The following is a 57,671-nucleotide window of genomic DNA, read 5'->3' as shown; positions in this document are numbered from 1 at the left end:
CCGGCGAGATTGAATCGATACTTGTCAGGGAAAGAAAAGGAGAGATCATCGCTTCGCGTCTTAGGGAAAAGATATCTGAAGATACTCACCTTGAAGAGCTGGCAGCAGGACTAAATACTCAGGTTGAAGAGGCACGGAATATCCTTTTTTCATCTTTTTCAGTACCGGGAGCAGGGATTGAGCCACGGTTGATTGCAACAGCACTGAATTCCGAGCCCAACACCATCTCAGGTCCGGTCCAGGGAGAAAACGGGGTATACGTTCTCAGGGTGACCGCTGTAAATATTCCCGAAGACAAGGATATTGAGGCGGTAAGACGGAACCTTGCAAACAGTAAAAGAGCCAGGGTCAATTTTGATGCTTTTGAGGCACTAAGGGAGCAGGCCAACGTAAAGGATAACAGGCATCAGTTCTTTTAATATTACTGATTGACCATTAATACCTGCGGTTAAAACAAGTTTTAACCGCTTTTTTTTTACTTTAGCAGCACCTAACCATTATCACCACAGGACCATGTCAGAATTTGCCAATACCGGAATTCTTATCGATATCGCTTTGCAGGAGGACCTTGGCGACAACGGCGATATCACCTCAGGTGCTATATTCGTCGACGAAACAGATGAGTTTGTACTGGTGTCAAAAGATAAAGGGATACTGTGCGGACTGGACCTTTTTGCACAGGTGATTAACAGGGTGGATAAGAATATTACGATTGCCCGCTATTTCAGCGACGGTGACCCCATTGGCCCCGGAAACGTCGTTGCAGGATTGCAGGGCAGCGTACGCTCAATTCTCAAGGCCGAGCGTACAGCCATAAACTTTGTATCCCTGCTATCGGCAACAGCAACCAGCACATCTGAATTTGTGAGAGAGACAGGAGGCAGGGCGGTTATACTTGATACACGGAAGACGATACCCGGGTTCAGGGAGCTGCAGAAATACGCAGTTCGCTGCGGCGGGGGCAGCAACCACCGTATGGGCCTTTACGATATGGTAATGATAAAGGACAACCACATTGACGCCGCCGGAGGAATAAGAGATGCGGTCAGCAAGGCCAGGGAAAAATGGGGAAGCAGGTTCATGATTGAGGTCGAGACCAGGAATCTTGAAGAGGTGAGAGAGGCAATTGAATGCGGTGTTGACAGGATAATGTTTGATAACATGACCAATGCAATGATGAAGGAAGCGGTGAAGCTAACCGGCGGCAGATGTGAAACAGAAGCTTCGGGGAATATGACTCCCGGCAAGGTTCCTGCGGCAGCTTCAACGGGTGTTACCTTCATCTCGGCCGGAACCATCACTTCATCGGTAAAAGCCTTCGATTTCAGCTTAAAGAAGAAACCATGAGACACCATTATGATGCCGTTGTGGTAGGATCGGGTATGGCAGGACTTACCTGTGCTATATATCTCAGGAAAGCAGGTTTGAATGTGCTTGTCATGACAAAGGAGGAGAGGCTCAGCGAAACCAACACGTACTATGCACAAGGGGGAATAATTGCATCATGCGATGATGATTCAGCCGCACTGTTAAGGAGCGACCTCCTGAGGGCAGGAGCCGGCTACAACAACCTTGAGGCTGTCGACTTCTTCGTCAGGAACGGCCCGCCCCTGGTTTTTGAGTTCCTGATCGGTGAGGTGGGAATTCAGTTCAGCAGATCGGAAGAGGGAAAGATCGATTATACCGAAGAAGCAGCCCACAGTAAAAGACGAATTGTCCATTATGAAGATCATACCGGCGATAAGATAGAGGACTCACTTATAACTCATGCAGGCAAAACCGGCGTAAAATTCCTTAAAGGCTATACAGCCATAGACCTGATATCCAACAACCATCACTCACGGGATCCGCAGGAGCTTTACCGCGAAGGAGAAGTCATGGGGGTCTATGCGTTGAATAACAAAACCGGTCAGACCGAAACATTTTTTGCCGAAAATGTTATCCTCGCTACCGGTGGTACCGGCAACCTTTATTACCATACGACAAATCCGGTCGCTGCAACCGGCGACGGCACAAGCATGGCATACCGGGCAGGAGCCGATATCATAAATGCAGAGTTTGTGCAGTTTCACCCAACATGCCTGTTTCACAAGGATATAAAAAGGTTTCTGATATCGGAGTCCCTCAGGGGTGAAGGCGGCAGGCTAAAGGATCATTCAGGCAAAGAGTTCATGAAGTCTTATTCGGATATGGGAGACCTCGCACCACGTGATGTGGTTTCGAGAGCCGTTTATGACATGATATGCAAAACCGGGAAGGAGTATATGCTCCTTGATATCGCCGGCTATTACAACGGAAGCATCCCTCTCGAAAAACGGTTCTCAAAGATCTATTCGACATGCCTGAAAGGAGGCATAGACATAACAAAGGAGCCCATCCCGATAACACCCGCGGCACACTACTTCTGCGGCGGGATTAAGACCAATAATGCCGGAAAGACATCACTCAGGAACCTCTGGGCAGTGGGTGAAGTTACCTGTACGGGACTGCATGGAGCCAACAGGCTTGCCTCTGCATCGCTGCTTGAGGGACTTCTGTGGGGAAAATCCACTGCAGAGGCTATTTCGGCAGGACGCGGTAAAATAGACAAAAAAAGATTTGACAATATACCCGACTGGGAGAATCCACCCAATGCAGAGGAGTTCGATCCCCTTCTCATAGACCAGGATATGAGAGCCATCCAGCTTACCATGTGGAATTATGCCGGGATCATAAGGACTGTACGGGGACTCTCACGGGCCGAGGCCGACCTTGAATATTATGCCCATCGCATAATGAAGTTCTATAAAAGTGCGAAGATAAACAGGCAGATAATTGAGTTGCGCAATGCCGTTGTCAGCTCCCAGCTGATAGTGTCGGCAGCATTGCGCAATACCCGTTCGGTGGGCTGTCATTATATAAAGAGGTAGATCTGCAACATCTTGCCCCACAGCCGGCATTATCCCGAGGATATTGCTTTCAGCAATCGCCGGGTAATGATCTTAGCAATTACAGGGTAATAACCTCATCAACTGCATGTTTACGCCCTCAGTTATTACCCGGCCTGCCGTTAATCAACGTTGTCATGCAGGTAGCCGTTGTCGGCACGGAATTTCGGTCCGTTTTCCCCATCCTCGGAAAGTGTATACCGGCTTACAGGATTGCCGGAAGAACGCTTCGAAAAGTTCAGACTGATCTTTTTCCTTTCAAATGCCGGCTGCCGCTCAAGCTCTTCTATCTCCTCCTTTTCATTTACATTCAAATAGTTTTTCTCCTTAAGCCGGCTGCCAGCCTCTTTTAGCCTTGAAGCCCTGTCTCCGGTCCTCATCCCTGAAAGACCTGACAGATCATCTGCCGCATGACCTTCATCATCGGCCGCCCCCGGATCCTTAACGGAGCCTTTTATATCGAACTCAATGGTCCTCTGCAATTTATCAAACTCAAATGAATTGGGAGATTTCCTGCTCTTTTCCTTAACAGTGAAACCGCCTACTACAGCACCTTTGTCGGGCGATGGAAAGTCGGCCAGTTTGAGCTTTTCCACCCCCCTGTCCCTCGAATAAAGCTCGGGTATCGAATTGGTTTCAAAACCGGTGGCTATTATGGTGACCGATATCTTTTGCCCAAGTGATGCCTCAGAGCAGGTGCCCCAGATAATATTGGTGCTTGCCTCGGTCTCGGCAGTAACGAAATCGGTGATCTCGCCTACTTCATCCATACTTACTTCATCAGTTCCCGATGTAATATTAAGCAATATGTTGCTTGCACCACGTATATCATTGTTATTGAGAAGAGGCGAGGATATGGCTGCCTGGATCGCCTTGATGGCGCGCCCTTCTCCCTCGGCTGTTCCAGAGCCGAGTATAGCGACACCGCTGTTTAACATTACCGTCTGAACATCCGCAAAATCGACGTTCACATGCCCATGAACGGTTATTATTTCGGCAATTCCCTTGGCAGCACCTGTCAGCACATCGTCGGCACGTGAAAAAGCTTCACTGATCTTCAGATCCCCGTATATCTCACGAAGTTTCTCATTGTTTATGACAAGAAGAGAATCTACATGTGACCTGAGTTCGTTTATACCGTCTATTGCCTGGTTTATCCTTACTTTGCCCTCGAACCTGAACGGGATGGTAACAATCGCAACTGTAAGAAGACCCATCTCTTTGGCTGCCCTTGCAATCACAGGCGCTGCTCCGGTACCTGTTCCACCTCCCATACCTGCAGTGATGAAGACCATTTTTGTGTTTCCTGAAAGGGCTTCAATCACATCATCCAGGTTCTCGATGGCTGCCTGTTTACCTATCTCAGGTTTGTTGCCTGCTCCACGGCCCTCTGTAAGTGATTCGCCAAGCTGTATCCTGATTGGAACCTCACTGTTCTGCAAAGCCTGGGAATCGGTGTTACATACAACAAAATTAACATCCTTGATCCCCATCCTGAACATATGGTTAACAGCGTTACTGCCACCACCACCTACCCCGACCACCTTTATAATGGAAGAGTGCTCGACCGGCAGGTCAAAATTGATTATTTCCGACATATCTATAATATTTAGTAGTTATCACATCTTTATATCGTCTTCCTCAAATATCTTTGTAATAGTCGATTTGAGCTGATCAATAAGGTTATGCTTGATCCTGGCCTGCTTCTTTTCCGAAACCCGGCCCGCCTCAGGTATTTCGGCCGCTTCTTCGGTGCCGTAAACCACCTCTTCGCCTTCAATTCCAATATGCTCATAAGCCTTAAGGATCAGGCCAACTGCCGTAGAGTACATCGGGTGATTTATCTCGTCATCAGGATCGCCTGCAAGATGTTCATTAGGAGATCCGATCCTGACATCAAGTCCGGTCCGGAACTTGACAAGCTGTGATAAATGAGTAAGCAGCGCCCCTCCGCCTGTCAGCACAATACCGGCACTGAGCTGGTCGAAAAATCCGGAATTCTCGATTTCAAACGAGGCAGCGTCAATTATCTCCTCCATCCTGCTCTGAATTATATAGGCAAGATTCTTGAAGGATATCTCTTTCGGTTCGCGGCCGCTGATACCTGGTATGGTTACCAGCTTGTCATCGGGGGCTATATCACCAAGTGCCGATCCGAACTGGATCTTCAGCAGTTCTGCCTGCCGCATCAGTATGGAGCAACCCTGCTTAATATCTTCGGTAACCACGTTGCCTCCGAAAGGGATCACTGCCGTGTGCCTGATTATCCCGTCATAGTAAACTGCCAGGTCAGTTGTCCCCCCGCCTATATCAATGAGGGCAACACCCGCCTCCTTTTCATCTTCCGTAAGCACAGCCTCGGCCGAAGCGAGCGGTTCGAGGATCAGCTCCCTGACCTTAAGGCCCACCCGGCTGACACATTTTTCAATGTTCCGGGCAGATGAAAGCTGGCCTATAACAATATTGAAATTCGCCTCAAGGCGTTTACCGGTCATGCCCACAGGGTTCTTTATGTCATGCTCATTATCGACAATAAAGCTCTGCGGCAGCACATGGATTATCTCCTCACCCACATCGATGGGAATCTTAAACATGTCATCAACAAGGGCATGGATGTCCTCCCGGGTTATCTCCTGATCATATGAATCTCTGTTGATATAACCGCGGTTCCTGATACTTTTGACATGCTGTCCAGCTATACCTACAAATACCTCCGAAACAGCGATGCCTGTCTGCTGCTTCACCTCGTCGACGGTTTTTTTGATGGCATTAACCGTGTCTTCAATATTCAGAACCGTTCCCCGCTTGACACCACGGGACTCAGCCTTGCTGAAGCCCAGTATGTCAAGTTTGTTCTTATCGTTTATCCTGCCAATAATCGAAACAATTTTCGTTGTCCCGATATCAATGGCCGCTATTACATTTTTCTCTTTGCCCATAATTATTATCTTTTAGTGCAAACTACCTGGTTTTCATATTTTAGGTTTATTATTTCATATTTGTTCCAGCCCTCATTGTTCAGCCCGTAAAAGTACAGAGCCTCGAGTTTTCTGAACTTCTTTTCATACCCGGAGGCATCTCCAAGAATGATAACATGGGCCCCAACCCTGGGTATCAGCTCGTACTCGTAATTGTTGTTAACATATATCTGCGATATCTGTGCACTCCATAGCCCTGAACCGGCTATGAACATTGCCAGCTCGTAGAGGTCATTTATTACCCGGTCCCTTTTTGAATCATTTTCCCCGCTATCGAAAACCGTTCTGGTGCTCCCTGCTATGAACGGCTCAGATATATTACCGTTGGCAACAAGTGTCCGGCTGGTGAATTTCTCTGACAGCGGCAGGATAAAACCCTCTTCATCTATATAATAGCTTTCTCCGTGACGGTTTATCACCCTTAGTACCGGTCGTCGCTGGGCAATATCGGCATTAAGGGCTCCGTTAACTGTTTTATAAATTTTCGCTTTTTTGATAAAAGGCTCTGTTCTGAGCATCTCCTCAAGTTTACGGGTATTGATCCTGTTAATTGGATATCCCAGCAGGTCTGCATCACTGCTCAGCAGCATATCCATTACATCTGCCTGTGATACAAACCTGTTATTCAGACTGTCAATTATGGTAATATTGATCATCTCGCAAATTTTATCCTCCAGTCTTCCGGACACAAATCCCGAAACAACTGCCATATAGGCAGCTATAACAATCCAGTAGGTTATTATCCATATCTTCCTCATCTCAGCCTGGTTTTTGACAGTAACACCTTTTCAACAGGCTCCACCATTGCATCTATGTTACCTGCACCCATTGTTATGACAACATCAGTTGCCATACCGCCCAAAACCTTCGGCAGCTCCTCTCTTTGGCACATCATCCGGCTTTTAAGTTTTACCTTTTCAAATATCAGTTCAGATGTTACTCCTTTCAAAGGTTTTTCGCGGGCAGGGTAAATATCAAGCAATATCAGGTCGTCCAGTTCATTCAGGCTTCCGGCAAACCCGTCTGCAAAATCCCGGGTTCGCGAATAAAGGTGAGGCTGGAAAATTCCTGTTATTCTTCTCCCGCCAAATATCTCCCTTACCGCCGAAATACATGCCGACAGTTCAGCCGGATGATGGGCATAGTCATCGATCAGAACACATCCGGGTTTGTTTATTCTTATATCAAACCTTCTGTAAATGCCGCTGAAGCTAATGAGTCCTTTCCTGACAGCAGTTTCATCCAAGCCACAGAGCATGGCAACGGCGGCTGCTGCAACAGCATTCTCCACATTGAAGCGGCCGGGAATGCCAAGCTCCATATCGCGGTAAATGACATTGGGGGTTACCAGGTCAAATACAGCTAATCCGTTCTTGCTTATCTTCAAATTTTGGGCATAATAATCGGCAGGATTTCCGGCCGAATAGGATAAATGCCTGATATTCCCGCTATTTTCAACACCTGGATCAACACCTTCCTTGTACAACAAGATTCCACCCTGCCTGACCTGACCGGCAAAAGCGGAAAATGCACAGGCCATCTCATCATAACTGCCATAAATATCAAGGTGATCAGGATCCATAGAGGTGATCACCGCAACCGTTGGGAAAAGCTGCAGGAATGACCTGTCATATTCATCAGCCTCAACAACAAACAGGTCACTCTTCCCGGAAACCAGGAGGTTGCTGTTGAAATTCTTTGCTATACCACCAATAAAAGCATTGCATCCGTCCGGCAGCTCCCTTAGCAGATGAGCTGCCAGCGAAGAAACAGAGGTCTTGCCATGTGTCCCGGCAACTGCTATTCCCCTGCCCCTGTTTACAAGTTCACCCAACAGCCTTGACCTTTTGACCATGCTGTAGCCATTGTCCCTGAACCACCGGAGTATATTATTTGTTTCGGGAACGGCAGGCGTATAAACTACAACCATATCTTCCGCCGGACCCCTATCTGTAAAATCCCGGGGAATTTCGCCCGGATCGTCACTGTATGTAATCTCAATCCCCTCTTGTTCAAGTTTACGGGTCAAAGCTGTTTCAGTCAGATCATATCCGGCCACCCTTCCACCAAGGTAATTGAAATACCTCGCCAGGGCAGACATACCGATGCCGCCTGCACCAACAAAATATACCATATTTAATTTACCTGTATCCAGCATCCTGTTCCTTAACAAGTTTGAGTACCTCTTCAGCTATGTTCCGGGCAGCATCAGGCCGGGCCAGCGCCGATATGTTTATACTGAGCCTTTTAAGCCTTTTATTGTCGTTTAAAAGACCTACGGCCTCAGGTACAAGTTGTTTGACAGCATCTCTGTCGGGTATCACAATCGCTGCATCCTTTTCAGCAAGGGTCATGGCATTTTTGGTCTGATGATCCTCGGCAACATTTGGAGAAGGCACAAGTACAGCCGGTTTCCCTGCCACACACAGTTCGCTTAGTGTAACGGCACCGGCCCTGGCAATAACAGCGTCAGCCAATGCATAGGCGAGATCCATCTCCCTTATGAACTCAAAAACAAAGAATTTCCCGAGACCGTTTTTTTCTACAAGATTAACTGCATCGGCATAACCCGTCTTGCCGGTCTGCCAGATCAGCTCAATATCATTATCCCTTATCAAACCGAAGTTTTCAATTATACTGCGGTTTATGCTGCCTGCCCCGAGACTTCCGCCGGTAACCAGCAAAACTTTTCCTTTGCCGCAGACACCCAAACGGGCGGCAGCCTCAATGCGCCTGGCTGACGAACCCTGTAATCCCCGGCGGACAGGATTGCCTGTCAGCACTATCTTGTCAGCCTGAAAATACCTTTCCATGCCCTCCCACGCAACACAGATACTATTTGCATGTTTGCCAAGCATCCTGTTGGTAACCCCTGCAAAGGAGTTCTGTTCCTGTATCAGCAAGGGGATCCCTTTCGATGCCGCTGCACGGGCAACCGGACCACTGGCATAACCGCCTACACCGACAACAACATCAGGCCTGAACCGGTTGAGTATTTTGTGGGACCTGACCATACTTGCAAGAAGATTAAAGAAGAATAAGATGTTCTTCACTGTCACCCTTCTCTGGAAGCCTGTAACGGGCAGTCCGACAATAGAATATCCTGCGGCAGGGACCCTTTCCATCTCCATTTTATGCCTTGCCCCGACAAACAGTATATCTGCACTCCCGTCGATCTCCTTAAGCGCATCAGCTATGGCAATTGCAGGGAAAACGTGCCCCCCCGTACCTCCGCCACTTAGCAATATTTTAAGCCTCCTTCCCGTCATCTTCATCTGTTTCTGCTTCGTTATTTTCGTTTTTGGTAACCCCGTGGCTGACACTAATTATTATACCAAGCGCTATACTGGTAAACACGAGGGATGACCCCCCCATACTTACAAGCGGCAACGGCTGTCCGGTAACCGGAAGCAGGTTGACCACCACCGCCATATTTATCATTGCCTGGATCACTATGCTCAAAGCCAGGCCAATCGCAAGAAATGCCGGAAACGTTCGCTGACTCCTTTTTACGATCAGTCCGGCCCGGTAAAGCAGCCACAGGTAAAAGAACATAACTATAATACCACCAATCAGTCCGTATTCCTCTATTATTATTGCATAAATGAAGTCCGAATAAGGATGCGGCAGGAAGTTACGCTGTGAGCTGTTGCCCGGGCCCTTTCCCAGCATCCCGCCAGTGGCAATTGCTATCTTTGATTGCTCAACCTGGTAGTTGTTGTCGCCCGACTTTGTAACGAAACTGTCGATCCGGTTACGCCATGTACCCAGCCTTCCCTCCGACTGGCTGTACATTGCAATTGCGACAAACAGCGATAAAAAAACGATACCTGCTCCGATCAACCCGAAAAGATACCTTGTCCTCACCCTGCCTATGAACATAAGAATAATGCAGGTAGCAAAGAGAATAAATGCAGTTGACAGATTGGCAGGCATAATCAGCGCACAAATAATAAGCACCGGAAGAAGCAGATGGATAAATGAATTACGGTATTCTTTTATCTCATGCTGTGTGCGTGAAAGAACCCTCGCCAGATACATGATCAGCGCCAGTTTTGCGAAATCACTCGTTTGTATTGTAAATCCAAGCCCCGGCAGGGTTAGCCAACGTGATGCCTGATTAATTGTGGTTCCCATCACCAGGGTCAGCACCAGCAACAGGACCGATGCATAAAGAAATAGCTGCGACAACCGTGAATAAAACTTGTACGGGACCATGTGCGTGATAAATATCATGGCAAGCCCTACCAGCATAATAGTGAAATGCTTCAGGATATAATAGGCGGTATTGCCACCCTGGGCACGGTATGCCAGGGTGCCCGTCGAGCTGTATACCGCAAGCAGCGAGACAATCGACAAAAAGATGATAAGCGCCCATATCACCTTGTCTCCCTTAAGATATCTGAATATTCCGGTCATAATCAGTTCAGAGGTTCTTTACACAACTTTTAAACTGGCGACCCCGGTCCTCGAAATTATCAAACAGGTCGAAACTGGCACATGCCGGTGAAAGCAACACTGTATCGCCATTTTTGGCCAGGTAGTAGGCCGAACGGACTGCTTCTTCCATGGATGCAGCCTCCACCACTGTCGGGACAACATCCCTGAACGTGTCCAGCAGCCTGGTGTTATCCCTCCCAAGGCATATCAGGGCGCGAACCTTATCTCCCGCAAGACCTGTCAGCTGCGAATAATCATTCCCCTTGTCAATCCCGCCGGCGATCCACACAACCTTTCTGGTCATACTCTCCAGTGCATACCAGGTTGAATTTACATTGGTAGCCTTGGAATCGTTTACAAAGTCGATCCCGTGGACTTTCAATACCGGTTCAAGCCTGTGCTCGATACCCTGAAAATCCGACAAACTGTCCCGTATCACCTCCTTCCTGATACGCAGCAACTGACCAGCTATTCCTGCAGCCATAGAGTTGTAGATATTATGCCTGCCTTTTAAAGATAATTCTTCCAGTGTCATCTCAATAGTATTGTTAGGTGTTGAAATGATCAACCTGCCGTTCTCAATGAAAGCGGACTGACCTTCCTTTTTATCGATTGAAAATGAATACTTTTTTGCAACAATGTTACGCCTGGTGATTTCTCCGGCAGTTACGGCATCATCACTGCACCAGACAAATGCATCCTCTCTGTCCTGGTTTTCGGTTATCATGAACTTGGCGCCGGCATATCTCCCGAGATCATTATCATACCGGTCCATATGGTCGGGGGTTATATTGAGGATCACTGCTATGTCGGGTCTGAAGCAGGTAATTCCCTCGAGCTGGAAGCTGCTGAGTTCAATAACCCAGACTTCATGATCTTGCTCTGCTACCATCCGCGCAAAACTTTTGCCAATATTTCCGGCAAGCCCTGCCTTCATGCCACCCTTATGAAGCATATGGTACAGCAGCGACGCGGTTGTTGTCTTGCCGTTACTGCCGGTTATCCCTACCTTGACTGCCTCTGTATACCTTGAAGCAAACTCTATCTCTGAAATTACCGGTATCCCCCTCTTTCTGGCACTGATAACAAAAGGGGAAGATAAAGGGATGCCCGGACTTATGATAAGCTCACCGGCGCCTGCAATAATTTCCTCACTATGCCTGCCTTCTTCCCACTCAACACCAAGATCCTCAAGTTCTTTCCTGTAGGGCGGCTTAATTGTTCCTGAATCAGAAACAAAAACATCAAAGCCTTTCCTGCAGGCCAGCACAGCAGCTCCTGTTCCGCTCTCTCCTCCACCAAGTATGACAATCCTTCTACTCATCAGTCAATATTTACCCTACCTTATCTTAAGTGTTACAACCGATATAACCGCCAGCAATATCCCGACAATAAGAAACCTCATGACTATCTTAGGTTCGGGATATCCTTTCAGCTGATAATGATGATGAAGCGGCGCCATCCTGAACACCCGCCTGCCTTCACCATATTTCCCTTTGGTGTATTTGAACCAGCTTACCTGAATAATTACTGAAAGGCTCTCCACAAAGAATATCCCGCAAAGGACAGGAATAAGAAGCTCCTTGCGTATCAGTATCGCAAAAACGGCAATGATACCCCCTATCGACAGGCTGCCGGTATCTCCCATAAAGACCTGCGCCGGAAAAGAATTATACCACAAAAAGCCAACGGTGGCCCCCACAAACGCAGCCATATATATGACCATTTCCCCGGTAAAAGGGATGTACATAATATTCAGGTAATCTGAATAGATTATGTTGCCCGAAAGGTAGGCGAGAATGCCCAGCGTAGTCCCGATTATTGCAGAAAGCCCCGTTGCCAGTCCGTCCAGTCCGTCAGTCACATTGGCCCCATTAGACACCGCAGTTACTATCAGTATTATACAAGGGATAAAAATCAGCCAGCTCCATTTTGCAGCCCTATCACCAAGGAACCATAGCAGGTATGCATAATCAAATTCATTTTGTTTCAGGAAGGGAATGGTGGTCTTGGTATTCTTAACATCGGTGGTAACAAATCCGTGCGGCCTTGGAGGCATTCCAGTTTCCTCCACGGCTTCGACCCTTGGCTCCAGATCCGGCTTAAGCACCTTCTCCCTTACAATTATGTCTTCGTTAATAAGCATTGTCACACCTATTATCAAACCAAGCACCACCTGCCCAAGTATCTTTACCCTTCCGCTCAGTCCGGCCTTGTCCTTTTTGAAAACCTTGATATAATCATCGGCAAAGCCAACCATACCAAGCCATACGGTGGTAAAAAGCATCAGTATGATATATATGTTCTGCAGGTTCCCGAAAAGAAGAGTGGGTACTATGATTGACAGCAGGATTATCAGTCCGCCCATCGTCGGGGTGCCCTTTTTCTCCAGCTGCCCATCAATGCCCAGGTCGCGCACTGTTTCACCTATCTGCTTCTTACGCAAAACTTCTATTATCTTTCTGCCGAAAAGCAGTGATATGACCAGTGAGAGGATACTCGCCATCGATGCCCGGAATGAGATATAATAGAACACACCCGCACCGGGAAAATCTATATCCTGCAACCAGTCAAAAAGATAGTATAGCATTATCCCGTTGTTTTATTAAGGTTAAACGCCGACCTGACAACTTCCCTGTCGTCAAAATGGTGTCTCACTCCTGCGATCTCCTGGTATGTTTCATGGCCCTTGCCGGCAACAAGTACAAAATCACCCTTTCCGGCAATTGAGCAGGCTGCCCTTATAGCCTCTTTCCTGTTGCTGATACACAGAACCCTGTTTCTATCCCCTTCCTTAATGCCTGTAAGCATCTCATTTATTATTGCATCCGGATCTTCAGTACGAGGATTATCTGATGTGAGAATGACCTTGCTACTGTTTGCGGCTGCAATAGCTGCCATTACCGGCCTCTTCCCCCTGTCCCTGTCCCCGCCGGCCCCGGTCACAGTTATGAGCCGGGACCTGCCTGCAAGCATCTGCTTTATGGCCCTGACTACATTCTCAAGCGCATCGGGTGTATGGGCATAATCGACAATTACCGTTATGCCATCAGCCGATCTTATGGTCTCAAACCTGCCCTCAACCGGGGTAAGCGTGCTGATAACCCTCAGTACCTCGCCGGCATCGGCTCCCAGAAGGACGCCACAGGCAAATACGGCCAGTATATTGGATGCATTGAATTCTCCAATAAAACTGACCCATACCTGGCTGCCATTAATATCAAGCAGCATCCCGGCCTGATCCTTCTCAACTATACTGCCCCTGAAATCAGCCATTGATTTCATTCCAAAGCTTTTTACCCTGGCCACGGTATTTTGTACCATGAACCCCGAGTTCCGGTCATCTTTGTTAACCAGTGCAAAAGCACCACTCTGAAGTCTGTCGAAGAACTGCTTTTTCGCCTTCAGATACTCATTATATGATCCGTGGTAATCAAGGTGATCATGGCTGATATTGGTGAAAATACCGCCTGCAAAATGAAGTCCCCTTATCCGCTGCTGCACAATGGCGTGGCTGCTGACCTCCATAAAACAGTATTCACATCCGGCCTTTTCCATATCGCTTAAAAGACGGTTAATCGTTACCGGGTCGGGAGTCGTATGGGTAGCGTGGATTTTTTCCTCACCAACAATATATCCGACAGTAGATATCAGCCCGGCCCTGCTCCCCATTGCAGTGAACAGCCTGAACAGGAGGGTGGCGGTAGTTGTTTTCCCGTTCGTTCCTGTAACTCCTGTCAGTTTTATCCTGCGCGAAGGATGATCAAACAGGGCTGAGGCCATAATACCCAGAGCAGATGCACTGTCGGCTACCTGCACATAACAGACTTCTTTCCTGAGTTCAGCAGGCATCGTCTCACAAATAACAGCAGCAGCGCCCTTTGACACGGCACTTTCAATAAATGAATGCCCGTCATGGCCGGTACCCCTTATAGCAAAAAATATGCTGCCCACTGACACCCTGCGGGAATCAAACTCCAGGCTGCCGGCAGCCAGTCCGCTATCTCCCTTTACACAGATAACATCAACGTCTTCAAGCAGAAATTCAAGCTTTTTCACTATCAGGTACCGTATATTAGTTTATACTCATTTCCAGCACTATCCTCCGGCCGGGTGTTGCAAGCAAACCCGGCAAAAGCGACTGTGAATTGACCTTGCCCCGCCCCCGGGCCTCCACTACCAGTCCCCTGTTCTCAAGCAGGTAGAGGGCATCACTCAGTGTCATATCCACCACGTTCGGAACAAATTCATCAACAATGGTCCTGCCCCTTAATTCAACAAAGGAATCCCTCCTGGTTGTAGTAACCCATTCGGCAGGCTCTCCGTTTTTCAGGGCAGGTATCCCGAAATATGTAAATACAGTCTCAAGATCATTTAAATTGCCTGATTTCGAAAACGGGGGATCGTAATCGACCGAGCTTCTGGCAATCAATGGCTCATGCATGTCAAGGCTGGTAGAATAAACCTTATCGGCGATCTCCCTGAAAACCGGGCCGGCTACCAGGTTTCCGTAATACACATTGTTGGAAGGCGAGTTTACTACCACGATGCATGAGTACCTGGGGTTGTCGGCGGGAAAATATCCTACAAACGAGGCCTGGTGACTCACCCTGGAATCCATTACATATCCGTATTTCTCATTTGCGATCTGTGCCGTACCTGTTTTACCCGCAATCCTGTAGTTAGCATTCCTGAGGTTCATAGCGGTACCCGATTCAACAACTCCTTCAAGCATTTTTCTGGCACTTCGTATCGCCCTGGGTGAACTTATTGACGGATTGATTACCCTTGTGGGAAAAACCTCAACTGTATTCCCATGATACCTGAGTTCACTCACAAATTTTGGCCTGACCATCCTGCCGTCATTGGCTATTGCATTGTAAAAGGTCAGAATCTGCAAGGGTGTCATCCTGATCTCGTAACCTATTGACATCATTGGTAATGATATACCCGACCATAACCTGTCACCCGGATGCTTGATCTCAGGCCTGCCCTCACCCCGTATCTCCACACCCGTTTTCTGGTTAAGGTTCATCCGGTAGAGCTTGTTAATGAATTCCTGTTCCCTGCCTCTGTAAAAACGGTCTATGAGCTTAGCCACGCCAACGTTTGATGAGAGCTCAAATACCTCCTGCACGGTTATTCTGCCATGGCCACCCCGCCTTGAATCGGCAATTCTCTGATCATAAAAATAAATCTCTCCCGATCTGGTATCTATACTGTCTTCAAGCTTTATATACCCGTCTTCAAGCGCCACAAGCAGAGACATGAGTTTAAATGTGGATCCCGGTTCCGTACTCTCACCAAGCGCATAGTTATAAGTTTCCGAATAACCTCCCCGGCTGTTCCTCTCGAGATTGGCAATGGCCTTTATCTCACCTGTCTGCACCTCCATCAGGATAGCTGTACCGTGATTTGCCCTGTGTGCTGACAGTTGCCTCAGCAGTGCATTCGTAGCAACATCCTGGATATCTATGTCTATAGTCGTTACAACATCCAGACCATCGCGCGGTTCAACTTCATTCCTGTCATTAAGAGGCATCCAGGCATTGCCCGATATCCTCTGCATAAGCTTAAGACCTTCCACTCCACTGAGCTGAATATCATATGCACCTTCAATACCGACTATATTGCCCGATTCGCCTTTTGTGGTATACCCTATTGTTCTTGATGCAAGGTTCCCGTGCGGCTGAAATCGCTGATTGTCCTGGATAACGATTAATCCGCCGGTATTCTGGCCCAGCCTGAAAAGAGGAAAACGCCTGATCTCCCTGAGCTGATCAAATGATACCCTGCGCCCTATCAGGTGGAATCTTTTCCACTCCTGACGGGCCATGTTAAGTTCAGCCCTCCATGCGGCTGCACTTTTCCCTTCGAACATACCGGCCAGGGCAAGACAAAGAGAATCAATATTCTCATTGAAGATCCTGTCAGTCAGGCCGGCAGCCCTCAGATCCATCCTTACCTCATAGTAGGGCATTGAAGTTGCAAGCAGACGGCTGCCGGAAGCATAGATGTCACCCCTGTTGGGCTCAATCGTTATATCCCTTATCGTCATACGGCTTGCCCTTTCCTGCCACATACTTCCCTCCGCAAATTGTATATACATGGTTTTTCCTGCGATAACAACCGCAAACAGGATAATCCCGAAATAGACCAGAGCCACTCTCCACAATATGTCCTTCTTTACTGACATTCCTTATCTGCGTTTTCGTCCGACCACAATTTTTTTCGGAGGCTCAAGAGATGCCGACAGGTCAAGGTTCCTTTTTTCCAGGAGCTTGAGAACCTCCGACTGCCGGCTCAGATGCATAAGTTCGGCCGATACTGTTATCGCTTCTGCCCTGAGTTCCCTGAGCTCAGACTGAAGCTCACCGCTCCTCCTGACAAGTTTCTCTGCATGATAACGGTTGCCTATATAAAAAATCGCGAGCACAGCCAGGAATATAATGAAGGGTAGCTGTCTCATTACAAAGTCGCGAGTCAGCACACTCCCGTCGATAAAATCCCTTACGGAACCCGCTGCCGGTTCCTTCTTTTTCTCCGGCTTCACATCAATAAACTCCCTGTCTCTTTCATTGTCTTCCATATACTGCTTCATATTAATTGCGTTCGGCAATTCTCAGGCGCGCACTCCTTGCACGGCTGTTGGACCTGATCTCAGCATCACCTGCAACTATGACTTTTCTTGTTACAAGTCTGAAAGGCACCAGGGGATTACCGAAAAAATCCTTGTCAAGGCTGCCTTCCGGCTTTCCGGTGCGCATGAAGTTTTTCACCATCCTGTCCTCCAGTGAATGGTAGGATATCACAACCAGCCTGCCACCACTGTTTAAACTGAGAAGCACCTGTAGAAGCATCTGCCGGAGCACCTCCAGTTCATTGTTAACCTCTATCCTGAGTGCCTGGAAGATCCTTGCAAGGTATTTGCTCTCCTGGCGTTGCGGGGCAAAACCCGAGACTACCCCGATCAGGCTTTCCATATCCGAATACTTATTATCTTCGCGGTTCTGAACAATTGCCCGGGCTACCCTGTCAGCTCCCGGAACTTCTCCGTAATCCCTCAGGATCCTTTCGATCTCATCCTGGTTATATTCATTCAGGATATCAGCAGCCGTAACCCGGGCATCCCGGTTCATACGCATATCGGGCCTGTTGCCTGACCTGAATGAAAAACCCCTTTCGGGATCATCCAGATGGTGGGAGGAAACGCCAAGGTCGGCCAGTATGCCGTCAACCATGTTTATCTTGTAATACCGCAAAAAATTACTGAAAAACCTGAAGTTGCTCCTGACAAACATAAACCGGCTGTCGGTAATCTTTCGCGAAGCCTCCTCGGCATCGGCGTCCTGATCGAAGGAGATCAGCCTGCCTTTGCCCAGACGTGAGAGAATTTCCCTTGAATGTCCGCCACCGCCGAAAGTAAGATCAACATAAGTGCCTCCCTGACGGATATTGAGTCCGTCAACGCTCTCTTTCAGAAGAACAGGTTTATGGTAAACCATGGCTTATGCACTACTTTCAGATTCACCCATAATTTTTTCTGCAAGCACGGCAAAATCCTCAGCCTCACCCGCCTGTTTAGCATAAAGGTCCTTGCTCCAGATCTCTATCTTGCCGTCCTGTCCGGCAAGCACAGCTTCGCCCTCAATCTCTACCAGGTCCAGAAGCCTTCTCGGTATAAGCAACCTGTTGCTGGCATCAAGTATTACCTCAGCAGTGCCTTTGTAGAAACCCCTCAGAAATTGGCTGTGCTCCCTGTTGTAGGGATTTATTTTAGAACGAATTATCGAGTTTTGCCGGTCCCACTCATCAATTGGAAACAATACAAGACATTGCTCAAATACATCTTTTTTGACCACAAACCTGTCAGTGGCCGCAGGAGGCATTTGTTTCTTAAAGGCTGAAGGCATTATCACCCTGCCCTTTGCATCGACTCTGCAAGTATAATCGCCAATGAAAGTTGCCATACAAATTGCTTTGAATAGGTAAAAATAAACAAAAAATATCCACTTTAACCCACTTTACTCCATTTTTCGCCACTTTGTTGATAACTTTTTTATCAATTCTTGCTATTTTTACATTTATAAAGCACTATTCTCTATACTGATGACAGAAGAGCAAAAAGTACCGGAGCCGGTCAGAATTGATGTTGACGAGATCTTCAGGAACAAGAACCCGCGACTTTACAAATTACTTCCGGGTTTTATACTTGGATATATCAAACGTACAATACATCAGGATCAGATAAATGAGATCCTGGAAACCCACAAAGATAAATACGGCCTTGATTTCATAAGGGTTATCTTTGAACGCATGGGCATAGATTATGATGTAAGGGGAGAGGAGAACATCCCGCGGAGCGGAAGAAACATTTTTGTTTCCAACCACCCGCTCGGGGGACTTGACGGAATGATATTCCTCGACATAATAGGAAAACACCATAAAAAGGTCAAATTCATAGTCAATGACCTGCTTCTTAACCTGCGAAATCTTGAACCGGTATTCGTGCCTGTAAACAAACACGGACGCCAGTCAACCGAATACGCAAAAAAAATTGAAGAGCTGTACAGATCTGATTACCAGGTACTGTATTTCCCGGCAGGGATCTGCTCAAGAAAGCAGGGCAGGATTATAACCGACCTCGAATGGAAAAGGAACTTCATAAAAAAGGCCATTGATCATAAGCGCGATATTGTACCGGTCCACTTTGAAGGTAAAAATTCAAAATTCTTTTACCGTCTTGCCAACATACGCAAAAAACTGGGTATCAGGGCTAACATCGAAATGTTCTACCTTCCTGACGAAATGTTCAGTCAAACCGGCCATAAAATAACTGTTACAATTGGCAACCCGATACCATGGGAAAGATTTGATAAATCCAGGTCTCGTGCGGAGTGGGCGGGGGAAGTAAGAAAAGAGGTCTATCGGCTTGCAGAGGGTTGACCGGTATAAATTATTCGAATGTTTTGCAGCAAGCGTTCGAAAAAAGTATTATTTTAGCAGTCCGGTGCAGGCATTTTTTTTGGTTTACTAAAAAGCCGGGATAATTCTAACCTTTGTTTCTTATATGGAACCTATCATATCTCCGGTAAGTCCCGAAAAGATCGAGCAGGAGTTGACTCCTTCGAAGTTCGTGAGGGAAACAAACAATGCGGGTAACGAACTGTATATAGTCGATCATATCGATTCGCCCAACATTCTGACCGAAATTGGCAGGCTGAGGGAATTGAGCTTCAGGCGGGCCGGAGGTGGTACAGGCAAAAAAACAGACCTTGATGATTTTGACACCTCTGATGAGCCTTACAAGCAATTGATCGTGTGGGACCCAAAACACAGGGAAATACTCGGTGGATACAGGTTCTACATTCCTCCGGCTGACAAGCCGGTGAACAGCGAAAGATTTGCTACCTCCAGGCTCTTCAGGTTTTCCGACAGGTTTGTATCAAACTATCTTCCATACCTTATAGAGCTTGGCCGGTCATTTGTACAACCCGCTTACCAGTCCACTGCCAGGGCAAGAAAAGGGCTTTTTGCACTTGATAACCTGTGGGACGGGCTTGGTGCAATTATGGTTGATAATCCAAAAATGAAATATTTTTTCGGCAAGGTAACCATGTATCGCCGTTTTAACCAGGAAGCAAGAAACCTGATACTCTTTTTCCTGCAAAAATACTTCCCCGACCAGGATGAACTTGTAAGGCCCAAAGATCCCCTGGATCTCAACATGGATATTGCAGCGCTGGAAAGGTTATTGAACGGTAAGGATTATGCAGAAGATTATAAAAAACTCTCCCAGTATGTGAGAAGTCATTCCGAGGTCATTCCTCCCCTTATAAATGCATACATGAACCTCTCCCCGTCAATGAAGGTATTCGGGACAGTAATAAATGAAAACTTTGGAGGCGTTGAAGAAACCGGTATAATGATAACCATGAAAGACCTCTATGAAAAGAAGGTGAACAGGCACGTTTCCACTTACCAGAGAGTCAAATACTTCATATCCAAAAGGCACTGACAAAAAGGAAAACCCCACAACCCATAACTGTAAAGCAGCGCAGCGCCGGAACATATGCCTTCGATCCCGGAAAATATCACTGTATCCTTAGTAAGACCTCTGGTTACGCGACTCTATGTAGTTTATAAAGGAGGTGTTAACCACCTTGTTGCCACCCGGCGTAGGATAGTTGCCGGTAAAATACCAGTCACCCTTGTCATTGGGGCAGGCTTTATGAAGGTTTTCAATTGTCTGGTATACGATCTCAACATCAGCCCTGACATCCTCTGGTTTAAGAAGTTCTGTTATCTTTGAAGATATCTCAGCAGGTGAGAACGGTTTGTATATCTCCTTTACATAATTGACCACCTGCTCCCGGGGAAGATGCTGCTGCTCTTTAGACAAACGGTAGACCTCGTCGATAATACCCTGCCTGCCGGTTTCCTTAAGCATCGAAATTGCAGCATGAAATGCAACAAAATCGGTAAGTTTCGTCATGTCAATGCCGTAACAGTCAGGATATCTTATTTGTGGAGATGAGGATACAATCACTATCTTTCGTGGCCCGAGCCTGTCAAGAATTCTTAAAATACTCTTCCTCAGCGTAGTTCCCCTTACAATGGAATCGTCAATAATAACAAGATTGTCAACACCTTCATTAATTGTCCCGTAGGTTATGTCATAAACATGGCCTGCAAGATCATCCCTTGCTTTTTCCTGGGAAATGAAAGTTCTCAGCTTCACATCCTTTATGGCTATCTTTTCAACCCTGGGCCTGGCAGCTATCAACCCGGTAATCTCTTCCCTGGTAAGCTTGTTCCCCTCACGGGCGATTATCCTGGTCTTCTCCTCCAGCATGTGATTCTCAATCCCTTTTATCATGCCATAGAAGGCCGATTCTGCCGTATTGGGTATATACGAAAACACCGTATTCTCAAGGTCGTTATCTACAGCAGCAAGTATCTGTGGTGTAAGCAACTCCCCCAGTCTCTTCCTTTCCCTGTATATATCGGCATCACTGCCGCGTGAAAAATAGATCCTTTCAAAAGAACAGGCCATTCGCTCCTGCGGCACCCTGATCATCCTGTCAATTATCCTTCCGTCCTTCTTCACCAGCAATGCATGACCGGGACTCAACTCTGTCACCTTCTCCAGCGGGACATTCATCACTGTCTGTATGACAGGCCTTTCAGAAGCGGCAATAACTACTTCATCATCATAATAATAAAAAGCCGGCCTTATACCCCAGGGATCACGTGCAACAAATGTATCCCCGTGGCCGATTATTCCTGCAACCGTGTAGCCGCCGTCCCAGTCCTTGCTTGATTCCTCAAGCACATTGTGCACATCCAGGTTGGTCTCGATAAGCCCGCTGATCTCTCGGTTGGTATACCCCTCATCCTTATATTTCCGGAATAGAAGCTGGTTCTCCTCGTCAAGAAAGTGGCCCACCTTTTCAAGTATTGTAACAGTGTCTGAATAAGCCTTGGGATGCTGCCCGAGATCGATAAGTTTTCTGAATAACTCGTCAGTATTTGTCAGGTTAAAGTTACCGGCAAGGACCAGGTTCCTGGACTTCCAGTTATTTTCACGCATAACCGGGTGAACATGGTCTATAGTGGTATTTCCGAAGGTTCCGTAACGCAGGTGTCCGAGATATATCTCGCCGGCAAAAGGGATATGATCCCTTGCATAGGCGGGATCTTCAAGCAGGGCAGGATCCTTCTCGCCCACCATCATGAAATGTCCGTTTATCTTCGCGAAAACATCATTTATAGGCGACTGTGAATTTGATCTGTGCCTGAAAAGGTATGGCTTCCCTGAGCAAAGGTCAAATTTGATACTCACAACGCCGGCTCCGTCCTGACCCCTGTTGTGCTGCTTTTCCATCAGCAGGTAAAGCTTGTCAAGGCCATACCTCCATGTTCCGTACTTATCCTGGTAGTATTCGAGTGGTTTAAGAAGCCTTATAAGGGCAATACCGCATTCATGCTTGATCTTGTCAGACATCTGTCACTTTTGTTTTGAGCCAAAAAAGAAAATTGTTTCAGTCCAGCGGCGGCAAATTGATACGACTGCTGACAATGAAAGAGTATGGATAATCCTGCCGGATCTTTCTCTGTAACTTAAGCGCCTCACTCCTGGTCCTGAAATCGCCTACATAGACCCTGAAATTGGGAGGATCATAATCAAGGTAGGTCTCAACATCGGAGTATTTATTAAAGAATTCTGCCCTTGCAGTTGTAGCATTCTGACGTGCGCCCCGTCCCGATTGCGAGAAGATCCTGATGCGGTATCCCTGCATACCCTGTATTTCGCTATTGATCCTTATATGGCGGCTGACAAGTTCATCAATCCGCTCATCCTGGTTCAGTATAAGCGTACCCCTGCGGTTGTCTCCGGCCGTCGTTTCGTCAACAGACGCAACCTGCCCGGAAAGGTAAATTCCGGAAACCATAACCATAACAAAAATCAAGCAAATCTTCATAAAACCAGGTTATTAACGATAACAGACACGGATATGCCATCTTTCCAATCTGGCTGCCGTTCGCCACGGTGCAAATTAAACATTTCCAGTTCTAAAAAACAAACGGCAAAATGACCGGGCAGTAAGAAACCGACTCTCCCCGGTCAGTTCATCTGAAGAATTGTCTTTTCTTCAACATATATGCTCCTTGTAAAGGGAAATGACCGGATGCTGATCTCCCCTTTAACCTCAACAGATGCCTGCCTCTCCAGGAAAAAATTAAACATGGACACAGCACCTCTAAGGATATTTTCAAATTCCACCTTTAAAGGGAAAGTATATAGTTCAGACGATCTTGAAGGGATCAGGACATTGTCAACATTCCTGATCTTTCCTAGATACTCATCGTTCATATAAACATCAAGGTCAACATCGATTATCCTGAACCTGAGGACAGAGGGATTTTCAATCGGCATCTTTACCTCAAACTCCACTGAACGGTCGGCAAACCTGTTGATGTTGATATCCTCTATCTCACCAATATCAATACTTTCGGGACCAGCACAGGATACAAGTGCCGAGGCTGTTAAAAGGAGAATCAATCTTGCTATATACCCCATGTAACAATATTAATCTGATAAATGTCAACGAGGTTGTCAAAATACACATTTTTTTTTAATTAAAAGCAAAAAGGCAACCTAAAGAATTTTTAAAAAATTGACCGATCTTCTTATCTTTGAAGCTTTTCAGAAACTGTAACCCGATAACCGATGAGCTTCCTCAGAAAAACCCGGTCAGTCATGTCAAGGGCCTTCACAAGGTCACTCGACTATATTGAAATAATCGGCAACAAACTCCCCCACCCGGCAACCATATTTGCCCTGCTGGCGCTGATAGTCATTTTGCTGTCAACCCTTACCTACTGGCTGGGCACCTCTGCGGTGCACCCGGTCGACGGGAGCGTTGTAACGGTAAATAACCTTCTGAGCGGCGACGGCATAAGGTGGATTTACACCAATATACTTCCCAATTTCCTGAGGTTCCCGCCCCTGGGATACGTGCTTGTCGTTATGGTGGGTATCGGACTGGCGGAGGGTAGCGGACTCTTTGCCGTGATGATAAGGTCGCTCGTGCTCAGTGCCCCTCCAAGGCTTATCACGATGGCCATCGTGCTGGCCGGGATCATAAGCGGTCTGGCGGTTGAGGCCGGCTACGTGATCCTCATCCCGCTTGGCGCGATGCTTTTCCATGCCCTGGGCAGGCATCCCATGGCAGGACTGGCTGCAGCCTTTTGCGGTGTGAGCGGCGGATTTGGCGCCAACTTCTTTATCGGTTCTGTCGACCCCATCCTCGCCGGCATATCAACCTCGGCGGCACAGCTCATCATTCCCGACATGGTGGTCAACCCCGCCGTTAACTACTATTTCATGATCGCCTCCAGCTTCGTGGTGCTGTTTGTGGGGACATGGGTAACCGACAGGGTTGTAGAACCAAGGCTCGGCAAATACGAGGGAACGACCGAAAAATTCGCAATCCAGCAGCTAACCACCCGGGAGAGAAAGGGACTCAGATGGGCAGGCATCTCCACCCTGATCTTCGTGGCGCTGATGAGCCTTACCGTAATACCCGGGAACGGACTGCTCAGGGATCCCGAAACCGGCTCCGTGCTTCACTCCCCGTTCTTTGACGGCATCATCATCGGCATCCTGCTATTTTTCTTCATCCCCGCACTCGTTTACGGGCGTATAACAGGAACCATAAGGGATGACAAGGATCTGATGAAGCATATCATCAAGTCTATGTCGGGCATGGGAGGATATATAGTGCTGGTATTTTTTGCCGCCCAGTTTGTCTATTTCTTCAACCACAGTAACCTGGGCCTGATAATTGCCATCAAGGGAGCAAGCGGACTGAGGGATATAGGTTTTACGGGCCCGATGCTGATCGTCGCCTTCGTGTTTCTCTCGGCATTCATAAACCTGTTCATGGGAAGCGCATCAGCCAAATGGGCCATCATCGCACCGGTATTCATACCCATGCTGATGCTGCTCGACAACCCTTACCATCCGGGCATTACACAGGCTGCTTTCAGAATTGGCGATTCACTGACCAACCTGATAACCCCGATGATGAGCTACTTTGCACTCATAGTTACATTCGCCCAGAAATATGACGAGCGTTACGGCATTGGCACCATCATATCGACCATGCTGCCGTACACCATTTTCCTTTCCATATTCTGGACCCTGCTCATGGTGTTGTGGGTTTACCTGGGAATTCCGCTCGGGCCCGACGGACCGATCTTTATCCAGTGAAGCTGCCCTATTGACAGTCAGCTTCAGGTAATAATTATTTCCCTTACGGGGAGGTTAACGGAGCAGCGGGCTTAATCTCCGGAGAGCCACAGAGCTGGCTGTAAAAAGGGCCGGATGTAAACGGATCCGCCTGCTGTAAGTAATTATTGTTTCCCTTTCGGGGAAGTGAACGGAGCAAATGGCTGAATAACGGGATAGCTGCTGAACCGTTCGCCGGTGGAGAAACGGTATGATGATCCTATCCGGGTCAGGATTCACTTTCAAGGGCCCCGGCCACCTCATCGGTCACGTCAAGGTTGTGGTATACGCTCTGCACATCGTCGTCATCCTCAAACTCCTCAATAATCTTCAATACCTTAACGGCATCGTTCACATCGAGCTGTTTAAGGTCATTCGGGATCCTCTGCAGTCCGGCATTCTCGGGCTCAATACCCATCTCCTCAACTTTTTTACGCACCTTGCCGAAATCCTCCATCGAAGTGGTGATATAGTAGACCTCCTCGTTAACCTCAATGTCCTCTGCCCCGGCATCTATAACCTCAAGCTCAAACATTTCGGCATCATGAATCTTCTCTTCCGGAACAGTAATTATTCCCTTCCTGTCAAAAAGGAACCCAAGCGAACCATTGGTGCCAAGGTTCCCGCCCCTCTTGTTGAAGATTGCCCTTATGCTGCCTACCGTTCGCAGATGATTGTCAGTCAGGCACTCTATAAATACGGCAACTCCATTGGGCGCATAACCTTCAAAAGTCAATTCCTGCAGGTTGGAAGGGTCCCTGTCAGCTTTGTTTATGGCCCTTTCGATATTATCCTTGGGCATGTTCACCCCCTTAGCGTTGGCTATGGCAAGCCTGAGCCGAGGATTGGCTTCGGGATCGGGCCCTCCTTCGCGTACCGAAACATCAATTTCCTTTACTATACGGGAAAAAATCTTGCCCCTTTTGGCATCAAGAGCCCCCTTTTTCCTCTTGATGGTAGACCATTTACTGTGTCCTGACATATCATTTACAATTTACACAAAGATAAAACTTTCCTGTTTTTCTCTAACAACCCTGCGGTCTCATAGACCGCGTATCACCTCCCTGGCAGGAGAATTAACGGATATCGTCTGTCATTACGATCATTACGATCATCTCCTGGAGAACCATGTGAGACTCATATATATACCGTGGCTCATCAGTCCGAGTCTCTCACCCTCCATGTCAAACTGGTAATAATCTTCAATTGCCATTGAAGCATACCTGAACCTGTAACCCACTCCGACGAGTATCCTGTTAGAAAGGCGGAACTCCTTTCCGGCCGCAAGAGAGAGCCCCGGTCCAAATCCGGTGGTGAACTCAGCAGCGGTTTCCGACAAGTCGGCCATCGACAGAAGCAGGCAGGCCGAAACAAAAAACTCGCCCGGCATGAAAAAATAGGCTACACCAAGCTGGGTGTTGAGCGCTGCCAGGTTGCCGGCAGAATTCATCGGCAGACCGGCCCCCGAAATGACTATCTCGGGAGCATACTGTATGTCAAATGAGAAATTTGCCGCCAGGTTATCCGTTATACCGAGGAAATAGCCAAACCCGCCCTCAATAACACCGCCGCTGAGTTCAAATATGCCGCCTATATCGCCGGACATACTACCCGCTCCTATGAAGAAACCTCCCCTGTTGCCGGCATGAGTGAACTCCAGCTCCCTGGGTGCATCGGGTGAGGGCGGGGGAGTTACACGCTGCTGGGCGCTAAGGTTAATGAGGGGCAAAACTAAAACCAGGGCAATTATTATCCTTTTATGCATGGCTGATGTTTTAATTAGTCCTGCCAGGCAGACGGTCTGGATTAAAAGGTATCCGGTGCCGGCTTATCAGGCAATTTAAGCAATGCATAATTTCAATCCAACAAAATGGCTTGAAAATTAATTCATATCGCCTATTTTTCATATTTTTACCTGTACAACAGCCATTCCCGGATATGACAAAAATAGGGTCAGCTCTGTTGCTTGCGGTAATGCTGAGTGCCGCAGTCATCCTGCAGGGACAGGTGAAGCAGGACGGAAGCGTTATCTACAGCGATAAAAAGGTGGCACTTGTCATTGGTAATTCTGACTATCCTTTCGCACCACTGAGGAATCCCGTTCATGATGCTGAAGATATTGCCTCTCTTTTGACTGCCAAGGGTTTTGAGGTGCTTCACTATACCGATATCTCCGGGATTGACGACATGAAGAGGGCAGTGCGCGAATTCGGCCGGCGCCTGCAGGGAGGTGAACTCGGACTCTTTTACTTTGCAGGCCACGGGATCCAGATACAGGGAATAAATTATCTTATTCCGACCCATGCCGAGATCAATTTTGAAGAGGAGGTCGAATATGAGGCCCTCGACGTCGGGTTTGTACTTGCCCAGATGGAAGCGGCCCGCAACCAGATGAACATAGTCATCCTTGATGCATGCAGGAACAACCCCTTCATGCGAAGCTTCAGGTCCGCCGGACGGGGACTTGCGGGCATGGTCGCTCCAACCGGCACATTAGTAGCATATGCCACCGCACCGGGATCGGTGGCCAGCGATGGGCACGGCAGGAACGGCCTCTACACTGAACAGCTCCTCGAACAGATAAGGGTTCCGGGACTCAAGATCGAGGAGGTGTTCAAGAATGTCAGGACAGAAGTGCTCGCCAGAAGCAACGGACAGCAGGTGCCATGGGAATCATCATCGCTGATAGGCGATTTCTACTTCACAATGCCCGATGAGCTTGCAGAAGAGTCCCCCGTCATGTACACACCAAAAACAGACCCGCAAACTGCCAGGGAGCCGGCACCGGCATCGGAAACAGCATTCTGGAGAGCATCGGGCGACCTGTTCTGGTTTGAGCTTGATGGAACAAGCATTGAGAAGGAACTCGACTACCAGTGGAGCGGCAACAACCGCGATCTTGTTGTCCGGCACAAACTCACCGGAGAAAGTTATGTACTGCAGGATTTTGCCCAACTAAAGGATAGCCAGTGGAGACCTGCCGTAAAGATTGAAGGGAGATCAGCCGGCCTGACTGCCGGCACACCAGAAGACCCGGTGGTGCTGTGGAGAGCGACCAAAGATGGTTACTGGCTCTATTACAACGGAGCGGATATAAGCAATGAGACCACTAACGAATGGAAGATGGAGAACCTTATTGTTAAGCATCCACGAAGCGGACAATCATTCCTGTTGAGGAACTTCAACAGGAACACCGACAATGAAGTGAGGCCCGCCGAGATAATACTGCCCCGCCGGGAGAGGAACAACCTTGTCAATGTTGTATGGAAAGCCGACCAGCAGGGTTACACATTTTACATAAACGGCAGCAATGTGACAGCAAGCACCAGGAGCAGCCGGGAAGGCAATGACCTGAAGGTTGTCTACCGGCCCCGCAATGCAAGTTTTCTGCTGAAGGACTACTGGCAGTCGCTCGACAATACCTGGCGCCAGGCCATCCCTCTCTTTTAGCTCCCCATGAACTTCACCTCCTTAAATGGACTGTCACCACCTCCTCATTGCGTCCGGCAAACTCTTTTGCCGCTTTGTAATTCAACCCGCAAGATGTAACTTTGTGCAAATTTTCCAAACCGGCTACCACTATCAGAACTTGACGCATGCCCCTGAAAAACATTAAAATATCAAGCGGCCCCGAAGCCGGCCTGCTTACCTCGCCGGATAACCGGAAGCTCTATATTGAGACCTATGGCTGCCAGATGAACGTAAGTGATTCGGAGGTGGTGGTCTCCATCATGCAGGACAACGGTGTTGCATATACTTCAGAGCCTGGGCATGCCGACATAGTACTCATCAATACATGCTCTATCAGGGAGAATGCAGAAAAGAGAGTCTGGGGCAGGCTTGAGGTGTTCAGGCAGATGAAAAAAAATAATCCCGCGCTGATGGTAGGAGTCATAGGCTGCATGGCCGAGAGGCTCAAGGAGAAGCTGCTTGAAGAAGAACACCTGGTCGACCTGGTAATAGGCCCTGATGCCTACAGGGAGTTGCCCGCGCTCCTGGAAGAGGCCGGGACCGGACAGAAGGCAATAAATGTACTGCTTAGCCGGGAAGAGACCTATGCCGATATCAGTCCCCTGAGACTCGACAAGAACGGGGTCTCTGCATTCGTTTCGGTCATGAGGGGCTGCAACAATTACTGTGCCTACTGCGTGGTCCCGTTTACACGGGGACGGGAACGCAGCAGGGACCCCGAATCAATAATCAATGAAATTGACGACCTGGCATCAAAAGGTTACAGGGAAGTAACCCTGTTGGGACAGAATGTAAATTCCTACAACTGGAACAAGGGCAACGGTTCACCAACCGGATTCGCCTCGCTGCTTGAAATGGCGGCCCGCAGGCATCCCGGGGTAAGGCTGAGGTTTTCCACCTCCCACCCCAGAGACATAGGCGACGATCTTTTACACACCATTGCCAGGAACCCCAATATATGCAGGCATATCCACCTGCCGGTACAGTCGGGAAGCAGCAGGATCCTCAGACTGATGAACCGTGGCTATACAAGGGAAAAGTACCTCGACAGAATTGATGCGATCAACAGGATCATTCCCGGATGCGCCATTTCAACAGATATCATTGCCGGCTTCTGCAGCGAGACCGAAGTTGATCACCGGCAGACAATATCCCTGATGGAGGAGGTGGGTTATGACTTTGCCTTTATGTTCAAATATTCAGAGAGGCCCGATACTGCCGCCGCGAGGAAACTGGCCGACGATGTGCCGGATGATGTAAAGTCTGAGAGGCTCACAGAGATAATAGAATTGCAGGGCAGTCTTTCTGCCAGAAGCAAGAAGGACGACATTGGTAAGACCTTTGAGGTGCTTGTTGAAGGGACCTCAAAAAAATCGGCCGGCGAACTTTTCGGCCGCACCTCCCAGAACAAGGTAGTGGTGTTCCCGGCCGGCAGCTATAGGCCCGGAGACTATGTAAACGTTAAGATAACCCGTTCCACGCCAGCCACTCTTATAGGAACAGCCACAGACCCGGTCAGCCGGAGATACTGACAGCCGGAAACCCTGATAACCGGTTTCCAACGGTACCGTTTAATCTGAGGGAAATATAAGGTCAAGCAGGTCAAGGCTTCCGGAGGGGTCAGACGACATCACTGCTACAACCTTGCCGCCCGACTCCCGGGCGGCATAACCCGCCATGCTTAAACCTTCCTTTATCATAGCGGCCTCCGGCAGCGGATCAACCCCCGAAAACCTGACCAGCAATATATCATACTTCCCGTCCTCACCGGTAAAACCAAGGTTCCAGAGCTGAAAATCATCCATCCCCTCGAAAAGGTGGGCTAAACCGGGTACTAAACTCTGCACCCCGATAATGCCCTTGACCAGCCTGATGCCGTCTTCGAGACCTTTAAAATGGGAACTGCTGAGCACCCCGGGTATCACCGGCCCCGGCATCCCGGGTACAGACGCACCTGATCCTGAGTCAACGTCCGCCATCCCGCCGATCCGGTCTGCCAGTACCTCTGCAGCCCGAAGTGACAGTTCACGGGCCCTGTCGCTGCCTGAATAGTTTATGAGTGAAAGGTAATAACCTCCCGAGTACATCTGGTACTGGAACCGGTTTATACAATAGCCTGTGCTGGCCGGCCCGCCTTCTTCACAACCGTGTACCGAAACAGAAAAGATCCCGTATGCTGCAACAGGGTTATCCATTCGGTAAAGTTCAAGCCTGAAGTTTTCTCCTTCCCAACCGATCTCCTGGAGCGCCATCCTGTCAAACCCGTATTCATAGTAGAGATCCGCAGCCCCGTTTATGAGCCCCCAGAGCGCACCACCCACAAATATCTCACTCCTCGAAATAACAGCGCCGGGCAGGTCAGAAGGGGCCAAAAGCGGCATGCCGTCAATTGCGCTGCCCGGAGTTCCGGGAGTAACAAAGCCTTCCGTACCGGGCAGCATCTCATCAGGGCCTGCTTTACCAATGTTACCGGCAACCCCGCTGCCGGGTGATCCGAATGAAAAAAAGCATGCCAGAAACAATAAGCAAATATTTATACCCATAACCAGCTTCTTATCTCAACCCTTTATATTATATCAAACCTGCCATTTATAAAGGCTCATTAAACTAAATTAATCCTGCCATTTATACCGGCGCCCTAAACTAAATTAATCCTGCCATTTATACCGGCACTTAAACCTATATCAGCCCTGCACTATTTTTCTCAGGTCAATCATGTCCCTGTCCGCCACCCCCAGTCCGTAACCTGCTGCAAGCTCCATCTTCTTCATTCCCACATCAAAAAACCCTTCCTGCCTGCCCATCTCAATACGCTTACCTATGATAATGTCGTATCCGGCCACATCCATTGCTACCGGGTCGGTACCCAAAAGAAGCATCTTGTAATCGGTGAAGAACTGAGGATTGGCACCCGGTCCGCCGTCATAGCATCCTCTTATGCCGTCGGCAATATTCAGGACAACCTTGTCGCGAACCGGAGGAAAGGCGCACACCTGCGCCGACGTCTCCGCCCAGAGGGTCGCATGCAGCCTGCTGGTATTGGTGATAACACCGTAGCCCAGGTTCTTAAGGCACAATGTAACAGAGGCACCGGCATTTTTCATTATGGGAAGGTTAATGATCTTGTCAAGCTGCTGTGTCACAATTTTGGAAAAATATGAATAATTGCCCTGGTTAACCATGAACGGCATCATGTAATCATCATACTCCATTTCACAATCGGCCCAGTAGTACCAGTCCCTGTCAATCATCGACAGGCTGTAGAGTTCGCCGTTCTCGTCATAATATGAACCGCTCTCATCAACATGCTCAGTGCCTGCAATGGCAATGCCCGGGTAATTCTCAGGGGTAAACCCGGCATCCCTCAGTTGCTGCATACGGCGGTCAAAGATCATTATGTCATCCCTGGCTATGCCTGACTGCTCAAGCTGAGAAATAACCGATTTTACAAGCGCATGGCTTGTTGAGAGCAGCTTTCCCCCGATAGGGTTAACCTTGAGGCCTATCTTCTCACCCGGACTGACAAATTGTCTCCAGGCGTCCCTCACATCATTGCACTCACCCAGATCCCGCATGCCCCCGTCAAGCATTTTATTTACAGCCTCCTCATTTATGGTGCCGTCTGATATAGATTTATCATCGTCAACCCGCACCACCCTGCCGGGATATTTGCCGGGCATGGAATTTTCATTGCGCGGGTGTTTCAGTGCATCGGCAATATTTGTATCAGTCGGCTGATCCGGTGCAATAGCCGAAAGCGAAGAGGGGAAAACGGGAGTTAGGCCAGCGCCAAGGCTGCCGGCGGCAAACAGTTTGAAAAACTTGCGACGTCCGCTGTCCATTAGCTTTGAATTTAAATTTATTAAAAGGAACCTGGTTACCCGCCGGGCACATTATCGTACCCATTGACAGTCAGGCGGGATTGCATATTCCGTGATCCATTATCCCTGTCATTGTTCAGGAACCTGTTCATCAATCCTGAGCCTGAGCTCCCTCAGCTGTTCGGCCGAAAGCACCGAAGGTGAGTCTATCATCAGGTCCCTGCCTGCATTGTTTTTCGGGAAAGCAATCACATCCCTTATCGAATCCGACCCGGCAAAAACGGCCACCCACCTGTCGAATCCAAAGGCCACTCCCGCATGAGGCGGAGCCCCGTAGGTAAAAGCCTCCATCAGGAAACCGAACTGCTCCCTTGCCTGCTCATCAGTGAACCCGAGGGTCTCAAACATTTTCTTCTGCAGCTTGCCATCATGGATACGCACCGACCCGCCGCCAATCTCAACACCGTTTATCACCAGGTCATATGCATTGGCGCATACCGACCCCGGATCGGTCTCAAGAAGGGGTATGTCTTCGGGCCGGGGACTCGTGAAGGGATGATGCTTGGCATAGAAACGTGCTGTCTCCTCATCCCATTCCAGGAGCGGAAAGTCAACCACCCACAGCGGAGCGAATTCGTCCTCATTAACCAGTTCCAGTCTTCGTCCCATCTCAAGCCTCAGCTCCGAAAGGGCCTCCTGGGTATCTACCCGGTTTCCCGCAAGTATGAGCAAAAGATCACCCTTCCTGGCCCCGGCTTTTCCAACCCATTTGCCAAGGGCCGCTTCATCATAGAACTTATCGACCGATGATCTTATTGATCCATCCCGGTTCCATTTAACCCAAACCATGCCTTTGGCCCCGATCTGCGGCCTTTTTACATAATCGGTAAGGTTATCGATCTGTTTGCGCGAAAACCCGGCACAATTTTCGGCGCATATGCCTCCCACATACTCTGCATCGTCGAACACAGCAAAATTGTTACCCCTTGTCAGTTCCGTCAGTTCAAAAAGCTCCATCCCAAAACGGATATCGGGCTTGTCGGTCCCGTACCTGTCCATTGCATCCTTGAATGTTATCCGCGGAAACGGCCCGTTAAAGCTTATGTTCTTGATTTTATCGAAAAGGTGCTTTGCCAGCCCCTCGAAAGTACTCAGCACATCCTCCTGCCCGGCAAATGCCATCTCACAATCTATTTGCGTGAATTCAGGCTGCCGGTCAGCCCTCAGGTCCTCATCCCTGAAACACTTCACTACCTGGTAATACCGGTCAAACCCCGATATCATCAGCAACTGCTTGAATATCTGGGGCGACTGCGGCAAAGCGTAAAACTGGCCGGGGTTCATCCTCGAGGGAACCACAAAATCCCTGGCTCCCTCGGGAGTTGATTTTATCATGACGGGAGTCTCTATCTCAATGAATTCCTGCTTGTCAAGATACCGCCGTATCTCGCCTGCCATCAGGTGTCGCAGCTCCAGGCTACTCTTCATCACGTTGCGCCGCAGGTCAAGATACCTGTACCTCATCCTGAGCTCATCACCCCCGTCAGTATCATCTTCAATGGTAAAGGGCGGCAGTTTTGACGGATTTAGAATACCCAGGGTCTTTACCTCTATTTCGATTTCGCCCGTCGGTATCTTCAGGTTCTTGTTCGACCGTTCCCGCACCACGCCTGTTGCCTGGATAACATACTCCCTCCCCAGTCCCCTGGCCTCTTTGCATAGAAGGGCATCCGTCTCCATATTAAAAACAAGCTGGGTTATCCCGTAGCGGTCCCTCAGGTCGATAAAGGTCATGCCTCCAAGGTCGCGCGATCTCTGCACCCATCCGCTAAGTATGACCTCCTTGCCGTCATCTCTCAGATTAAGCTCTCCGCAGGTATGTGTCCTGTACATATAGTAATAATTGGTTAGTTTGCTAAATTAAGAATATTTTTGCACTTGCTTTTACCGGTCAGCAAAACAATAGACCAGTAATACACAAAAACCGGAGCTTATGGACATGGTCGTTTTTTCAGATGCATATTTCATGAAAGAGGCTCTCAAGGAAGCCGAAAAAGCAATGGAGAGGGATGAAGTCCCCGTAGGGGCCGTTATAGTCAGCCAAAACATGATAATAGCAAGGGCGCATAACCTCACCGAGACCCTGAACGATACCACTGCTCATGCCGAGATGCAGGCATTCACAGCTGCATCAGGCTACCTCGGAGGTAAATATCTCAATGACTGCGCCCTATATGTGACCCTTGAGCCGTGCACAATGTGCGCCGGGGCGGCATACTGGGCCCGGATCGGCAAGATAGCCTGGGGCGCTGATGACGGGAAGCTGGGCTTCACCCTTACCAACAAAAACATGCTCCATCCCAAAACAGAGATCATATCCGGTATAATGAAGGATGAGTGCTCGGCCATTCTGAAAAGATTCTTCAGTGAAAAACGGAGGTAGGCATTAATCCCGCTTCTGCGCGTATACTCCGCCTTTAGTATGCAATATCAACCAGCCCGGGGCATACCCTAAGTGTCACTTGGTATTTGTTATTTCCAACACCTGAGTCCGCCGTATTAAATAATTAACATTTTATTCATCCAGGGCCGACATTTTTTATACTTTTACCTTGCATTTTGAAAAGCCCGCAAGGCTTCAACACAATCCGACAATATTATCCGGATATTATCCAAACCAAACCTTATTCGAATGGACCTTTTAAAAATCATTGTTCGCGGGATAATCATACCCGCATTGATCATTGGCCTTTCGGGGCATAACTCTCTTCAGGCAGCCGAAGAGAACAGCCCTGAAGTTTCCGCATCCGGATATTACAATACCGGGGAACCACTTAATTATAATCAGGATGCGGATGATACAGCACCTGCAGAAGCGCGGCCTGTGCGCTGGCAGGATGTTGCCGGCTGGAAATACATTCACGGCGGCTCAGTCACCATCTCAAACGACGGCAGCTGGTTTGCATACTGGTACAGCCCCAACAAGGGCAATTCGGAAATGGTCCTGCAAAGCGCCTCAGGCGATATCAAAAAGACCTTCCCAATCGGCGAGACCAGGGGCGCTGCGGGAAATGCGATAGCCTTCAGCCACGACTCCAGGTTTGTGGCCTTTACGGTCTATCCCACTGAGGAGGAGAAGGAGAGGGCAGGCCGGGGAGATGCCCCCGCCAATAAGATGACGCTGATAGACCTTCTGAATGATGAGGAGACAACCTATGAAAATGTGAGGTCGTTCTCGTTCTCGGGCGAGAACCCCGGATGGATCGCGGTGCACCTGACAACCCCGAAGCCTTCACAGGACAGCGATGCAGGGAAGGGGACCGACCTGCTGCTTGTTAATCCCCGAAAGGGAAATACTTTTAATTTCGGAAATGTGTCTGAATTCTCGTTCGATAAAAAGGGTAACTGGCTGGCATGGCTGACTGATGCCCACGGCAAGGCGGGCAACGGACTGCAGCTGCGTAACATGCAGACAGGCGAGGTGTTGTCGCCCGAAAGCGGCAAGGCTGCATACAGGTACCTGAGCTGGACCAGGGAGGGGGACGGACTGGCAACGCTGAAAGGTGAAGAGAGTGATGATTTCAAGGATGATGTGTACTCGGTTATCGGGTTGAGGGGATTTAACAGGGGCGCGCCCGAAAAGGTGGTTTACAATCCTCATGAAGACCCGACCTTCCCCGGTGAGATGACCATAAGCCCAAACCGCAGACCTTACTGGTCGGATAACCTCAACACCTTTATATTCGGCATACACCGCAATGAGCGGGAGGAAAAGGAGGACAAGGATGACAATGGCGGGACGGCGGAAAATGACACCCTTGCCACAGCCGTAAACGACACAATCGCGGTTGGCGGAAACGGAGAAACAGCGGCGGCGGCGAAAAATACCGACGAAAAGCCCGACCTGATATTGTGGCACTGGCAGGACAGCCGCCTGCAGTCGGTGCAACGCAACAGGCGGAATGCCGACAGGAACTTCAGCTACCTGGCCCTTTACCATGTGCGGGAAAACAGGTTCATCAGGCTTGCCGACGATGAGATGCGGTCAGTAAACGTTGCCCCGAAGCAGAAATATGCCATAGGGATCGACAACAGCGGGTATGAACTTATTGGCGGACTGAGCGGCGAGAACTTTGCCGATGTATACATAGTTGACCTTGCTACCGGGCAGCGCTTACTGGTACTGGAGAAGCACCGGATGCTCGGGGGACTGCAGCCGTCGCCCGACGGTGAAAAGTTCACCTGGTACCGTGAGGGTAATTACTATGTATGTACGTTTGCCACCGCCGAGAGCGTGGTTATTACCGAAAACATACCAACAACATTCGTAAACCTTGAGAACGACCGCAACGTGCCGTATCCACCCACTCCTCTGCTGGGGTGGACAAGCGACAGCAGGGAGTTGCTGATAAGGGACAACTGGAACGTGTGGAAAGTATCCGACAACGGAAGGAGGTTTGATAATCTTACCATGGATGGCGAAAGGAACGGCAGGCGGTATCAGTACCGTTTCAGACTCGACCCCGATGAGGAGGGGATCGACCTGAGGCAGCCGCTTTTCCTGAGGGTTTTTGACCAGGAAACCAAGAAAAGCGGCATAGCCAGGATCGACCGCGGCAGGAGCGGCGCCAAAATGCTGCTGTGGGATGACGCGTCGTACGGAGGACTGAGAAAAGCGGCCGATGAGGATGTGTACTTTTTTACCCGCGAAACGGTAACCGACACGCCCGATTTTTATGTATCAGAGAACACCGGACTGACCGGCGCACGCAAACTGACCCAAACATACCCCGAACAGGAAGATTTTGCCCTGTCGCCGGGGTCGCGGCTCATCTCATTCATAAGCGACCAGGGCGATACCCTGCAGGCAGCGCTCTTTCTTCCTGCCGGTTACGAGGAGGGAAAACAGTACCCCACGGTTGTGTACATATACGAGAGGCTGACACAGGGACTGAACAGCTATTCAAGGCCCTCCTTTCCGGGGGGCGGATTTAACCGTGCCATGTACACCAGCAACGGCTACGCGGTGCTGATGCCCGATATTGTATACAAGCTGAATGACCCGGGTATGTCGGCGGTATGGTGCGTGCTGCCTGCCGTCGATGCTGCCCTGGAGACCGGCGTGATCGATCCTGACAACATCGCCATTCACGGCCATTCATGGGGCGGGTACCAGACATCTTTCCTGATAACACAGACCGACATGTTCAGGGCTGCGGTTGCAGGTGCCCCGCTAACCAATATGATAAGCATGTACAGCCTTATCTACTGGAACACCGGCAGCACCAACCAGCCCATCTTTGAGAGCAGCCAGGGAAGGCTGACACCGGGGTACTGGGACAACTGGGAGGCGTTTAAGCGCAATTCACCGGTATACTTTGCCCAGAACGTCAACACGCCCCTGCTCCTTATGCATAACGACGAAGACGGTGCTGTTGACTTCACACAGGGGATCGAGTATTACAACACCCTGCGCAGGCTAAAGAAACCGGTAATAATGCTTCAGTACGAGGGTGAGAACCACGGGCTGCGTAAGACCGCCAACCAGATCGACTATGCGGTGCGCATGATGGAATACCTCGACCATTACCTTAAGGGTGAGGAGGCACCCGAATGGCTCGAGCAGGGAGTGCCGCTGCTGGAGATGGAGAAGCACCTCGAACAGCGGCCTTCTGTGCTGGGGGGCAGGTAACGCTTATTGGCAGTTTGCCTTTAACGGAGCGGGATATCAGATATCTGCCACCTCCCCCCTCTCCAGGTACTGGGCGTCAACTACTGCGATCGCAGCCATGTTGACTATCTCCCTTACCGAACTCTCAATCTGAAGGATGTGAACCGGCTTGTTAAGTCCCAGCAGTATGGGCCCGACGGCCTCGGCTCCTCCGATCTCCTGCATCATCTTGTAGGCAATGTTGCCCGAGCTGAGATTGGGAAATATTACCGTATTGATATCTGAATCGGCAAGCATTGAGAAGGGGAACCTTATCTTGCGCATATTCCGGTTAAAAGCAAAATTGGCCTGCATCTCACCGTCAACCTTCAGGTCTGGATGCTCCGTGTGCAGGATCTCAACGGCTTCGTGCGCACGCTGGGGACTACCATCCCTGATTGACCCGAAATTCGAATAGGATACCAGGGCAATCCTGGGTTCAATATTGAATTTCCTGATGGCATGCGCAACGAGTAGTGTGGTGTCAACCAGCGTTCGGGCCGAAGGTTCTATGTTTACAGTGCAGTCGGCAAAGAAGAAGGGGCCCTTCTTGGTAATCATAAGGTACATGCCAGCTATGTGGTTCATGGTGTTGTTGGTCCCCACAATCTGCAGAGCCGGACGGATGGTCTCGGCGTACCTGGAAGAGAAACCTGAAATGAAGGCATCGGCCTCACCGGTCTCGACCATCATCACACCAAAAAAATCACGGTTGTACATTTTATCCAGTGCTTCATCATACAGCATTCCCTTACGCTGTCTACGCTCATAGAGAAGACCTGCATACCTCTCCCTCCTTTCTTCTTCACTGTCACTGCGGTAATCTATAACCGGCACGCCGTCAAGGCGCAGGCAGTTGTCGGCAATCAGCTTCCTTATAACCTCGGTGTTACCGAGCAGTATGGGTTTGGCTATACCGTCAACCAGCACCCCCTGCGCGGCCTTCAGTACCTTGAGATTGTTGGCTTCGGCAAATACCACCCGTTTCGGGCTCTGTTTTGCCTTCTCAGTTATCGACCGGATGAGCTGGTTGTCAAAACCCAGCCGCCTGTTGAGCTCCAGGTCATATGCCTTCCAGTCGCTTATTTTTTTGCGTGCAACTCCCGAATCTATCGCTGCCCTGGCTACCGCAGCCGAAACCCTGGAAATAAGCCTTGGGTCAAGGGGCTTGGGTATCAGGTATTCCCTCCCAAAGGTCAGGTTCTCCAGCCCGTAGGCCTTGTTCACATCATCTGGGACAAGCTCCTTTGCAAGTGTGGCCAGGGCATTACAGGCAGCTATCTTCATCTCCTCGTTTATTGTGGATGCCCGCACATCAAGGGCGCCCCTGAAGATAAACGGGAACCCCAGGACGTTGTTTACCTGGTTCGGGAAATCGGAACGGCCGGTTGCCATAATAACGTCATTCCTGGCAGCTAAAGCGTCATCATAGGATATCTCAGGGGTGGGATTGGCCATGGCAAAAACAATGGGATTTTCGGCCATGCTTCTGACCATATCCCGGGTTACTATGTTACCTACCGATAAACCCAGGAACAGGTCGGCCCCCTCCATCGCTTCGGCGAGTGTACGTACCTTTGTATCGCGCGCAAATTTCCTCTTAACCTCGTTGATATCTTTGCGGCCGGTATGTATAACACCCTTGCTGTCGAGCATGATAATATTTTCAGGCCTGACACCCAATGAGATGTAAAAAAGGGAGCATGAAACACCTGATGCGCCGGCTCCGTTTACCACAACCTTCAAATCGGTAATATTTTTACCGTTCAGTTCAAGGGCGTTGAGAAGAGCGGCGCCTGAAATTATCGCTGTGCCATGCTGGTCATCATGAAAAACGGGAATATCAAGCTCTTTTTTCAACCTCTCCTCGATCTCGAAGCACTCCGGGGCCTTTATATCTTCGAGGTTTATCCCGCCAAAGGTTGGAGCGATCGCCTTTGTGATCTCTATGAGCTTTTCGGTGTCTTTGCAGTCAACCTCGATGTCAAACACATCAACATCGGCAAAAACCTTGAACAGCAGACCCTTGCCCTCCATAACCGGCTTGCCGGCAAGGGCTCCTATGTCGCCCAGTCCGAGCACTGCGGTACCGTTTGAAACAACGGCTACAAGATTGCCTTTTGCCGTATACTTGTATGCATCTTCAGGATTCTTTTCAATCTCCCGGCAGGGCTCCGCCACACCGGGGGTGTAGGCCATAGATAGATCCCGCTGCGTACTGTATGCTTTGGTAGGGATAACCTCGATCTTGCCCGGCTTACCTTTACAGTGGTAATTCAGAGCTTCTTGTTTTGTAATTTTTGCCATGGTTAAAAGGTGTTTTTGGGTTATACATCTTCACAAAATATTGACTAGTCGCAACTAGTCATATTACGAATAATTTACCTTTTAACCGCAGGCAATGAATATGTTATTCAGCAGATGACACCTCACTGTCAACTGAGCCTTCAACAAGAACATCATATTCCTTCCTGTTCCTGAAAATATCACATGCAAGATAGATGGCCCTTCTGAAGGGATCGGGTGAAGCAACACCAGTCCCGGCTATCTCAAAGGCGGTCCCGTGTGCCGGAGAAGTCCGTACAACAGGTAGTCCGGCTGTAAAATTAACCCCGCTCTCAAATGCAAGCGCCTTGAACGGACCAAGTCCCTGGTCATGATACATAGCCAGGATGGCATCGAATTTTGAGAAATTGTCTGACCCGAAAAACCCGTCAGCCGGGAACGGCCCCAGAACCATCATATTCTCATCTCTGGCCTGATCGATAGCAGGCTGAATAATCTCTTTCTCCTCAGTTCCCATCAGTCCGTCCTCCCCGCAGTGGGGATTGAGTCCCAGTACAGCTATACGTGGCTTCCTTATACCGAAGTCCCGCACCAGCGAAGAGTGAAGCAGCCTCAACTTACCGGCCAGCATATCGACAGACAGTAACCCCGGGACATCTGCAAGGGCAACGTGACCGGTTGCTACAGCCACTCTAATAAGATCGCTCACCATAAGCATCAGGACATCAGGTGACTCAAAATGGTGTGCAAGATATTCGGTATGCCCCCTGAAGGGAAACTTATCAGACTGAATGTTCAGTTTATTTATCGGGCCCGTAACAACCAGGTCAATCACTCCCTGTTTCAGGTCATTCACGGCTGTATTTAGCGATATTGCCGATGCTTCTCCAGCCATGGGCGTCGATTTTCCAAGCTCAACCCTTATATTGTCATCAAGGCAGTCGACAATATTAACCCTTTTCGGGTTGGCCTCAATTGCATTTTTTATGTTGTTAAAACTGAAGTTGTCAATATTAAGCGCTTTACGATGATACGCCCCTACCTTGGGCGAACCGTAAACTACGGGAGTACAGACATCAAGCATCCTGGGATCCATCAGGGCCTTTATGATCACCTCATAGCTTATGCCGTTAATATCTCCCTGGGTTATCCCTACCCTTACTTTTGAAGTATCCATAATACTGTAAGTTATAGTTTTCCTCTTACTGTTACCAATTTTTCAGTTTCCAATTACCTCCAAAAACTCACCTCTCCATTGCATATCTGAAGAAAAAATCAGTCAGAATACGCACACCCGTACCAGTGCCACCCTTTGTCCTGTAGGTTTCGGCTTTATGGAGGAATGCCGTTCCGGCAATATCAAGGTGGATCCAGGGATAAGAAGTAAAATGCTCCAGGAACTTTCCTGCCGTTATGGTACCGGCCTCCTTGCCACCGATATTCCTTATGTCAGCAATATCGGACTTAAGCATTTCAAGGTACTCCTCCCAAAGCGGAAACAATACTGTCCGTTCGTGGGTACGGTAACCGCTGTCCTCCAGCCTGGAATACCAGTCAACCGCATCCTTCTGCATTGCGGCCATCCCCTGTGTGCCGAGAGCTGCGGCAGCCGAACCGGTGAGAGTGGCAATATCAATTACAAGAGCCGGATCATACTGTTTAGCCCAGCTAAGGGCATCTCCAAGCAGCAGTCTCCCCTCTGCATCAGTATTGAGAACCTCAACGCTGGTTCCGTCATACATTGATATTATGTCGCCGGGCACAATGGCATTCCCGTCAGGCCTGTTATCCGTGGCGGGTACAAGGCCTATAACATGCACCGGGATACGGGAAGACGACAATGCATACATTGTACCCGCAACTGTCGCTGCACCAGCCATGTCACACTTCATATAGTCCATGCTGTTATGAGTGGGCTTAAGGCTTAGCCCCCCTGTATCATATACAACACCCTTGCCAACAAGGACAAATGGTTTCTTGTTGACAGGATTCTCAGGTTTCCACTCCATTACAGAAAAGGTGGGAGGATCAACACTGCCCCTGTTAACAGCCAGCAAGCCTCCCATCCTCAGGCTTTCGATCTTCTGTTTGTTCATAACCTCTACCGTAAAACCAGACCTGGCGCCGGCTTCTTTGAATCTATCTGCCAGACCGGAAGCATTCAGGTGTGACAGCGGTTCATTTACCAGATCCCTTGCCAGATATACGGCTTCACATACCGATTGAAGCCATCCGGCATCATCTTCACCAAGATTGGCAGAGTATATATATATTCTTTCCGGAAATGACTCTTCTTTATCCTTTTTTGTTACATATTTTTCAAACCGGTAACTGATAAGTATAAGCCCTTCAACCAGTGCAGATATCAGAGCCGGATCGTTTGTCAGGTCAACAAACGCCAGTTCCGGTTGATCGAGTTCCCTTAACACCCGGAGGATTCCGGGTGAGATATTCCTGAGTTTTTCAAGCTGTTCCGGTAAAGGCTTGCTACCGTCATTTACAGCGACACATATATATGTTCCAAGCCTGTTGATAATTATAAGATCATCCCCTTTATCAATACGCGCCCTGGCATACTCCGATTCACTGTCGGTCATTCCGGGCACTTCCAGATGGCTCCCCTTTGCTGTGAGGTAAACAGCAGGCATCCCCTCCGGAATTGCTACTGTTTTTACCAGTATTGTATTCATTCTGATCTGAGTTTATATTCTGACCGCCATATAGTAAAAACCTGCCATATAAATAACCCCGGTTTTGGCAATCAGGCCCAAAGTTAAATGATTTTGAACAGTTTTTTTATTAGTATGCCAAATTGTTAACAGGCACCTCCAGCCATGCATGGTACACAATAAGAAAAGGGCTGCACTGCACGGCAACCCTTTTTCCATAATCTATTTAGGAGTGTATTACATCATACCACCCATGCCACCCATACCCGGGTTCATTGGAGGCATTTCCGGTTTATCCTCTTTCTCTTCAACAATAACACACTCGGTTGTAAGAAACATTCCGGCAACCGATGCTGCATTCTCAAGGGCAATGCGTGCTACTTTGGTAGGATCGATAACTCCGGACTCATAAAGGTTCTCGTATTTGTCTGTGTAGGCATTGTAACCGAAATCTGCCTTGCCTTCCTTTACACGCTGTATCACGATCGAACCTTCCAGACCAGCATTCTCGACTATCATACGCAGAGGTTCCTCAATAGCCCTTCTCACAATCGCAATACCGGTAGTCTGATCGTCATTATCACCTTTGAGCTTTTCAAGCGAGTCAATCGCCCTTATGAATGCTACGCCTCCGCCCGGGATTATTCCCTCTTCAACGGCAGCACGTGTAGCACTGAGAGCATCATCAACCAGGTCCTTCTTTGACTTCATCTCAACTTCAGAAGCTGCTCCGATATAGAGTACGGCTACTCCTCCTGAAAGTTTTGCGAGACGCTCCTGAAGCTTCTCCCGGTCATAGTCTGATGTGGTATTCTCAATCTGGGTTCTGATCTGCTTAACCCTTGCATCGATATTTGACTTTTCTCCCCTGCCGTTAACAACTGTGGTGTTCTCCTTGTCAATAACCATTTTTTCAGCCTCTCCAAGAAGCTCCATGGTCGCTGTCTCCAGCTTGAGCCCTTTCTCCTCTGAAACTACTGTTCCGCCGGTAAGGATAGCTATATCCTCAAGCATCTCCTTCCTCCTGTCGCCAAAACCGGGAGCCTTGACTGCGGCTATCTTAAGTGAACCCCTGAGCTTGTTTACAACCAGTGTGGCCAGTGCTTCGCCGTCAACATCTTCAGCGATGATAACAAGCGGACGTCCTGCCTGTGCAACAGGCTCAAGAACCGGCATAAGGTCCTTCATGGTTGATATTTTCTTGTCACACAACAGGATATAAGGATTTTCAAGAACACTCTCCATCTTGTCTGTGTCGGTAATAAAATAGGGAGAGATGTAGCCGCGGTCAAACTGCATACCTTCAACTACCTCTACAGTTGTTTCAGTACCTTTGGCCTCCTCTACAGTTATCACACCCTCTTTCTTGACCTTGCCCATAGCCTCGGCAATAAGTTTACCTATTGAATGGTCATTATTTGCCGAAATAGAAGCTACCTGTTCTATTTTGCTTATATCATCGCCAATCGTCTTGGTTTGCTTCTGCAGGCTCTCAACAACCTTTTTTACAGCCTTGTCAATACCACGCTTGAGATCCATAGGGTTTGCACCGGCTGTTACGTTCTTGAGCCCAACACTCATAATAGACTGGGCCAGTATGGTTGCTGTTGTAGTACCGTCACCAGCCTGGTCGGCTGTCTTCGAGGCAACCTCTTTAACCATCTGTGCACCCATATTCTTGTATGGATCTGAAAGTTCAATCTCCTTGGCCACAGTTACCCCGTCCTTGGATATCTGGGGAGCGCCGAATTTCTTATCCATGACCACATTTCGGCCTTTGGGGCCAAGGGTTACCTTAACTGCATTGGTAAGCTCATCAACACCCTCTTTGAGGAGGGTCCTGGCTTCAATATTAAATTTAATCTCTTTTGCCATTTTATCAGTTTTTTGTTTGTTTTACTGGTTAAAAAAAATTACTTCTCTATAAGTAAAATGTCATCCTCGCGCATTATCAGGTAATCCTTACCGTCAAAATTGATCTCTGTTCCCGAATACTTTCCGTAAAGAACAACATCATCTACTTTAACGGTCATAGGCTCATCCTTCTTCCCTTCACCTACTGCGCGGACTGTTCCCTTCTGGGGTTTTTCCTGTGCAGATTCAGGTATAATAATTCCGCTTGATGTTTGCACCTCTGCTTCATGGGGCTCAACAAGCACTCTGTCTTTCAATGGTGTCAGCTTAATATCAGCCATTTTTTTCAGTTTTTATTAGTTAAACAAAATTGTTAAAAGTTTGCTTCCCCCTCAGCATATACTGTGCCAAACACCATTTAACACCGTCGGGGCGGCCGGCAAGCGATAAAATGGCATGATCAGGAAGGTCTTCATATCATCCGGATCCCCCGTCTACCCATATAATTCTGATATGAAGACAGTTGAGGGCTGCCACCGTGTTTGTCATGTAAATAAAAGAAGTGTCAGTATAAATGACATACTGACACTTCTCTTAATTCGTTTACCGGTATCTGCCGGCGCCCCAGTTAAATAATCCTATTCAGGATCTTCGTCAAAAGGGGGTAATTCGTCAGCAGGCAGGGCCTCCATATCTGTTGGCAGATCCGGAATGGATGTGGGGAAGGTTGGCAATGCCGACGGGTCAATGGCATTCTCAATCTGTCCCTCAATAAGAGACCTTTCTGCCTCTATCTCTCCCCGTGGTATTGTGGCCGAAGCAATAATACTAAGAAAAACCAGTGATGCAGCAAGTGTCCAGGTGGCTTTCTCAAGAAAATCAGCTGTTTTCCTGACACCCATAACCTGGTTTGAAGCAGAAAAATTGGCTGCCAGTCCTCCTCCCTTTGAGTTCTGTACGAGTACGATCAGAACCAGGAGGACTGCTGCAATAAAAATCAATACTGAAATTAAGGTAAACATAACTTTATGATTATTTAAATTTTAACTGTTATCTGTCACTGAGTTACAAAACGTTTGATTTCATCGATCCGGTCTGCAAAGTAACTATATTTTTCGGGATATTTCAAACATAATTTTTCGTAAGCATATATTGCCTTCTTGTAATGCTTTTGCTGAACATATATCCTGGCTAGCGTCTCAGTAAAAAACTCCTCGTTCTCCCTGATACTTTTTTCAGACATGTCATCAGGCAAAGCATCATATTCAAGTGGTGACCGGGGTTGAATCCTCGGCTTCTCCTTCAAAAACCTTTCAATAAGATCGGTACCTGAAGATTCACCGTCATGCTTCTGAGGAACGTCAGGCTGAGTTCCCTCAGCCGGTTCATCTGCCTGCTCCTTCACATCTTCCTGCAGTATCCCTCTTTCAGAACTTAACAGGTCGAGCCATTCAGAAAAAGAGTGAGACTCACTGCTCAGCTCCCGGGCGTGGGTTTGGTTTTTTTTTTCATCACTCCGGGTACCCCGAACCCCTTCAGGCAAGGTGCCTGCACCATCGCTGCCGGTTTCAGTGCCCGGTTTGTCAATTTCAAGAAGATCCGGTTCGTCGTCTCTGACCTTACCGGTCAATTCCGTTCCACCCGTATCTTCTTCACCGGCGGCCGAATCGGATGAACCTGTTTCCAGCCTGTCAGCATCCTCGATATCTGCCTTTTCATCAATGACAAACACATCCTGTTGTATTTGTGAGCCACCCGGCGTTGCAGTTTCAGTAACTTCCTCCTTCGCGGCCTCCCCTTCAGAGGAAATAACTTCAACAGGTTTGTCTGGATCCACGGTGATTTCATCGGGGGATTCTTCAGCCGGCCGGGCCCTGGCCCTCTTCATTTCCTCAATTTCCTTCATCACCTTGTCTGCCAGGCTATCCGTCTCCTCTCCGCTCAGGGTCCTTTCCTGTTCTGCTATCTCCTGCCCTGCTGCAACACCTTCAGCTGTGGTGCCACCGGTAGCATTTCCGTGACTGTCTTCTTCCGGTTGACCGTTTGAAATACTCACTTTAACACCCGGCTGATTGACAAGGTTGAAAAGCAGGTGCCTGTTACCGATATGGGCAGCAGAAAATTTTAGCTGACTGCTGAACCTGACATCCTGAAGATTGCCTAATGCCTTAACAAGCAACATATGAGCAGTCTGAAAATAGGGATACTCTTCAAGTACGCCCCGAATTTCTTCAAGGCTTCCTTTATCAAGTCCTCCCGGACTGTCCAGATATGAAATGAATTTATCCCTGTTCATATAGCCGGGCTGTTTGGGTTACCAGTTAACAAAGGCCCTGTTGAAAACATCTTCAACAATCTGATCTATTATCTTTTTCACAAGGTCAGTCTCCACCGCTTCAAGCCCGACCCTTGCATCATAGTCTTCATGCCTCGTAAAAGTGGTTTCAAAATCAAGGTCGGGATCAGCAGAATTTGTATATACCACCCTTACACTTATGGTCAGCCTTTCAAGGCTGGCTCTCTCATCAGCCTGAACTGCAAGGGGCTGTGACCGGTATTGTGTAATCTCACCTTCGAAATCAGCATCTCCAATATCATTCACGAGCCTCAACCGGGTCCGGGACTGGAATCTGTCCTTAAGTGCATCTGTCAGATCCTGACTAAGTGAAGGATAGATCACCGGGGCCCGGTTGTCAAAATACTGTACGGAAACCGTCTCAAGCTGAGTGGGTATTGACGCCCCGGTAAAGGAATAATTAACCGTACAGCCTGAAGAGGCCAGTATCATCACTAAGAATAAAGCAACCGCGGCTATTCTCATATATCACTCAATATCATACTGTTTGATCTTCCTGTAAAGTGTTCTTTCGGAGATGCCCAGCTCATTGGCAGCCATTTTTCGTCTTCCCCCGTATTTATCGAGAGCTTTCCTGATAAGTTCCATCTCCTTGTCTTGTAACGATAGTGACTCCTCAATTATTTCCTCGGTATCTTCAATATGCGGCGATTCCTGATGATTACCCTCCTGCAGTCTGGTACCTCCGGTATCATAAAGCCGGCCGGTGCCTGAATATAGCTTGTCCATCAGCCTGTCATCATCTATCTCAATATCATGGGGACTCTTCAATATTATCTCATGAACCAGTTTCTTCAGATCATGCATGTCACTCTTCATATCGAAAAGTATCTTGTAGAGTATCTCCCTTTCGGAGGCAAATGATTTCTCCCCGGCAGAGCTTATAAGTGCCGGAAGGGTTTCCGAAGAGTAATCAGGCAGGTATTTTCTCAGCACATCCCCATCTATCTCCCGGTCCTTCTCAATGATAGATATCTGCTCTGTAATGTTCTTAAGCTGTCTCACATTTCCCGGCCAGCTGTACTGGATCAGCATCTGCCTTGCTTCCTCGTTAAGAAGGATCTCAGGCATGCGGTAACGTTCGGCGAAATCCATGGAGAACTTCCTGAACAATATAAGGACATCCTCTTTCCTGTCCCGCAACGGGGGTATTAACACAGGAACGGTATTAAGGCGGTAATAAAGGTCTTCCCTGAATTTGCCTTCGCCCAGCAGTTTTATGATATCAACATTTGTAGCAGCGACGATCCTGACATTTGTCTTCAGCGGCTTTGATGACCCTACTTTTATGAACTCACCCGATTCAAGCACCCTGAGAAGCCTGACCTGGGTGGAAAGCGGAAGTTCCGATACCTCATCCAGAAATATGGTCCCGTTGTTTGCGACCTCAAAATATCCGCTTCGCTTGTCATGTGCCCCGGTAAAGGCACCCTTCTCATGTCCGAAAAGTTCGGAGTCGATTGTCCCTTCAGGTATTGCACCACAGTTTACAGCTATATACGGCCCATGTTTCCGTGCACTGAACTGGTGGATGATCTGGGGAAATACCTCCTTCCCGGTACCACTCTCGCCCGATATGAGAACAGAAAGATCCGTGGGTGCCACCCTGTATGCAACCTCAATGGCACGATTTAACCCTGTTGAATTTCCTATTATCCCGAACCTTCTTTTAATTGCCTGTAAATCCATTCCCGGTATATCTTTTTTTTCGCCCCGCATGCCAAAATTGCACGATTATTCTGTTCCGGGGCCCGTTTTCCATGAATTTCATGACAAATATACATGAATTTTGCATCATTTGAATATTCCATGAAAGTCAAATCTTGCATGCAAAATCGACGAAGTCAGTTATTTCAGCTTAAAATCCTCATCGGTTAACTACAGATTAATCACCGACAATACTTACCACAACTGAACCGGTAATTTCCAGTGCTGTTGTCAGGGTATGAAGGTCTTCAAACAGCTCACCGGTGACACCCGAATGGTGACTCCGTCCAACCGGCTCCATCACAAATTGCTCACCAGGGCGTGATGGATCGGCCAGAGCCCTGTATACCACCGCGGGCTGAGCTGAACTGAAATACTCCATGTCACCCGGAAATTTGTTGTTTGTCCAGTAACTGTTCCAATCCCACGACTGATTTACTTCAAAGAACACATAAAATGGTTCCTGAAGAACCGAGTCAGTCCTCGTGGCAAGATTAAAGCTCCCTGTCGGTGTGGCGCCGGTATAGGCATCAGGCACAGGGTTTTCGGGATCGGGAAGGTATAACCCGTCATCTGCCTGTATGCCACGGCGATGCCCCCAATAAGGCAGTGCTGCCGGCCTTCTGATCTCACCCGGCATCCACCGGCCCGTCGATGCATCACCATGTCCGAAAACACCTGTGGCAATAGATTCTGCAACATAAAGGGTTTGAATGAAATTACCCGAGGTATCCTCTATCCATATCGCCATCAAAGGGAAATAATGTGCCCGGCCCTTTCTGAACTCAACCTCCAGGGCGATTCCCCGGCCTGATGAGTTTGTCTCGAAAAAAAAAGGCTCTTCCTCAGGCTCAGCCGGGGGGAACATGAAGCAGGACGAAAGAGAGAACATAGAACCCGCTATAAGTGCCACGGTCATTAAGTTCAGCCCTTTAAGCCTGATTTCTTTTACACTTGTCATAACTGAATATTTTGCTGCCATTGCAGTTTGATGAGGTTACGTCTAAAACTCAATTATTATTCCTACTGTCGGCAGAATTGTGCCCTGACCGTCACTCCTTATTACCTGCATCAGGTACCGGCTCTGGTCTGAAGGATCGATCAGCGGCCTGCCGTTGCTGTCTCGTAGGGGACTGATCCTGTCGGGCTCATCAGATTTGAAGTCATATACATTCTGAACATCAAGGTACAGGAGCAATGACCAGCTGCTGAGAAAATACTGTTTGTCTATTCTGATATCAAGCTGATGAAATGCACCAAGTCTGTTGGCATTGAAACGCCGCAGATCAGGGTAAGGCATATTCTGTGCATCCCAGGCTGCCCGCAGACTTGATTTATCAGCATCAAACGGGGTATAGGGTGCCCCTCCGACAAACCTCCACTTGAAGCCTATGTCCCAGTTGCGGGGGAGGCTTCGCTGCGCCGTCAGATTGAAGATATGTCTGTTATCCCAGGCGGTAGGTGTATAGCCTCCTTCCAGGTCCATAAACTCACTCCTGACAAAGGTATATGAGAGTACCACGTTGAATTTGTAAAAATCCCGGCTCCTGGCAAGCAACTCCATTCCGTAAGACCTTCCTTCAGAAGTGGATGTCACCTCTTCATCGCCAAAAACTCCAAAGTCCCCTCCCTTGCTTGCCAGGGGAATTGAATCGACAACACTGAAAGGGTAGTTGCGGTATTGTTTAAAGAATCCTTCAACCGAGATTGAAGATGCATCATCAGGCCTCAGTTCAAAACCCGATACAAGATGGTCGGCCGACATATAGGTGATCCTGTTCTCCCTGTTTACAAGCACCCCATCGTTACTTCTGAATCCCAGTGTTGTGTATGACGGTTGCTGGTAGAACCGGCCGGTATTGAAGTTCCAAGAAAGGTCAGGAGTTATCTGGTAGGATGCTGAAAACCTCGGTGATATCTGATCCAGAAGGTTTGACATTTCAGGAGAAAAACTATTGGCATCCGCCCTTACCCCAAGTGAAAGCACCAGCCTGTCAGACAGCAGGTCCCTGCTTACCTGCCCGAAGATATTCCACTTAAAAAGGTCGAGGTAGGAGTCATAATCAATAAGGACTGGCTGGCCGCCAATGAAAAGAGTATTCATACTTTTATTTGTATACTTCGCATACTCAAAACCCAGCCCGCTTGTTATCTTGGTATTGCTGAACCTCCTGCTGGTATTCTCAAAACGGAACTTATTCTCTATTTCTGCTGATTCATAATCGATTGTCCTGACATCATCGACGTTATTGTCCCTGTACTTGTACGCACTGTTATTAAGATAATTACGACTAAGCACCCATGTATTGTAACTATTATCCATGTAACGTTTGTATACAGCACCTATCGCATAGTTCCACTGCTCGTTTACAGGCAGGTAGTCAAGTATATATCTTTGTTCCTCAGTTTCATTGGCATTCAGATTCAGCCTGAACTGATCGATTGCGCCAATTCCGATCACCGAAAACTCCCTTCTTTCATCTATGCGCGTACGGCTCTTAAACTGAAAATCGTTGTAGGTGGGCAGGAACGGAAGACCAATTACATCGAAAAGGAACTGAAGGTATGACCTTCGTGCCGAAAAAATAAATGTGGTATTGGGAGACAAAGGACCATCCATTGTAAGGGCAAGGTCAGAAGCGCCGACTGCTCCCCTGAACTGCAGCCTTTCAGGATTGCCGTCAACCTGCCGCATATCTAGAACCGAGCTCAGCGCGTTACCCCTGTTGGCAGGGAAAGCGCCGGAATAAAACTCCACCTCCCGCAGGAAGTCCACGTTTATTATACCAACCGGGCCTCCGCTGGCTCCCTGGGTGGCAAAATGGTTCAGGTTGGGTATCTCGACCTCGTCAAGGAAAAACCTGTTTTCACTGGGCCCGCCGCCTCTTACTATAAGGTCATTGCGAAATGCTGGAGTTGATGCAACACCCGGAAATGACTGGAGCACCCTTGATATGTCGCGGTTGCCTCCCGGACTCTTCTCAATTTCCGAAACACCTATCCTTCTCATCGAAACCGGACTCTCCTCACGCATCCTGAATGGAGAGGCACGTACCACAACTTCATCGATATCTATAGTGGTCTCCTCCAAAGGCACTTCAAGATACAATGTCCTGGCATTGGTAACCATCAGCTGTCCCGACACGTAAGTGCGAAAACCCACAGCCGAAACCCTAATCTCTACCATGCCGGGCTTTATTCCGGTAAACAGGAAATTTCCGTCAAAATCGCTGCTTGCACCTGTCGTGGTGTTCCATATTACTACATTGGCAAATGGGATGGGTTCATTATTGCTCGCATTGAAAACCCTCCCTCTTATAACGCCATTACCCTCTTCATCAGCAAATAGATGGACTGACAACAGGAATCCGGAAAATATGAGTATAGCAAATCTTGCAGTCATTTGTTCAGTTTTTCATCCAATTGAACAAACAACCATTCCCGGTTTTTGTTCAGTCTTATGAAGGGACTATATGCAGGCAACTTCAGGAAGTATAAAAACTTTAAATATAATATTAGTTTCCTTGTTTTGCAAGGTTCATTGACGATCCCTTGCTCTGGATTAACTGTTAATTCCAGCTCATATTAATTTTCATACCTGCACGCGGATTTCTTATCCAAATATGCCGACTCTCTGCATGACCTCCTCCCGCTCAGCAGACAGGTCGGCCGACGGAACCGCCTTTTCAAAACGGTCGATCCTGTCAAGTAACGAACGTAAAAAACGGCGGTGACTTTCGGTTGATGGGTTAAAAGGGCGGTGGCCGATCCCCTGGAGAATTGCCGTTATCTCCTTTACAAGAGGAAGTGCTTCGGGATCAACGAAGCATTCCATGAACCGTTTCCTTATGTAACCTGCACCAGCCCTGTTTATGTGGATCATATCCTCCTCATAGAAGCGGTAATCCCTCAGCTCGTCCATCACTATCTCATAGGCAGGGAAATAGGAGACATTGTCAAATCTTTCAGCAAGGCCGGCAATCGATACCATAAGGACCGACTTACTTACAAGATTTCCTGTCGGCCCATCTTTCCAGTGCCGTACAGGACTAAGCGTCAGCACTATGTTGATCCCGGGATTGATCTCTGACAACTTGCTGATGAGCGCTGTGTATGAAGCCGTAATTTCACCGGCACTCAGCAACTCATGATCAAACATGCTGTGGGGAAGCTTGTGGCAGTTCGAAACTATTTGCCCTGTCTCCTTAAGCCGGTATGCCCGGCCAGTTCCGAATGTCAGGAACAGGAAACGGGCTTTTCTCAGGAGCATAGAGGCTCTCTCAACACTTCCGTTGATATTTTGCAGACAGGTATCACGGTCTGTATGTGAAAAGCTGGTGTGGTGACTGAAACTGTACCAGAGTTCATTCCCGAAACGGAGATCGCCGGCGGTGAATTCCTTCTCTTCAGCAAGGATCATCAGTGACTGCCTGATCGATTCAGGATTGTAAAGAACACCAAAGGGGTTGACCCCTGCAGGAAACCGCAGTTCCTGAATATATGAACCTATATTCTCGGTAAAGCAGGAACCGATCCACAATGAAGGTGTATTGTAATCCATCAGGCTGCTGCTTTCACCTACATCAACCACCAGCCTGAAAGGATCTTCACTACCCGGTTTGTTCTCCATCCCGATTCTTTTTAATTTTGCTATGATTGAGATCAAGGGTAAAATTAAGTATTTACACAATAAAATCAACATATACAGTATGCAGGCAATTATCGAGATAACAACAACAAGTCATAACGGATTGTATGATATCACCAGTAAGGTAAAGGATATTCTGAAGCAGAATCCCGTAAGGTCTGGCATTGTTTCAGTATATGTTCAGGGTGCAACCGCAGGCATTATGATTCAGGAGAACTGGGACGACTCGGTGCAGAATGATGTTATCAGTCTACTCAACAAGTTGATCCCCCAAGGTGTATGGCAACATGATGCGCAGGACGGCAATGGCGACTCCCATCTAAAAGCCGGAATAGTGGGCCCTTCAGAGACCATACCCGTTATAGACGGTAAAATCGGCCTGTCAACCTGGCAGAATATCTTCCTGTGCGAGTTTGACGGGCCCCGTTCAAGCAGGAAAATTGCCGTAACGGTAATAGGAGATTAACCCCTTATTGGCGGGTTACACCCCTAAGAGCATCAAGGTTCCGCCTCAGCTGACGGTATCCGGCTCTTTTTACTGCAGATTTACTGAACAAACGCCTGTAGAAGGGCCCGGCCATTTCATACCATTCATCGGTTGTAAGCTCGAGCAATCCGGACTCCGGCTCAAAAAGCGGTTCATGGTGAGGATTAGCCTTCCTGTTCCAGGGGCAGACATCCTGGCAAAGATCACACCCGAATACGCGGTTATGCAGCTTGCTTCCGGTACCGGCCGGAAATTCGTCCCGGTATTCAATTGTAAGATAGGAGATGCATCTTCGGGCATCAACCAGTCCCGGTTCAACTATCGCTCCGGTGGGACACGCATCAATGCAAATCCTGCAGGAACCACAGTGATCCTTAGCGGGAGCATCAGCCGGAAGCTCTATGTCAACTATCAGCTCGCCGATAAAAAAGAATGAACCCGCGCCCCCGGTGATCAGGCAGGAGTTTTTCCCTATCCAGCCAATTCCCGATCGTGCAGCCCAGGCGCGGTCAAGTACGGGTGCAGAGTCGACAAAAGCCCTCCCGTTGACCTCACCTATCGTTTCGTTCATAAAACCCAAAAGCTCCTTCAGCTTATCCTTCATTACATAATGATAATCGGCGCCGTAGGCATATTTTGACAAAACGGGCGCCCCGGGGTCTTCCTGTTTTCGTGACGGATAGTAATTAAGCAGCAACGATATTACGGTTTTAGCATCGTCTACAAGCTTTCGCGGATCAACACGTTTCTCAAAATAATTCTCCATGAACTTCATGCTGCCGTGCATCCCGGCACTGAGCCACTTTTCAAGCCTCCGGGCCTCTTTTTCAAGACGGCGGGCCGGTGAGACTCCGCATGCGCCAAAACCCAGCTCAGCGGCCTTGTTTTTTATGCTGACAATATATTCTGAGTTGTCGTGCACGATCGATGATTATGTTTGACAGGTGCAAAAATAATAAAGTTTAGCCTGGCAAATATGACGACACTTTTTTAATATAGAGAGTTAAATGTATTAAATTTGTAAAAAGGCAATTTATTGTACCCAGTCTTAGAGTGCAAAACAGCATGAAGTTGATCATTCGCATCATATCAGCCGCTTTTGCCGTCATTTTCCTTGCCGGGGCGCCCCTACTCGGAGCCTACCTTGCAGGACAGGAAATCACACAGTTCCTTGATTTCCCTCCTGTTACCACCGCAGTAACAACAGAGCATGCACCATTCTCGTGGAGCGCATTTTACCTTTTTCTGGCACTGACAGCGCTTATCATTGCCCCATTCATTATAAAGATATTCACAACCCGGCATACGTTAAAAAGTGCCGGAAGCCGGGAGCTAAAGTTTCCGGCCTGGGGTTGGGCCGGACTGCTCTTAATGCTTGCAGGATGGTTGCTGGCATGGACACGTTTTCCGTGGTTCAGTCAACTTCAGACCCACACTTTCACAATTCCCTGGATTGGCTATATCATGCTTATTAACGGGATTATCTACAAGCGGACAGGCCGCTCACTTATAACCCACGAACCGTTATACCTTGCCGGCCTGTTTCTTTTCAGCGCCGTGTTCTGGTGGTATTTTGAGTTCCTGAACCAGTTCGTGCAAAACTGGTATTATGTTAATGTCGAAGCACTTGGCCAGATGGAGTTCTTCCTGTATGCAACCGTTCCGTTTGCAACAGTGCTACCCGCAGTGATAAGCACCTTCCGTCTGCTGAAGACTTTTCGTGGACTTAGCAGGGGACTCGACCACTTTATCGGCATCCCTGTAGCCCGCCCTAAAACGGCAGCCGTAACATGGTCGGTTATCGCTGCAGCAACACTTTCACTCACACCATTATTGTACGATTATATGTTTCCTGCACTCTGGCTTGCACCCCTTGTGATAATTGCTGCAGCACTTATTTTTACCGGACTGCCCACGTTTCTGAAAGATATTACAAGAGGCAACTGGAGCACTGTCTTCCTGCTGGCGCTCTCTGCGCTTATATGCGGCTTTTTCTGGGAAATGTGGAACTACTACAGCTACACCCGGTGGGAATATTCTGTCCCGCTGGTCCATAAATTCATGATATTTGAAATGCCGGTCCTCGGGTATGCAGGATACCTTCCTTTCGGGATTCAGTGCGGACTGATGGGATGCCTTGTCAGGTCAATAACAGGGACTACTCCTTCTCCCGGTGCAGATGCACGTCCATTTGCGGGAACGGAATGTTGAGACCCTTTTCGGGGAAGATCTTATAGACCTTCTCGTTCATCTCAAAGAATACCGGCCAGAAATCGGGAGTTTTTACCCACGCCCTTACAACAAAGTCGACTGAGCTGTTGCCCAGCTCTCTCAATGCAATAAAAGGCGCAGGATCCTTAAGTATCCTCTCATCCTCCTCCAGGAGTCCGGCAAAAACCTTTTTTGCAACATCGGCATCATCGCCATAGGCAATCCCGAAATTCCAGTCAACCCTTCTGGTTGGCTCAGTTGAAAAATTAGTCATAGAACCAGTGGCCAGTCCACCATTTGGAATGACAACCGTTTTGTTGTCGGGTGTTTTAAGGATAGTGTTGAATATCTGTATCTCCCTGACCGTGCCCATATGACCCTGCGCATCGATAAAGTCGCCGACCTTGAATGGCTTGAAGAGCAGAATCAGCACACCCCCGGCGAAGTTCTGCAATGTGCCCGACAATGCGAGACCTACAGCCAGTCCGGCAGCCCCCAAAATGGCGATAAACGAGGTCATCTCAACGCCCAGCATACTAAGAACACTGATAAGCAGCAGTATTTTGAGCAACACCGATATCAAATTCCTGATGAAAGATTTCAGCGATGGATCAAACTCCCTCTTATCCATAGCATTGTATATGCGCCGGCTAAGGAACCCAATAATTTTCCACCCTGCAAAAAGAACGATGATGGCGCCAACAAGCCGGGGGCCATAGCTTATTACGAGGTTGTAAATACCTTCAGCTCCGACATTTGCAAAGTCAATACTTTCCATGGTTTTTTACCGTAAAGTTACGCTAATCATTTTTTTAACCAACAATTATTACCGGCATGAGGTACATTTCAGATTACCGCCTGCAAGAGAAAATATTTACAGATTTTTCATATTTTTAGGGTTTGCTGAATTTTGATCAGTTTGAACTACCGGCACAGGGCAAAACCCTGCCATCAAATAGCTGTTTAATAATAAAAACAATCATATCATGGACAGAAACCGTTTTTTTATCCCGCTCCTGGTTTTTATTTTTACATTTTTAGCTGCCTCTGCAGTAAAAGCAGATGAATCACGAACCCTTTCGGCCGAAGTGCTGTGGGAGATGAAGCGTACCGGCTCGCCGGCAATATCGCCCGATGGCCGCTGGGTGGTTGCTCCGGTTACCCGTTACACCGTTGAGGATGACAAAAGCCATACCGATCTGTGGTTGTTTGCCTCCGACGGATCGGTTGAGAGGCAACTGACAGTATCCGGTTTTGCAGCCGGGCAACCGGTATTCAGTCCGGATGGCTCAAAACTTGCCTTTGTGAG

The 57,671-nt window shown here is 48.4% G+C and carries 48 protein-coding genes (2 of these 48 cut by a window edge); 13 read left to right on the top strand and 35 right to left on the bottom strand.

Annotation, left to right across the window (positions count from 1 at the left end; translation table 11 throughout):
* From EA408_04680 to nadB, 3 genes are all read left to right on the top strand, one after another.
* Positions 1 to 419, top strand: partial view of a peptidylprolyl isomerase gene (locus EA408_04680; GenBank protein ID TVR73602.1) — the final stretch only. Its footprint begins 1,684 nt before the window's first position; the window shows 419 of its 2,103 coding nt (coding positions 1,685-2,103); its start codon lies beyond the left edge, outside the window; it ends in the stop codon at positions 417 to 419.
* 94 nt (positions 420 to 513) lie between these two features.
* Positions 514 to 1,347 (top strand): carboxylating nicotinate-nucleotide diphosphorylase, encoded by an 834-nt coding sequence (gene nadC, locus EA408_04675; GenBank protein ID TVR73601.1) that lies wholly within the window; start codon positions 514 to 516, stop codon positions 1,345 to 1,347.
* Positions 1,344 to 2,909 (top strand): L-aspartate oxidase, encoded by a 1,566-nt coding sequence (nadB, locus tag EA408_04670; GenBank protein ID TVR73600.1) that lies wholly within the window; start codon positions 1,344 to 1,346, stop codon positions 2,907 to 2,909. The genes nadC and nadB overlap by 4 nt, the downstream gene beginning before the upstream one ends.
* A gap of 140 nt (positions 2,910 to 3,049) precedes the next feature.
* Here nadB and ftsZ read toward each other — a convergent pair whose 3' ends face one another.
* Genes ftsZ through EA408_04605 form a run of 13 tightly spaced genes read right to left on the bottom strand, consistent with a single transcriptional unit; the run spans position 3,050 to position 18,315 of the window.
* Complete coding sequence (ftsZ, locus tag EA408_04665; protein TVR73599.1) at positions 3,050 to 4,525, bottom strand: cell division protein FtsZ; 1,476 nt, start codon at positions 4,523 to 4,525, stop codon at positions 3,050 to 3,052.
* A 21-nt stretch (positions 4,526 to 4,546) separates the two neighbouring features.
* The gene (ftsA, locus tag EA408_04660) at positions 4,547 to 5,866 is read right to left on the bottom strand and encodes a cell division protein FtsA (GenBank protein TVR73598.1); all 1,320 of its coding nucleotides are present in this window, start codon (positions 5,864 to 5,866) and stop codon (positions 4,547 to 4,549) included.
* Positions 5,867 to 5,871: 5 nt separating this feature from the next.
* On the bottom strand, positions 5,872 to 6,663 hold the full coding sequence (locus tag EA408_04655; protein TVR73597.1) for a hypothetical protein: 792 nt from the start codon (positions 6,661 to 6,663) through the stop codon (positions 5,872 to 5,874).
* Positions 6,660 to 8,063 carry a UDP-N-acetylmuramate--L-alanine ligase gene (locus EA408_04650; protein TVR73621.1) on the bottom strand — a complete coding sequence of 468 codons (1,404 nt, stop codon included), beginning with the start codon at positions 8,061 to 8,063 and terminating at the stop codon, positions 6,660 to 6,662. Before EA408_04650 ends, EA408_04655 begins: the two co-directional genes overlap by 4 nt.
* Complete coding sequence (murG, locus tag EA408_04645; protein ID TVR73620.1) at positions 8,047 to 9,174, bottom strand: undecaprenyldiphospho-muramoylpentapeptide beta-N-acetylglucosaminyltransferase; 1,128 nt, start codon at positions 9,172 to 9,174, stop codon at positions 8,047 to 8,049. The genes EA408_04650 and murG overlap by 17 nt, the downstream gene beginning before the upstream one ends.
* Positions 9,155 to 10,324, bottom strand: coding sequence for a cell division protein FtsW (locus EA408_04640; GenBank protein ID TVR73596.1), 1,170 nt, complete (start codon positions 10,322 to 10,324; stop codon positions 9,155 to 9,157). Before EA408_04640 ends, murG begins: the two co-directional genes overlap by 20 nt.
* 7 nt (positions 10,325 to 10,331) lie before the next feature.
* Positions 10,332 to 11,669 (bottom strand): UDP-N-acetylmuramoyl-L-alanine--D-glutamate ligase, encoded by a 1,338-nt coding sequence (murD, locus tag EA408_04635; protein TVR73595.1) that lies wholly within the window; start codon positions 11,667 to 11,669, stop codon positions 10,332 to 10,334.
* A 15-nt stretch (positions 11,670 to 11,684) separates the two neighbouring features.
* Complete coding sequence (locus EA408_04630; protein TVR73594.1) at positions 11,685 to 12,935, bottom strand: phospho-N-acetylmuramoyl-pentapeptide-transferase; 1,251 nt, start codon at positions 12,933 to 12,935, stop codon at positions 11,685 to 11,687.
* Positions 12,935 to 14,404 carry a UDP-N-acetylmuramoyl-L-alanyl-D-glutamate--2,6-diaminopimelate ligase gene (locus EA408_04625; protein ID TVR73593.1) on the bottom strand — a complete coding sequence of 490 codons (1,470 nt, stop codon included), beginning with the start codon at positions 14,402 to 14,404 and terminating at the stop codon, positions 12,935 to 12,937. Before EA408_04625 ends, EA408_04630 begins: the two co-directional genes overlap by 1 nt.
* 16 nt (positions 14,405 to 14,420) lie before the next feature.
* Positions 14,421 to 16,541, bottom strand: coding sequence for a PASTA domain-containing protein (locus tag EA408_04620; protein ID TVR73592.1), 2,121 nt, complete (start codon positions 16,539 to 16,541; stop codon positions 14,421 to 14,423).
* A gap of 3 nt (positions 16,542 to 16,544) precedes the next feature.
* On the bottom strand, positions 16,545 to 16,946 hold the full coding sequence (locus EA408_04615; protein TVR73591.1) for a hypothetical protein: 402 nt from the start codon (positions 16,944 to 16,946) through the stop codon (positions 16,545 to 16,547).
* Position 16,947: 1 nt separating this feature from the next.
* Positions 16,948 to 17,850, bottom strand: a complete 903-nt coding sequence (gene rsmH, locus EA408_04610) for a 16S rRNA (cytosine(1402)-N(4))-methyltransferase RsmH (GenBank protein ID TVR73590.1) — start codon at positions 17,848 to 17,850, stop codon at positions 16,948 to 16,950.
* A gap of 3 nt (positions 17,851 to 17,853) precedes the next feature.
* Positions 17,854 to 18,315: a division/cell wall cluster transcriptional repressor MraZ gene (locus EA408_04605; GenBank protein TVR73589.1), complete on the bottom strand. Its 462-nt coding sequence runs from the start codon at positions 18,313 to 18,315 to the stop codon at positions 17,854 to 17,856.
* 139 nt (positions 18,316 to 18,454) lie between these two features.
* Here EA408_04605 and EA408_04600 point away from each other — a divergent pair, with 139 nt between their 5' ends.
* Entirely contained in the window at positions 18,455 to 19,291 is an 837-nt protein-coding gene (locus EA408_04600) for a glycerol acyltransferase (GenBank protein ID TVR73588.1), read from the top strand.
* Positions 19,292 to 19,415: 124 nt separating this feature from the next.
* A complete protein-coding gene (locus EA408_04595) occupies positions 19,416 to 20,363 on the top strand; it encodes a GNAT family N-acetyltransferase (GenBank protein TVR73587.1) in 948 nt (315 codons plus the stop codon).
* A gap of 87 nt (positions 20,364 to 20,450) precedes the next feature.
* Here the strand turns inward: EA408_04595 and EA408_04590 are convergent, their stop codons facing one another.
* From EA408_04590 to EA408_04580, 3 genes are all read right to left on the bottom strand, one after another.
* Positions 20,451 to 22,352, bottom strand: a complete 1,902-nt coding sequence (locus tag EA408_04590) for an amidophosphoribosyltransferase (GenBank protein ID TVR73586.1) — start codon at positions 22,350 to 22,352, stop codon at positions 20,451 to 20,453.
* A 37-nt stretch (positions 22,353 to 22,389) separates the two neighbouring features.
* On the bottom strand, positions 22,390 to 22,830 hold the full coding sequence (locus tag EA408_04585; protein TVR73585.1) for an SPOR domain-containing protein: 441 nt from the start codon (positions 22,828 to 22,830) through the stop codon (positions 22,390 to 22,392).
* 143 nt (positions 22,831 to 22,973) lie between these two features.
* Positions 22,974 to 23,429, bottom strand: coding sequence for a hypothetical protein (locus EA408_04580; protein ID TVR73584.1), 456 nt, complete (start codon positions 23,427 to 23,429; stop codon positions 22,974 to 22,976).
* 150 nt (positions 23,430 to 23,579) lie between these two features.
* Here EA408_04580 and EA408_04575 point away from each other — a divergent pair, with 150 nt between their 5' ends.
* Positions 23,580 to 25,124 (top strand): AbgT family transporter, encoded by a 1,545-nt coding sequence (locus EA408_04575; protein TVR73583.1) that lies wholly within the window; start codon positions 23,580 to 23,582, stop codon positions 25,122 to 25,124.
* 247 nt (positions 25,125 to 25,371) lie between these two features.
* On the opposite strand, the gene EA408_04570 is transcribed toward EA408_04575, so the two are convergent.
* Together EA408_04570 and EA408_04565 are read right to left on the bottom strand one after the other, a co-directional pair.
* A complete protein-coding gene (locus tag EA408_04570) occupies positions 25,372 to 26,124 on the bottom strand; it encodes a YebC/PmpR family DNA-binding transcriptional regulator (GenBank protein TVR73582.1) in 753 nt (250 codons plus the stop codon).
* A gap of 129 nt (positions 26,125 to 26,253) precedes the next feature.
* On the bottom strand, positions 26,254 to 26,907 hold the full coding sequence (locus EA408_04565; GenBank protein TVR73581.1) for a hypothetical protein: 654 nt from the start codon (positions 26,905 to 26,907) through the stop codon (positions 26,254 to 26,256).
* Positions 26,908 to 27,080: 173 nt separating this feature from the next.
* Between EA408_04565 and EA408_04560 the strand changes: the two genes are divergently transcribed.
* Positions 27,081 to 28,592 (top strand): caspase family protein, encoded by a 1,512-nt coding sequence (locus EA408_04560; GenBank protein ID TVR73580.1) that lies wholly within the window; start codon positions 27,081 to 27,083, stop codon positions 28,590 to 28,592.
* A 146-nt stretch (positions 28,593 to 28,738) separates the two neighbouring features.
* Entirely contained in the window at positions 28,739 to 30,145 is a 1,407-nt protein-coding gene (gene miaB, locus EA408_04555) for a tRNA (N6-isopentenyl adenosine(37)-C2)-methylthiotransferase MiaB (protein TVR73579.1), read from the top strand.
* Positions 30,146 to 30,184: 39 nt separating this feature from the next.
* Here miaB and EA408_04550 read toward each other — a convergent pair whose 3' ends face one another.
* The 3 genes from EA408_04550 to aspS form a co-directional block, all read right to left on the bottom strand.
* Positions 30,185 to 31,135, bottom strand: coding sequence for a hypothetical protein (locus EA408_04550; protein ID TVR73578.1), 951 nt, complete (start codon positions 31,133 to 31,135; stop codon positions 30,185 to 30,187).
* A 162-nt stretch (positions 31,136 to 31,297) separates the two neighbouring features.
* A complete protein-coding gene (locus EA408_04545) occupies positions 31,298 to 32,455 on the bottom strand; it encodes a DUF362 domain-containing protein (GenBank protein ID TVR73577.1) in 1,158 nt (385 codons plus the stop codon).
* A gap of 108 nt (positions 32,456 to 32,563) precedes the next feature.
* Complete coding sequence (aspS, locus tag EA408_04540; GenBank protein ID TVR73576.1) at positions 32,564 to 34,327, bottom strand: aspartate--tRNA ligase; 1,764 nt, start codon at positions 34,325 to 34,327, stop codon at positions 32,564 to 32,566.
* Positions 34,328 to 34,427: 100 nt separating this feature from the next.
* Here aspS and EA408_04535 point away from each other — a divergent pair, with 100 nt between their 5' ends.
* A complete protein-coding gene (locus EA408_04535) occupies positions 34,428 to 34,877 on the top strand; it encodes a nucleoside deaminase (protein ID TVR73575.1) in 450 nt (149 codons plus the stop codon).
* A gap of 249 nt (positions 34,878 to 35,126) precedes the next feature.
* Positions 35,127 to 38,126 (top strand): S9 family peptidase, encoded by a 3,000-nt coding sequence (locus EA408_04530; protein ID TVR73574.1) that lies wholly within the window; start codon positions 35,127 to 35,129, stop codon positions 38,124 to 38,126.
* A gap of 36 nt (positions 38,127 to 38,162) precedes the next feature.
* Here EA408_04530 and EA408_04525 read toward each other — a convergent pair whose 3' ends face one another.
* From EA408_04525 to EA408_04470, 12 genes are all read right to left on the bottom strand, one after another.
* On the bottom strand, positions 38,163 to 40,451 hold the full coding sequence (locus EA408_04525) for an NADP-dependent malic enzyme (protein ID TVR73573.1): 2,289 nt from the start codon (positions 40,449 to 40,451) through the stop codon (positions 38,163 to 38,165).
* A 103-nt stretch (positions 40,452 to 40,554) separates the two neighbouring features.
* The gene (pdxA, locus tag EA408_04520; GenBank protein ID TVR73572.1) at positions 40,555 to 41,607 is read right to left on the bottom strand and encodes a 4-hydroxythreonine-4-phosphate dehydrogenase PdxA; all 1,053 of its coding nucleotides are present in this window, start codon (positions 41,605 to 41,607) and stop codon (positions 40,555 to 40,557) included.
* Positions 41,608 to 41,674: 67 nt separating this feature from the next.
* The gene (locus tag EA408_04515) at positions 41,675 to 43,120 is read right to left on the bottom strand and encodes a leucyl aminopeptidase (protein ID TVR73571.1); all 1,446 of its coding nucleotides are present in this window, start codon (positions 43,118 to 43,120) and stop codon (positions 41,675 to 41,677) included.
* Positions 43,121 to 43,336: 216 nt separating this feature from the next.
* A complete protein-coding gene (gene groL, locus EA408_04510; GenBank protein ID TVR73570.1) occupies positions 43,337 to 44,974 on the bottom strand; it encodes a chaperonin GroEL in 1,638 nt (545 codons plus the stop codon).
* A gap of 38 nt (positions 44,975 to 45,012) precedes the next feature.
* A complete protein-coding gene (locus EA408_04505) occupies positions 45,013 to 45,294 on the bottom strand; it encodes a co-chaperone GroES (GenBank protein TVR73569.1) in 282 nt (93 codons plus the stop codon).
* A gap of 297 nt (positions 45,295 to 45,591) precedes the next feature.
* A complete protein-coding gene (secG, locus tag EA408_04500; protein TVR73568.1) occupies positions 45,592 to 45,975 on the bottom strand; it encodes a preprotein translocase subunit SecG in 384 nt (127 codons plus the stop codon).
* 35 nt (positions 45,976 to 46,010) lie between these two features.
* Positions 46,011 to 47,249, bottom strand: a complete 1,239-nt coding sequence (locus EA408_04495; GenBank protein ID TVR73567.1) for a hypothetical protein — start codon at positions 47,247 to 47,249, stop codon at positions 46,011 to 46,013.
* An 18-nt stretch (positions 47,250 to 47,267) separates the two neighbouring features.
* The gene (locus EA408_04490; protein ID TVR73566.1) at positions 47,268 to 47,774 is read right to left on the bottom strand and encodes a hypothetical protein; all 507 of its coding nucleotides are present in this window, start codon (positions 47,772 to 47,774) and stop codon (positions 47,268 to 47,270) included.
* 3 nt (positions 47,775 to 47,777) lie between these two features.
* Positions 47,778 to 49,028: a sigma-54-dependent Fis family transcriptional regulator gene (locus tag EA408_04485; protein TVR73565.1), complete on the bottom strand. Its 1,251-nt coding sequence runs from the start codon at positions 49,026 to 49,028 to the stop codon at positions 47,778 to 47,780.
* Between the two features lie 166 nt (positions 49,029 to 49,194).
* Complete coding sequence (locus EA408_04480) at positions 49,195 to 49,884, bottom strand: hypothetical protein (protein ID TVR73564.1); 690 nt, start codon at positions 49,882 to 49,884, stop codon at positions 49,195 to 49,197.
* A 135-nt stretch (positions 49,885 to 50,019) separates the two neighbouring features.
* Entirely contained in the window at positions 50,020 to 52,419 is a 2,400-nt protein-coding gene (locus EA408_04475; protein ID TVR73563.1) for a TonB-dependent receptor, read from the bottom strand.
* 210 nt (positions 52,420 to 52,629) lie between these two features.
* Positions 52,630 to 53,718, bottom strand: a complete 1,089-nt coding sequence (locus tag EA408_04470) for a GSCFA domain protein (GenBank protein ID TVR73562.1) — start codon at positions 53,716 to 53,718, stop codon at positions 52,630 to 52,632.
* Between the two features lie 7 nt (positions 53,719 to 53,725).
* Here EA408_04470 and EA408_04465 point away from each other — a divergent pair, with 7 nt between their 5' ends.
* The gene (locus tag EA408_04465) at positions 53,726 to 54,130 is read left to right on the top strand and encodes a YjbQ family protein (protein TVR73619.1); all 405 of its coding nucleotides are present in this window, start codon (positions 53,726 to 53,728) and stop codon (positions 54,128 to 54,130) included.
* A gap of 4 nt (positions 54,131 to 54,134) precedes the next feature.
* Here the strand turns inward: EA408_04465 and queG are convergent, their stop codons facing one another.
* Positions 54,135 to 55,073: a tRNA epoxyqueuosine(34) reductase QueG gene (queG, locus tag EA408_04460; GenBank protein TVR73561.1), complete on the bottom strand. Its 939-nt coding sequence runs from the start codon at positions 55,071 to 55,073 to the stop codon at positions 54,135 to 54,137.
* Between the two features lie 143 nt (positions 55,074 to 55,216).
* Between queG and EA408_04455 the strand changes: the two genes are divergently transcribed.
* The gene (locus tag EA408_04455) at positions 55,217 to 56,362 is read left to right on the top strand and encodes a hypothetical protein (GenBank protein TVR73560.1); all 1,146 of its coding nucleotides are present in this window, start codon (positions 55,217 to 55,219) and stop codon (positions 56,360 to 56,362) included.
* Here the strand turns inward: EA408_04455 and EA408_04450 are convergent.
* Positions 56,310 to 57,140 (bottom strand): mechanosensitive ion channel family protein, encoded by an 831-nt coding sequence (locus EA408_04450; protein ID TVR73559.1) that lies wholly within the window; start codon positions 57,138 to 57,140, stop codon positions 56,310 to 56,312. The two genes, EA408_04455 and EA408_04450, sit on opposite strands and share 53 nt — an antisense overlap.
* A 208-nt stretch (positions 57,141 to 57,348) precedes the next feature.
* Here EA408_04450 and EA408_04445 point away from each other — a divergent pair, with 208 nt between their 5' ends.
* Positions 57,349 to 57,671 carry the 5' end (the start) of a S9 family peptidase gene (locus EA408_04445; GenBank protein ID TVR73558.1) on the top strand. Its footprint extends 1,720 nt past the window's final position, so the window shows 323 of its 2,043 coding nt (coding positions 1-323); its start codon is at positions 57,349 to 57,351; the stop codon falls past the right edge of the window.

The sequence above is a fragment of the Marinilabiliales bacterium genome, assembly GCA_007695015.1.
Classification (GTDB): domain Bacteria; phylum Bacteroidota; class Bacteroidia; order Bacteroidales; family PUMT01; genus PXAP01.
This window is presented reverse-complemented; position numbering and strand designations above follow the sequence as displayed.

What these genes read in the sequence shown, in the direction of transcription:
- EA408_04595 (TVR73587.1), top strand. Translation starts at nt 19,416, where the DNA reads ATGGAACCTATCATATCTCCGGTAAGTCCCGAAAAGATCGAGCAGGAG.
- nadC (TVR73601.1), top strand. Translation starts at nt 514, where the DNA reads ATGTCAGAATTTGCCAATACCGGAATTCTTATCGATATCGCTTTGCAG.
- EA408_04535 (TVR73575.1), top strand. Translation starts at nt 34,428, where the DNA reads ATGGACATGGTCGTTTTTTCAGATGCATATTTCATGAAAGAGGCTCTC.
- EA408_04545 (TVR73577.1), bottom strand. Translation starts at nt 32,455, where the DNA reads ATGGACAGCGGACGTCGCAAGTTTTTCAAACTGTTTGCCGCCGGCAGC.
- EA408_04580 (TVR73584.1), bottom strand. Translation starts at nt 23,429, where the DNA reads ATGGGGTATATAGCAAGATTGATTCTCCTTTTAACAGCCTCGGCACTT.
- EA408_04450 (TVR73559.1), bottom strand. Translation starts at nt 57,140, where the DNA reads ATGGAAAGTATTGACTTTGCAAATGTCGGAGCTGAAGGTATTTACAAC.
- EA408_04630 (TVR73594.1), bottom strand. Translation starts at nt 12,935, where the DNA reads ATGCTATACTATCTTTTTGACTGGTTGCAGGATATAGATTTTCCCGGT.
- ftsA (TVR73598.1), bottom strand. Translation starts at nt 5,866, where the DNA reads ATGGGCAAAGAGAAAAATGTAATAGCGGCCATTGATATCGGGACAACG.
- pdxA (TVR73572.1), bottom strand. Translation starts at nt 41,607, where the DNA reads ATGGATACTTCAAAAGTAAGGGTAGGGATAACCCAGGGAGATATTAAC.
- EA408_04575 (TVR73583.1), top strand. Translation starts at nt 23,580, where the DNA reads ATGAGCTTCCTCAGAAAAACCCGGTCAGTCATGTCAAGGGCCTTCACA.
- aspS (TVR73576.1), bottom strand. Translation starts at nt 34,327, where the DNA reads ATGTACAGGACACATACCTGCGGAGAGCTTAATCTGAGAGATGACGGC.
- EA408_04655 (TVR73597.1), bottom strand. Translation starts at nt 6,663, where the DNA reads ATGAGGAAGATATGGATAATAACCTACTGGATTGTTATAGCTGCCTAT.
- EA408_04470 (TVR73562.1), bottom strand. Translation starts at nt 53,718, where the DNA reads ATGTTGATTTTATTGTGTAAATACTTAATTTTACCCTTGATCTCAATC.
- EA408_04475 (TVR73563.1), bottom strand. Translation starts at nt 52,419, where the DNA reads ATGACTGCAAGATTTGCTATACTCATATTTTCCGGATTCCTGTTGTCA.
- EA408_04600 (TVR73588.1), top strand. Translation starts at nt 18,455, where the DNA reads ATGACAGAAGAGCAAAAAGTACCGGAGCCGGTCAGAATTGATGTTGAC.
- nadB (TVR73600.1), top strand. Translation starts at nt 1,344, where the DNA reads ATGAGACACCATTATGATGCCGTTGTGGTAGGATCGGGTATGGCAGGA.
- EA408_04585 (TVR73585.1), bottom strand. Translation starts at nt 22,830, where the DNA reads ATGAAGATTTGCTTGATTTTTGTTATGGTTATGGTTTCCGGAATTTAC.
- EA408_04615 (TVR73591.1), bottom strand. Translation starts at nt 16,946, where the DNA reads ATGAAGCAGTATATGGAAGACAATGAAAGAGACAGGGAGTTTATTGAT.
- groL (TVR73570.1), bottom strand. Translation starts at nt 44,974, where the DNA reads ATGGCAAAAGAGATTAAATTTAATATTGAAGCCAGGACCCTCCTCAAA.
- EA408_04515 (TVR73571.1), bottom strand. Translation starts at nt 43,120, where the DNA reads ATGAATACAATACTGGTAAAAACAGTAGCAATTCCGGAGGGGATGCCT.
- EA408_04485 (TVR73565.1), bottom strand. Translation starts at nt 49,028, where the DNA reads ATGCGGGGCGAAAAAAAAGATATACCGGGAATGGATTTACAGGCAATT.
- EA408_04495 (TVR73567.1), bottom strand. Translation starts at nt 47,249, where the DNA reads ATGAACAGGGATAAATTCATTTCATATCTGGACAGTCCGGGAGGACTT.
- EA408_04640 (TVR73596.1), bottom strand. Translation starts at nt 10,324, where the DNA reads ATGACCGGAATATTCAGATATCTTAAGGGAGACAAGGTGATATGGGCG.
- miaB (TVR73579.1), top strand. Translation starts at nt 28,739, where the DNA reads ATGCCCCTGAAAAACATTAAAATATCAAGCGGCCCCGAAGCCGGCCTG.
- EA408_04480 (TVR73564.1), bottom strand. Translation starts at nt 49,884, where the DNA reads ATGTTCCCCCCGGCTGAGCCTGAGGAAGAGCCTTTTTTTTTCGAGACA.
- EA408_04530 (TVR73574.1), top strand. Translation starts at nt 35,127, where the DNA reads ATGGACCTTTTAAAAATCATTGTTCGCGGGATAATCATACCCGCATTG.
- murD (TVR73595.1), bottom strand. Translation starts at nt 11,669, where the DNA reads ATGAGTAGAAGGATTGTCATACTTGGTGGAGGAGAGAGCGGAACAGGA.
- EA408_04605 (TVR73589.1), bottom strand. Translation starts at nt 18,315, where the DNA reads ATGGCAACTTTCATTGGCGATTATACTTGCAGAGTCGATGCAAAGGGC.
- EA408_04505 (TVR73569.1), bottom strand. Translation starts at nt 45,294, where the DNA reads ATGGCTGATATTAAGCTGACACCATTGAAAGACAGAGTGCTTGTTGAG.
- EA408_04490 (TVR73566.1), bottom strand. Translation starts at nt 47,774, where the DNA reads ATGAGAATAGCCGCGGTTGCTTTATTCTTAGTGATGATACTGGCCTCT.
- ftsZ (TVR73599.1), bottom strand. Translation starts at nt 4,525, where the DNA reads ATGTCGGAAATAATCAATTTTGACCTGCCGGTCGAGCACTCTTCCATT.
- secG (TVR73568.1), bottom strand. Translation starts at nt 45,975, where the DNA reads ATGTTTACCTTAATTTCAGTATTGATTTTTATTGCAGCAGTCCTCCTG.
- EA408_04525 (TVR73573.1), bottom strand. Translation starts at nt 40,451, where the DNA reads ATGGCAAAAATTACAAAACAAGAAGCTCTGAATTACCACTGTAAAGGT.
- EA408_04455 (TVR73560.1), top strand. Translation starts at nt 55,217, where the DNA reads ATGAAGTTGATCATTCGCATCATATCAGCCGCTTTTGCCGTCATTTTC.
- murG (TVR73620.1), bottom strand. Translation starts at nt 9,174, where the DNA reads ATGACGGGAAGGAGGCTTAAAATATTGCTAAGTGGCGGAGGTACGGGG.
- rsmH (TVR73590.1), bottom strand. Translation starts at nt 17,850, where the DNA reads ATGGTTTACCATAAACCTGTTCTTCTGAAAGAGAGCGTTGACGGACTC.
- EA408_04650 (TVR73621.1), bottom strand. Translation starts at nt 8,063, where the DNA reads ATGCTGGATACAGGTAAATTAAATATGGTATATTTTGTTGGTGCAGGC.
- EA408_04590 (TVR73586.1), bottom strand. Translation starts at nt 22,352, where the DNA reads ATGTCTGACAAGATCAAGCATGAATGCGGTATTGCCCTTATAAGGCTT.
- EA408_04560 (TVR73580.1), top strand. Translation starts at nt 27,081, where the DNA reads ATGACAAAAATAGGGTCAGCTCTGTTGCTTGCGGTAATGCTGAGTGCC.
- EA408_04565 (TVR73581.1), bottom strand. Translation starts at nt 26,907, where the DNA reads ATGCATAAAAGGATAATAATTGCCCTGGTTTTAGTTTTGCCCCTCATT.
- EA408_04465 (TVR73619.1), top strand. Translation starts at nt 53,726, where the DNA reads ATGCAGGCAATTATCGAGATAACAACAACAAGTCATAACGGATTGTAT.
- EA408_04620 (TVR73592.1), bottom strand. Translation starts at nt 16,541, where the DNA reads ATGTCAGTAAAGAAGGACATATTGTGGAGAGTGGCTCTGGTCTATTTC.
- EA408_04570 (TVR73582.1), bottom strand. Translation starts at nt 26,124, where the DNA reads ATGTCAGGACACAGTAAATGGTCTACCATCAAGAGGAAAAAGGGGGCT.